This window comes from Streptomyces sp. NPDC046881, assembly GCF_040645015.1.
Classification (GTDB): Bacteria; Actinomycetota; Actinomycetes; order Streptomycetales; family Streptomycetaceae; genus Streptomyces.
In genome coordinates, this window is record NZ_JBEYXJ010000080.1 from 1 (window position 1) to 41,098 (window position 41,098).

Here is a 41,098-nt window from a genome sequence, read left to right on the forward strand (position 1 = left end):
GCTCGGTTGTTCCCACCACCCCCCCCCAACCCCCGGGGGGCGCGTTCGGTTAACCCCCCTACCGGCGCCCGCGGTCGTTGTGCGGGTGCGGACGCTCAGCGCGTCAGCGGCGGGCGGGGCTCCTGCGGGGCGTCGTACGGGCCGTCGTTCCTGATGACCTCGCCCTGCACCACCTTGCCGTCGGGCCGGTGCATGCGCACCTGCTGGAAGGCGTCGCCCAGGGTGCCCGGGGCGGCCTTGCGCAGACCCCGCTCCAGGGCGTTCTCCGCCAGGCGGCTCACCGCCTTCTGGACCGGCGGGAGCAGCAGGAGCAGTCCGGCCGCGTCCGAGAGCAGGCCGGGGATCATCAGCAGCAGGCCGCCGAGCATCATCAGGCCGTTGCCGCCGCCGCGCGCCGGCGAGCCGCCCTCGCGCAACGCCTCGTTCAGGTTCTGGAAGGCGCGGCGGCCCGCCCGCTTGATGACCACGGAGCCGGCCACGCAGCCCGCGACGAGCAGCAGGAACACGGTGAGCCCGCCGGCCGCGCCGGCGACCAGGGTCAGCAGCCAGATCTCCAGCACCAGCCACGCGGCGAGGCCCAGCGGCAGGTACCTGCGCAGCCGGGAGGGCCGGCGGCGGGTGTACGGGGAGGTCGGAGTGCCAGTCGTCATGCCCCCAGTGTGCCTGGGCGCGGCTCAGCACCGGATAAGGGAGCGGTCGGCCGGGGCCGGGAAACCGGTGCGCTAGGCGTGCTTGTCCTTGCCGGTGAGCTTGCCCAGGCGGTCCCCGACGCCCCAGGCGGTGACCCGCCACAGTGCCTCGACCACGATGTCCCGGCTCATCTTGGAGTCGCCCAGCGCGCGCTCGACGAAGGTGATGGGGACCTCGACGACGTGGTAGCCGGCCTTCACGGCACGGCGGGCCAGGTCGACCTGGAAGCAGTAGCCCTGCGAGGCGACCTCGCCGAGGCCGAGGCCCTCCAGGGTCGCGCGGCGGAAGGCCCGGAAGCCGCCGGTGACGTCGCGGATCGGCACGTCGAGCATGAGCCGCGAGTAGGTCGAGCCGCCCCGCGAGAGGAACTCCCGGGACTTGGGCCAGTTCACCACCCGGCCGCCGGGCACCCAGCGCGAGCCGAGGACCAGGTCGGCGCCCTTGAGGGCGGTCAGCAGCCGGGGCAGTTCCTCGGGCTGGTGGGAGCCGTCGGCGTCCATCTCGATCAGCACGCCGTAGTCCCGCTCCAGGCCCCAGCGGAAGCCCGCGAGGTAGGCGGCGCCGAGGCCCTCCTTGCCCTTGCGGTGCAGGACGTGGACGTGGTCGTCGTCGGCGGCCAGCTCGTCGGCGAGCTTGCCGGTGCCGTCGGGACTGTTGTCGTCCGCGATCAGCACGTGCGTCTCGGGGACGGCCTTGCGCACCCGGCCGACGATGGACTTGATGTTCTCCGCCTCGTTGTAGGTCGGAATGATCACCAAGGCCGTGCCGAGCGGACCGAACTGCCTCCCCTGGGCCTTGGCCGCGAGGGTCCCGTCGCCGTCGTTCACTGCTGCCCCTTCATGTCGTACGCAGAGGTCCACCATAGTGGGCGGGGCCTGCGAAGACGCGACGACGCGTGAGGATCGTGGTGTCGATTGCACAAGAACGGGGTAAGACTGATCTTTCTCGGCGCCGTCTCACCGCGGCGGATGGGGGCCCGGCGCCCTTCGGGCCGACCTGGGACCCGCTGGCTGCGGATCGACCGAAAGCCGTTGTCTACTGAACGCCCGGGCCCCACCCGGGTCACACCTGGCCGACCAGCCTGAACGTTCCCTCGTCGGCGCGGGCGCTGAGCCTGGCTCCCAGCGACGGTGCCCCGGTGCGGCACACCGTCCCTGACCCAGCGGCGCTGCGGCAAGTCGGCTGAACGTCCCCCGGTCGGGCGTCCGGTGGTGGACGCGGCCGAACCTACCGGCCCCTGGCCGCCGACTGTCAACAGTCGCCTGACCTGGGAAGACAGCGTCGTCGTCACGGCCGGTGGGGAGGATGCCCAGGTCGGGCGGCGGGGCCGCGGCGGCCGCCGGCCGCCGCGCCACCCCGGGAGATCACTCGCCCGGCCGTACGAACACCGTCCGCCCGCCCACCACGGTGCGCAGGCAGACCGGCAGGTCGCGGCCGGGGCTGAGGTCGGGCAGGCCCGGCGTGCCGGAGCGCGGGTCGGTGGACCAGCGGGCGACCCGGTCGTCGGGGGCCTGGACGACCAGCTCCTCGGTGCGCCAGACGGCGTAGTCGGCGGGCGCACCCGGGACCAGGACGCCCGCGTCGTCGCGGCCGACGGCCCGCCAGCCGCCGCGCGTGTGCGCGGTGAACGCGGCGCGGACGGAGATCCGGTGCTCGGGCGTGCGGTGGAAGGCGGCGGCGCGGACCGTGCCCCACGGGTCGAGCGGGGTGACCGGGCTGTCGGAGCCGAACGCCAGCGGCACCCCGGAGCGCAGCAGCGCGGCGAACGGGTTGAGGGTGCGGGCCCGCTCCGTGCCCAGCCGCCGTGCGTACATGCCGTCCTCGCCACCCCACAGCGCGTCGAAGGCGGGCTGCACGGAGGCGATCAGGCCCAGCTCGGCGAAGCCGGCGACGGTCTCGGGGGTGAGCATCTCGGCGTGCTCGACGCGGTGCCGGGCGGCGCGGACGCGGGCCAGGCCGAGCTTCTCGGCGGCGGCGCGGACGCCTTCGACCACGGCGGTCACGGCGGCGTCTCCGATGGCGTGGAAGCCGGCCTGCAGGCCCGCCTCGGTGCAGGCGACGACGTGGGCGGCGACGGCGTCGGCGTCCAGGTAGGCGGTGCCGGCGTGGCCGGCGTCGGCGTACGGCTCGTGCAGGCAGGCGGTGTGGGAGCCGAGGGCGCCGTCGGCGAAGAGGTCGCCCGCGGCACCGGCCGCGCCCAGCTCGCACGCCTTCGCGGTGTCCTGCTCGGCCCAGTAACCGACCACCCGCGGGCCCGGCACCTCGGCGGCGAGCCGCAGCAGGCCGGTGAAGTCGTCCTCGGAGGAGATCTGCGGGCCGCCGCACTCGTGCAGGGTGCCGATGCCGAGGGAGGCGGCGTGCGCCAGGGCGGTGCGCTGGGCCTCGGCGCGCTGGGCGGGCGTGATGGCGGCGAGGGCGGCCTCGCGGACGGCGTGGTGGGCGTCCCCGGTGAGCGGGGCGTCCTCGCGCGGGACGTCGCCGGCGACCAGGTCCAGCAGGGCGGTGGTGACGACGGCGGAGTGCACGTCGATGCGGCTCAGGTACAGGGGGCGTCCGCCGGTGGCCGCGTCCAGTTCCGCGCGGGTGGGCGGCCGGCCGCCGGGCCAGCGGGCGGCGTCCCAGCCGTGGCCCAGCAGCACCCGGTCGCCGGGGCGGGCGGCGGCGAACTCGCGGATGCGGGCGAGGGCCGCCTCCAGGGAGGGGGTGCCGGACAGGTCCAGGCCGGTCAGGGCGAGGCCGGTGGCGGTGGTGTGCACATGGGCGTCGGTGAAGGCCGGGGTGACCAGGGCGCCGTCGAGGTCGACCACCTCGTCCACGCCGTCGGCGAAGGCGTCGGCGGCACCCTCGGAGCCGACCCAGGCGACCTGGCCGCGCTCCACCACCATCGCGGTGGCGAAGGGGTCCGCGGGGCTGTGCACCTCGCCGCGGCGGAGCAGGACGGTCTTGGGGGGCTCGGCGGTGCGGTTGCTCATGGCCGACAGTTTCCCTCGGCGCCGGGCAGGAGGTGCACCTGGGGCGCCTCGAGCGGGGCCCCGCGGCGGGCGGCGGGCGCCCGGCGGCTGTCAGAGCTTCGGTGGCCGGGCCTCGTACGGGGTCGAGAGGACCACCGTCGTCCGCGTCGAGACCCCCGCCAGCGAGCGCAGCCGGGCCAGCAGTTCCTCCAGTTCGTGCGGGGTGGAGACGCGCACCTTGAGGATGTAGTTCTCGTCGCCGGCCACGCTGTGGCAGGCCTCGATCTCGGGGACGCCGGCGAGGCGGTCCGCGATGTCGTCGGGGGCGCTGGGGTCGAACGGCTTCACCGAGATGAACGCGGTCAGCGGCAGCCCGACGGCCTCGGGGTCGACCACCGCGGCGTAGCCGCGGATGACGCCACGCTGCTCCAGCCGGCGCACCCGCTGGTGCACGGCCGACGTGGACAGGCCCGTGGCCTTGCCCAGGTCGGTGTAGCTCATCCGCCCGTCCTTGACGAGCAGCTGCACGATCTGACGGTCCAGCTCCTCCATGCCGCCACAACCTACAGGGCGCGTGATCTCCGCGGATACCTCAGAGGCGCAGGTCACTCCCCGTTCGGCAGAAAAAGGACCGGGACGGGCACCTGCTCGCGGCATGTGACGAACGCCACACGCCTCGAACGGGCTCCGTGATGTTCTCGTGATTACCGCCGAGACCGGACGGGAAGTGCTTGCTGTGGTCGAGGCCGCAGCGCCTTCACGGCCCAGCCTTAGGGGGAGAATCCCATGCAGAGTACCCACCGCCCTGGTCGGTCCGCGTCCACGCACCGGCAGCCGGTCGCCGAGCCCGAGCCGGAGGGCGTCGAACCCGACGCCTTCGACGAGGAGCTGGACGCCTACGACACCTTCGAGATGTACCGGGTGATCTGCCCGGACTGCGCGCAGCCGATCGCGCTGCTGGCGGACGAGGAGGTCCTGCCGGAGCACGCGCTGTGCGCCTCGCCGTGGAACCCGTTCGGACTCACGGTGTGCGCGGGCACGGGCCGTTCGGCGGCCGACGCCCGCCCCGCGGACGAGTCCTTCGAACCGCAGGAGCAGGACACGGCCCTGCTGCTGACGCTCCCCCAGGGTCTGGACTGGCGGACGCAGCCGTTCTCGCACGTCGGCGGCCCGGGCTCGCGTCCGATGCGCGTGCCGGCGATGCGCCGCCAGGCCGCCTGAGCCGCCTCACCGCTTCCCGTACGTGCCCTGCACCATGGCGCGCAGGCTGTCGTGGTGCAGGATCAGCGTGTCCGGGTCCGCCGGGACGGCGGCCTCCCCGAAGTGCACCCGGCGGTAGGCGATGCGCAGCATGACGATCGCGTGCCGCACGGCGGCGTACAGGAGATGGAAGTCCATGTCCCGCGGGGTGTGCCCGGTCAGGCGTGCGTAGCGGGCCTCGACCCGGTCGCGGCGCAGCAGGCCGGGCAGCCCGCGCTGACCGGAGCCGGTCGTGAGGTCCTGGAAGAACCGGTGCAGGTAGATCGTCCAGCCGAGGTCGACCTCGCGCGGGGCGGGCGCCGCCATCTCCCAGTCCAGCACGGCGACGGGCTCGAAGCCGTCGTAGACGACGTTCCCGATGCGGGCGTCCCCCCAGGTGAGGACGGGTTCGCCGGGCTCGCGCGGCCACAGCTCGGCCAGCCGGTCGAACGCGGCCTCGATGAGGGGTGAGCGGGCGAGGCCGTCGATCACCCAGGCGTAGTAGGCGCGTTGGGCCGCGACGTGCCGGTGCAGCGCGTCGCCCTGCCCGGGCAGGGCGAGGAACGGGGCCGCGGGCAGGGGCACTTGGTCGTGCAGCCGGGCCAGCAGCCCGATCGTGGCCGCTTCCAGGTGCTCGCGTTCGGCGTCGCTCGCCGCGTGCAGCCAACTACCCTCGTAGGTGTACGGCATGACGTCCGGGGGCACACGCCCGGTCACCCGTTCCATGACGAAGAACGGCGCCCCGAGCGGGGCCGGGTCCTCCTCCAGCCAGAGCACGCGGGGCACGGGCACGTCCGTGTGCTCGGCCACGAGTTCGAGGGTGTGGTACTGACGGGCCATGTCGTACTCCGGGAAGACGGTGTACGCCGCCGGGTCCCCAGCCATCCGCAGCGCGCAGGAGCGCACCGGGGGCCGCGGGTGGCCGATGTCGAACAGCAGGGTTTCGCTGGACATGCCGTTGGACGCCGGGACGGTGACGCCGGTGGCCCTGGCGCCCGGGAGCCGGGTGCCGAGCCATGCGGTGAGGCGCCGGGTCAGTTCCGCGGGGTCCCGGGTGGTGGTGCGGGGACGAGGTGCCGTGGCCATGGGCGGAGCCCCCTTACGGCGCCGTGGAGGTGAAGTCCGTGAACCCGCTCGGGTCGTGCCGGCCGAACGAGCCGTGCTCGAAGATGCCGTACCCGGTCCGCCCGTCCAGCCGGAAGCGCGCGGAGTGGTCGGTGACGCCGTAGGCGGCCGGCGGGTGCGGTGCCGCCATGTCGTAGGTACGGCGGTCCACCCAGCCGCCGCCCCGCCAGGCGCCGTGCTGCCAGTCGTCAGCCGGCGGATAACCCGCGCCGACGGCCAGCGGCGAGGAGGCGAGGATCTCCACCTCCAGTTCCTGCGGCTTGCGTGCGTCGCCGAGGTGGACGACGGCGCGCTCGGGGTGCCGGGTGCCGGAGCGGTAGCCGATCTCGGCCCGCGGCCAGCCGAGTTGGCGGTCGCGGTGGCCGGGGCGGACCAGGGTGGCGTCGTTCAGGGAGCGGTAGCCGTCGGCGTCCTCCTGGACGACGACCATCAGGAAGCGGTCCTCGAAGCGGACCGGGCACCAGATCCAGTGGAAGCCCTCGGTGGGGTGGTCGGCGGCGAGCCGGCCGCCGTCCTCGCCGGGTATCGGGCGCACGCCCCAGCTGCGGTCCCGGGTGCCGGTCCAGTCCTGCGCCGAGACGGTGAACTCCGCGCCGGCCGCCCGGATCACGCCCTCGACCCGCCCCGCCTGGACGAACCGGCGGCCCTCCAGGGTGAGCCGGTCGCCCCGGCGCTGGAGGTGGTGCGGCTCCCAGAGTGCCGGGAAGGCGGCGGTCCAGGTGAGGTCGTACGAGAGCCGGTCGTCGGTGCAGACCAGGCGCAGGCGCCGGAGCGGCCGTACCACCTCGATGCGCAGCGGACCGACGGCGAGCCGCATCCGGTCCTCGCCGAGGGCGTCGGAGGCGCGTACGGCGTGCAGGGTGTCGCCGGTGCGCAGGGTGGCGTAGGCGTCGGTCACGCCCAGGTTGGGGTAGACGCCGAGGCCGAGGATGAGCAGGGCGTGGCCGGTGTGGTCGAAGACGTGGAAGATGCAGCGGTCGTAGGCGTTCCGGTCGCCGGTGGCCACGTGCTTCATGGAGAGCGGCACCTGGTGCACGGGGTACTCGTCGAGCGGTACGGGACGGTCGTCGGCCACGGACACCCCCTGGGCGATGGTCAGCTGACGGTACGTCAGCCAACCGGAGGAGGCCAGAGGGGGGACCGGACGGGCCGTGAACTGACGCTCGATTGCGCCGGGCGGTGACCTGTCCGGCCGTCGCCGCGTTGCCCGGGTATGACCCCCACGTACACGACGGCCGGGCGTCAGCGCCGCATGTTCGTCCCCCGCCCGGCAGAATCGGTTCCGCCGCCCGCGCCGCCGGACCCGCCCATCTACCGCGACCTCATGCGGACCTGGGCCGACCGGGGCCGCACCCTGCCGGGCCGCCACGACCCGGAGTGGGTCAGGCTGGCGGCCCCCACGGTGCGCGCGGGCCAGTTCAGCGGCCTTCCGGCCCGGCCAGGTGACGGGCGATGACCATCCGCTGGATCTGGTTGGTGCCCTCGACGATCTGCAGGACCTTGGCCTCGCGCATGTAGCGCTCGGCCGGGAAGTCGGCGGTGTAGCCGTAGCCGCCCAGTATCTGCACCGCGTCCGTGGTGACCTTCATGGCCGTGTCGGTGCAGTGCAGCTTGGCCATGGCCGCCTGCTTGGCGAACGGCCGGCCGGCGTCGCGCAGCCGGGCCGCGGCGAGGTACAGCGCGCGGCCCGCCTCGATCTGGGTGGCCATGTCGGCGAGCATGAAGCGCAGGCCCTGGAAGTCGGCGATGGCCCGGCCGAACTGGCGGCGCTGGGTCGCATAGCGGACCGCCTCGTCCAGCGCGGCCTGGGCGAGGCCGATGGCGCAGGCGGCGATGCCGAGCCGGCCGGAGTCGAGCGACGCCAGGGCGATGGAGAAGCCCTGGCCCTCCTCGCCGATGCGCCGGTCGTCCGGGACGCGGACGCCGTCGAAGTGCACCTGCGCGGTGGGCGAGCCCTTCATGCCCATCTTCTTCTCGGGGGCCGCGCCGCTCAGGCCGGGCGCGTCGCCGGGCACCAGGAAGGCGGTGATCCCGCGCGGGCCGTCCTCGCCGGTGCGGGCCATCACGGTGTAGAAGTCGGCGATCCCGCCGTGGGTGATCCAGGCCTTGGTCCCGTCGATCACCCAGTCGTCGCCGTCCCGGCCGGCCTTGGTGCGCAGGGAGGCCGCGTCGGAGCCGGAGGACGGCTCGGACAGGCAGTAGGCGCCGAGCAGGCCGCCGCCCAGCATCGCGGGCAGGTGCTCGACCTGCTGCTGCTTGGTGCCGTAGGTGGCGAGCGCGTAGGAGGCGAGCGTGTGGACGCTGACGCCGAGGCCGACGGTGAGCCGGGCCGCGGCCAGCTCTTCGAGGACCTGGAGGTACACCTCGTACGGCTGGTCGCCGCCGCCGTACTCCGAGTCGTACGGCAGGCCCAGCAGGCCGGACTCGGACAGCAGGGTGAAGATCTCGCGCGGGAAGCGTCCCGCGTCCTCCTCCTCCGCGGCCTTCGGCGCGATCTCGCGCTGGGCGATGTCCCGGACGAGGGCGAGCAGATCGCGCGCCTCTTCCGTGGGCAGTTGACGCTCCACCGGCTGCGGGTCGCGGTCGGACATGGCGTCGGCTCCTCCCTGTTCGGGCACCGGCGGTCCGGCCCGGGGTCGGGGGCGGCTCCGCCTGATCGTTGCGCTGGGCCGAAGGCACCGGCTCCCGGGTCTCGGAAGCCGCTGACCTGCGGCATGCGCTGTGAGTATGCCCGATCGGCGACCTCCCGTCACCAGTTAACGACCGCTTACTTCACAAGTCCGGTCGCGGCGTCCCGCGCGGCGGAAATTGGTCCGAACCATTGACCAAATGGTCTAGTCCTCCTACTGTGCATGACCAACGCTTTACCGCGTTCATGCCAATCGGCGCGCGATCCCCTCCCCCCACGAGGAGACACCCGATGCACACTCCCCACCGCTCCCTCGTCCGGGCGCTCGTCTCGGCCGCGTGTACCGCCGCCCTCGGCGCCGGCCTGCTGGCCGGCACGGGCACGGCGACCGCGGCGGCCCCGAGCGCCCCGCAGCTGACGGCCGGCTCCAAGGTCGTCGGCTACTTCACCGAATGGGGCACCTACGACCGCAAGTACTACGTCAAGAACATCGAGACGTCCGGCTCCGGGGCCAAGCTGACCCACATCAACTACGCCTTCGGCAACGTCACCGGCGGCAAGTGCGCCCTGGGCGACTCCTACGCGGCCACCGACCGGGCCTACACCGCCGCCGAGTCCGTCGACGGCGTCGCCGACACCTGGGACCAGCCGCTGCGCGGCAACTTCAACCAGCTGCTGAAGCTGAAGAAGAAGCACCCGGGCCTGAAGATCCTGTGGTCCTTCGGCGGCTGGACCTGGTCCGGCGGCTTCGGCGAGGCCGCGAAGAACCCGGCCGCCTTCGCCCAGTCCTGCTACGACCTGGTGAAGAACTCCAAGTGGGCGGGCGTCTTCGACGGCATCGACATCGACTGGGAGTACCCGAACGCCTGCGGCAACACCTGCGACACCAGCGGGCGCGAGGCCTTCAAGAACCTGATGGCCGCCCTGCGCGCGAAGTTCGGCTCCGGGAACCTGGTGACGGCGGCGATCACCGCGGACGCCACCAGCGGTGGCAAGATCGACGCGGCGAACTACGCCGGGGCCGCCCAGTATGTCGACTGGTACAACCCGATGACGTACGACTACTTCGGCGCCTGGGACGCGACCGGCCCGACCGCCCCGCACTCCCCGCTGAACTCCTACTCGGGCATCCCCAAGGCGAACTACCACACGTCGGCGACCATCGCCAAGCTCAAGGGCCTCGGCATCCCGGCCTCCAAGCTGCTGCTCGGCATCGGCTTCTACGGCCGCGGCTGGACCGGCGTCACCCAGGCGGCGCCCGGCGGCACGGCCACCGGCCCGGCGGCGGGCACGTACGAGCAGGGCATCGACGACTACAAGGTGCTCAAGACGAAGTGCCCGGCGACCGGCACCGTGGGCGGCACCGCCTACGCCAAGTGCGGCAGCGACTGGTGGAGCTACGACACCCCGTCGACCATCGCCACGAAGATGACGTACAAGAACCAGCAGGGCCTCGGCGGCACCTTCTTCTGGGAGCTGAGCGGCGACACCGCGAACGGTGAGCTGATCAAGGCGATCAACTAGCCCGGGCGGCCGGCCCCGGTCAGCCGTCCCGGCGGGCCGGGGCCGGGGCCGGGTGGGCGGGGTCCAGCTCCTCGATGGCGCGCAGGGCCCCGCCGAGCGTCTTGACCAGCAGCTCGCGCATGGTGTCGCGGGACAGCCGGGGGCGGTCGATCCAGTCCAGGGTGGCGCCCTCCACGCTGCACACCCAGGACAGCAGGCCCATCCGCGCGAGCGGGGAGATGTCACCGCGGCCGTAGGCCCCCTCGGCGATCGCGGCGATGATCGCCTCGCGCACGCCGTCCCGGATCGCGTGCACCTCGGTGTCGAAGCCGACACCGCCGCTGACGATGGTGCGGTAGGCGGCCTGGTGGTGTTCGGCGTAGCGCAGGTAGCCGTCGATCGTGCGGTGCACGCGGTCCACGGCGGGCAGCCGGAGGCCGTCCGCGGCACAGGTGACCAGGTCGGCGACGGAGTCCTGGATGATCGCCAGGTAGTAGCCGCGCTTGGACCGGAAGTAGTAGTAGATCAGTCCCTTGGCGACGTGCGCGTGGCGGGCGATGTCGTCCATGGACAGCGCGTCGTAGGACGTGTCGGCGAACAGCTTCCGCCCGATGGCGATGAGTTCGGCGCGGCGCGCCGCGGAGCGCTCGGTGCCGCGCACCTGGGTGGCGGCACGCTGCTGCGGCAAGTTCACGATCGACCCCGGTCTAGGCGCGGCGGGACCCGAGCAGTATGTCAGAACAAGCCGCACGCGTGAGCGGTCGGTTCAGAGCAGGCCGAGCTGGGTCACGAGCATGGCGAACACCGCGACGAGGACCCAGCCCAGGGCGTGTTCGAGGATCTTCGGCCCGTCTTCCCGGGGGCCTCCGGTGCGGACGCGGGTGGCGGTGGCCGGGTGTGCGGTCATGGTGTTACTCGCAGAGGTCGGACGTGTACGGCGGAATCCCCCCACCCATCCGTCCACCATGCCACCCGCGTCCGGGTTCGCGGCGATGAGCTTGGTCACAGGCCGCGGGACACCGGTCTTCAGTGCACGCCCACCGCGGCGAGCGCCTTGCGCTGGTGCGGGGTCGGGTGGGCCGGGAAGTACAGGTAGCAGACCCCGCCGGTGCCGGAGACGACCTTGCCGGAGGCGTTGTACCGCTTGGTCCGGAGCCAGATGTTCTCCCACTCGCGCCGCTTGTAGACGCGCCGCACCGCCTCGTCGTCCGGCGAGGCCGGGTCGTTGGCGATCACGTCCCCCTCGGCGGTGAAGCCGATGACGGTCATCAGGTGCCCGGAGGTGCCGTAACCCGCCCCCGACAGCTCCTCCTTGCGGAACGACTGGGACGTTATGGCCGGGATGCCGGCCGCGATCAGCGTCTCCAGGTCGGTGAGGGAGGCGAGCCGGGTGACGACGCCCTGCAGGCCGTCGAAGGTGGCCGCGTAGGCGGCGTTGAAGGGCCAGTTGCCGCAGCCCTGGTACTGGTGGTCGTAGGTGGCACGGGCCGCGTGGCACACCTGCGGGTCGGCGTAGGAGGGGTCGACCCAGGACAGCTGCTCGGGGGTGAGCCGGCCGCCCCAGTACTCGATGATCATCTGCGAGGAGGTGGGGCTGCACCAGGCCTCGCCACCGTTGTCGTACTCGGGGTACTGGCCCTTGTGGATCTCCTGCGAGTAGCGCGGAACGGCCAGTTCCTGGGCGAGGCCGGGGGTGGAGGCCGGGACGGTGAAGCGGTCGGGGATGTCGGAGCCCATCGCGCCGAGCCGCCGGACGACCGGCGTGAGACGCGTGCCGGGCCGGCGGTACAGGGTCAGGCGCAGCCGGTACGACGTCAGGCGCAGGCCGGTGCTCGCGTCGTCGACGGCGAAGGTGTCGGTCCAGATGGTGCTCTTGCCGTCGGTCTGGCCGTCCACCGAGGTCCGCTTGATGTCCTGGTCGCCGGCCGCCCAGCGGCCCATCACGTACCAGGGCGTCTCGGTGCCGTCGGAGTACGTGCCGTGCAGCTCGACCTGGAGCCAGGTGCCGCCGGGGGTGTCCGCGTTCCAGGAGGCGACGACCTCGGTCGCGGGCACGGCGAGCCGGTGCACCGGGGAGGTCCAGGTGGCGTACTCCCAGGTGGCGGTGGTGCCGGTGTGCGGGTCGGTGTAGTCGGTACGGCCGGCGGGGGCGCCGATCACGACGCCGGGACGCCGGCCGGACACCGCCCGGGCGCCCTGGGCGGTGCCGCAGCGCCAGTCCCGGTACGTCGTCCAGGCGTGGTAGTCGATCGGGCGGCCCTGTGCCTGGCCGGGGTCGCCGGTGTCGGCGGCGGTGCGCGGTCCGGCGGCGGCGGGGGCCGCCGTGCCGGTCACCGCCGCGGCGACGGCCACTGCCAGAACGGTTCTGCGGGACGGCTGTTGGGCTCTGCTCATGGGCGCGATGACCCCCAGGGTGTCCGAGTCGGGGTGGTCCGGTGCGGTAACTATGAAGGAGGCCGGATGACGCTGCCAGCACTTCCGCGTATGCCGCGCCATGAATATTGGTCTGGCCCACTGGAGGAGCCGGGGCCGGGGCGCCCGGCGGGGCGGCGCGGGGAGCCGTGCGGCAGCCCCGCGCGCCCGCGCCCGGATCCGGTCAGACGAGATCCATCGCGGCGACCTCGTCGGGGCGCCCGTAGCTCACCGGCCCCTGGAAGCGGCGGCGGGCCGTGGCGAACCACCACACCGTGGCCACCAGCAGCACCGCGGCCAGGGCGATCGGCGCGTAGTTGAAGGAGTCGACGGTGATCGGCGAGGCCTGCGGCAGCATGAACAGGACGCTGCTCAGCAGGATCCAGACCACCGCCAGCCAGCCGATCGGCCTGCCCCAGCGGCCCAGGTGCCAGGGCCCGGGCTGGAAGGCGTCACCGAGCCGCAGCCGCAGGAAGATCGGCACGGCGTAGGCCAGGAAGAGCCCGACCACGTTGACGCTGACGATGGCGGTGAACGCCGTGTGCGACCACCAGCCCGGCACCACCAGGGCCAGCGAGCAGGCGACCGCCAGCCACACGGCCTTCACCGGCGTACGGGTGCGCAGCGAGACCGAGTGCCACCAGCGGGAGCCGGGCATGGCGCCGTCCCGGGAGAAGGCGAAGATCTGCCGGGTGTTGCTGGTGAGGTTGGCGAGGCCGCAGAAGAGCATCGCGCCGATGACGATGAGCAGCATCACCTTGGCGGCGCGCAGGCCGAGGCCGTCGATCAGGATCCGGACCGGCGGCGCGGGCGCACCGGCCACCTCGGCGTAGTCGCCGATGCTGTAGACCAGTGCCAGCATCAGGACCAGACCGGCGACCGCGGAATAGCCGATGGCGCGGGTGATGCCCTTCGGGGCGCTGACCGTCGCGCGGACCGTTTCCTCGGACATGTGGAAGCTGCCGTCGAACCCGGTGAACGTCCAGCTGGTCACCAGCAGGCCGAGCATGCCACCGTAAAGGCCGCTCGTGAAGCCGGTGTTGTTCTCGAAATGTGTCACGAAGGACGCGGACTGATGGTGGTCGGGCATCACTACCAGTGCCCCCACGATCACGACGAGTCCGATCAGCAGCCACCACACGGAAATGCGGTTCAGCAGGGCGACGAGCTGGACGGTGTAGGTGTTGGCGAGTCCCTGCAGCACGATGACGAGGGCTGTGATGAGGACCGTCTGGTGGGCGGTCGGCCGGTACGAGGGCCACTGCAGCTGCACGAACACCTGGATGAAGGTGGCGGCGGCATAGCCGGTGGCGGCGGTGCCGCCGATCTGGCCCACGAAGTTCAGCCAGCCCGTGAACCACGACCAGGCGCCTTTGTGCCGCTTGGCGAGTTTACCCGCGGAGAAATACAGGGCCCCGCTCGTCGGATAGGCGGAGGCGACTTCCGCCATGGCCGCGCCGATGAGCAGCACCATCACCGAGACGCCGATCCAGCCGAACACGAGAATGCGCGGACCGCCCGCGTTCATACCGAATCCGAAGGACGAGAAAATACCCGAGAGGATGTTGATGATGGTGAACGAGATCGCGAAGTTGTCGAACGCCTGGAAACGCCGGGTGAGTTTTCGCGGATAACCCATCGCGTGCAGGGTGGCGTCGTCGTCGAGCACGACGGAGTCCGCGGCGCGGGCCCGCGACCGGGAAGTCGACATCCGTTCCGACACAGATCGGCCTTTCTCTCGGTGGGGGGTGGGACGAGCGGGTCAGGCGGGTCCCGGGACGGGCAGGCCGCAGGCTCGCCGGGCCCGGGAGAGCTGCTCGGCGGGGTCGCCGAAGGCGCTCCAGGGCATGCGCGAGGCGTACGGGCCCATCGCCGTGAAGACCGCCCGGGCCTCGAACTCGCGCCGGCCCATGACCAGCGCGTGCGCGAGGTAGGCCAGGTCGAGCACCGGGGTGAAGCGGTAACCGGCCACCGTGGGCAGCCAGTTCTGGTAGATCGCCAGCGCGGTGGCGCGCCACTGGGGCTGCTCCCAGACCTGGTCGGCGAGCAGCTGGGTGGGGTTGTAGCTCTCCACCAGGGCCACCAGCGGCAGCAGCCGGAGGGCGGAGTCGGCGGGCGCCCGCTGGCTGAGGAAGGCGGCCACGTCCCAGGCCGCGGTGACCGAACCGCCGTGCCGGGTGAAGAAGAAGGACAGGAAGCGGTGGTGGGCCTCGCGGTGCCAGGGGTCGAGGGAGAGGATGTGCGCGAACAGCCGCCAGGGGCCGGGCGGGGCGGTGAGCAGGCCGTGCGGGGCGGGGTCGCGCAGCCGGTGCAGCCGGGCCATGGCGAGCCGGGCCACCCAGGGGGTGGGGTCCGCCGGGGCCGCCTCGGCGGCCCGGTCGCAGGCGGTCAGGGCGATCCGCTCCAGCGCCTCGGCACGGTCGTCGCGCTCGTCGGCGGCCCGCAGCGCGCGCTGCACCGCGACCCGGGCCCACATCAGCGCGGCCTCGGGCGTGGACTCCTCGGCGAGCCAGCGTTCCACCAGGTCGGTGCCGGCCGCCTCGGAGGCGAGGACCAGCGAGCGGTGGGCGCGCAGGGCGAAGTCGGAACGCGTCTCGGCGAGCGCCTCGTGGGCGTATCGATAACGGCCGGCGCGCACGTCGACGCATACGCTCGCCAGCACCCGGTCGTCGGCCGCCGGGTGCCATACATAGTGCCCTTCGAATAACTCCCCGGCCATGTCCCCCCGCCCCAGTCCCCGTTCGGCGCATCACGGTGCGCAGGAGGCACCTTACTCAGCGTCGGCCACACCCGGAACGCCGAATTCGACATATCGGTCAGGCGATTCGGAATGTTTATCCGGTGCCATTGACTGGCCGCCAGCCGATGGTTCAAAGGGCGACTACTACTAGACTGTTTCACGGAAAACCCACACACCGCACCACAGGCCCCGTCACGACATCACGCCCCGGGAATCACCATTCACGATCTCGCCGCCCGGCTGCACGGGCTCCCTCCCTCGCTGGGACCGGTCCGGCTGGTCGCCGTCGACGGGCACGCCGGCTCCGGGAAGTCCACCTTCGCCGGCCGGCTGGCGCACGCGCTGGGCGGGGCTCCGGTGCTCCACCTCGACGACATCGCCAGCCACGAGCAGCTCTTCGCCTGGACCGACCGGCTCACGGCCCAGGTGATCGAGCCGCTGGCCCGCGGCGAGAGCGCGCACTACACCCCCTACGACTGGCGGGCCCGCGCCTTCGGCGCCCCGCGCCCGCTGCCGGCCGCCCCCGTCGTCCTGATCGAGGGCGTCGGCGCCGGCCGCCGGGCCCTGCGACCGCATCTGGCCCGGCTGCTGTGGATGGAGCTGCCCCCAGAGGAGTCCTGGGCGCGTGGGCGGCAACGGGACGGGGCGGAGCAGCGGGAGTTCTGGGAGGGCTGGGTCGCGGCGGAGCGAGCGCACTTCGCCGCCGACCCCTCGCGCCCCCATGCCGATCTGCTGGTGCTGCAGCGGCAGGAGGGGTATGAGGTGCTCCCGGGGCCGAGGACGACTCCCGAAGCCGGGCCCGGCGTGACGCTCGGTGACGGAACGTCCCGGATGTGGTGAAGGGGTGAAGAGCCTTGCCGGACAACTTCTCCGAGTGCCTCAACTGCGCTTGACCGGGGGGCCGTACAGGTCTTACGTTCTCAATGTGCGGCTTTCGGAGTCGCCCACCGACGCGAAGCCCCCGGTTGTTCCCCCGTGACCGGGGGCTTCGTTCTGCCCGCGGCACCCCATTCCGGCCGCCCCGCGCACCGGACCTCTCACCCTGGGTCACGAAACGCCGTGCGCCCCGTCTGCTCCCACCTCGCCGAACGCCCCGTGCGGCACCCTTCGGCCCGCGCGGGTACCGCGGGTACGATGCCCTCGGTGCGACCTTCGAGCGGCTGCCTCGCACCTGCAACTCCGGTCCGCGGCACAGCGGTTCGACCGCGGCGGCCGTCGGGCGACTGCCCGGTGGTGAACCACGGGGGCACGGTTTGTGGGGGGACGTGATGGACTTCGGCACGCAGGGCCCCGAGGCCCCGGCCGACCTCGCCTGGCTGCGGGGCGTGGACGCCTACACGATGGGCGCCTACCCGCAGGCGGAGGAGGAGTTCCGCACCGCGGTGCGGATGGACGCGGGCATGGCCGACGCCTGGCTCGGGCTGCACGCGCTCCGGGTCGACACGACCACCGCGCTGCTGCGGATGTTCCGGCACCGCGACCGCTTCGGCGAACAGCGCACCCGGCACCGCCGCGCCCTCAACTCCTGGTACTGGCTGGGCTGGTGGGTGCAGCCGGTGCTGGAGAGCCCGCGCGACCTGCTGCTGGCGCACGCCTCCCACTGGCTGGACGGCCGGCACGTGCCCGAGCTGGACCGCGCCCTCGCCGGACTGCCCCCGGTCGACGCCGACCCTCAGGTCCGCTTCCTGCACGCCTGCCGCGCCTACCTGGTCAAGGACTGGGAGCAGCTGGTCCGGCACACCGACCCGCTGCTGGACGATCCCCTGCTCGGCATCGAGGCCGGCCTGTTCGGCGGCATGGCCCGGGTCCGGCTGGAGATGTACGGCCAGGCCGAGCCGCTGCTGGCGGCGGCACTCATGCGGTGCCGCAGCGAACAGCCGCAGCGCAAGGAGCTGCGGTACTGGCTGGCGCGGGCGCACGAGGGAACGGGGCGCTCGGCCGCCGCGCTCCCCCTGTACCGGGCGGTGCACCGGGTCGACCCCGCCTTCATGGACACCTCCGCCCGGCTCGCCGCGATCGCCGAGGGCGACGGCTACGACGAGACGGCCGACCTCGCCGCGATCACGCTGACCGGCGCCGGGCAGGACACGGTGGACGGACCGGACGGGTTCGACCCGCTGTTCGGCCTGGACGGCCGGGACCTGCGACTGCCGGAGCCCGACCTGCCGACCGGGCCGCTGCCGTCGGTGACCGACCCCTCGGTGCGCACGAAGACCGGGGTGTCCGGGGTGTCCGGCTCGCCGATCCCGGCCGGCCCGACGGACCCCGCGTTGCTCGAGGAGGCGCTCGCCGAACTGGAGCGCATGGTCGGGCTCGAACCGGTCAAGCGCCAGGTCAAGGCGTTGTCGGCGCAGCTGAACATGGCCCGGCTGCGGGCCGGGCAGGGGCTGCCGGTGCAGCCGCCCAAACGGCACTTCGTCTTCTCCGGGCCGTCCGGCACGGGCAAGACCACGGTCGCGCGGATCCTCGGGCGCGTGTTCTACGCGCTGGGGCTCCTCGGCGGTGACCACCTGGTGGAGGCCCAGCGGGCCGACCTGGTCGGCGAGTACCTGGGCCAGACGGCCGTGAAGGCCAACGAACTGATCGACTCCGCGATCGGCGGGGTGCTCTTCGTGGACGAGGCGTACGCGCTGTCCAACTCCGGATACGGCAAGGGCGACGCGTACGGCGACGAGGCGCTGCAGGTGCTGCTGAAGCGGGCCGAGGACAACCGGGACCACCTGGTGGTGATCCTGGCCGGCTACCCGGAGGGGATGGACCGCCTGCTCGCCGCCAACCCCGGTCTGTCCTCCCGTTTCACCACCCGAGTCGACTTCCCCTCCTACCGCCCGCTGGAGCTGACCGAGATCGGCAAGGTGCTCGCGGTGGAGAACGGGGACCGGTGGGACGACGAGGCGCTGGAGGAGCTGCGCTCCATCGCCGGGCACGTGGTCGACCAGGGCTGGATCGACGAGCTGGGCAACGGGCGGTTCCTGCGGACGCTGTACGAGAAGAGCTGCGCGTACCGGGATCTCCGCCTGTCGACGTACGCCGGTGCCCTGTCCCGGGACGACCTGGCGACCCTGCGGCTGCCCGACCTGATGCAGGCCTACGGGGAGGTGCTGTCGGGTCGGGGGCCGCAGGATCCGTCGTCCTACAGCTAGGCCATCGCTCCGGCCTCCTCCGGTTCCCCGCTCGCCCTCGGCTCGGTCAGCCGCACCTCGGGAGCCTCCCGGTGCGCCGGGTCCCGTACCTCTCCCACCAGCATCTCCAGGACGTCCTCCAGGGCCACCAGGCCCAGGACCCTGCCGGAGGCGTCGGCGACCTGGGCCAGATGGGTGGCCGCCCGGCGCATGACGGTGAGCGCGTCGTCCAGCGGCAGCTCGGCGCGGAGCGTGGCCATCGGGCGCCACACCTGCTGCGGGACGGCCCGCTCGGAGTCCTCCAGGTCCAGGACGTCCTTCACATGCACGTACCCCATGAAGGGGCCCTTCTCGGTCGCCGCGACCGGGAAGCGGGAGTAGCCCGTGCGGGCGGTCAGCTCCACGATCTCGCCCGGGGTGACCGAGGGCGCCACCGTGACCAGGGACTCCCGGCGCAGCAGGACGTCCGTCACCGGGCGGGAGCCCAGCTCCAGGGCGTCCTCCAGACGCTCCTGCTCCTCGGGGTCGAGGAGGCCCGCCTGGCCGGAGTCCTCCAGCAGCCGGTTGAGCTGCTCGGTGGTGACGACCGCCTCGACCTCGTCCTTCGGCTCGACCCGGAACAGCCGCAGGATGCCCTGGGCGCAGGCGCCGAGGGCCACCGTGATCGGCTTGCACAGACGTGCGAAGTAGACCAGGCCGGGGCTGAGCCACAGCGCGGCCTTCTCCGGGGCGGCCATGGCGAGGTTCTTCGGGACCATCTCGCCGATCACGAGGTGGAAGAAGACCACCGCGGCCAGCGCGATGACGTAGCCCAGCGGATGGATCATGCCGTGCGGGAGGTGGATCCACTCGAACACCGGCTCCAGCAGGTGCGCCACCGTCGGCTCGGCGACCGCGCCGAGCGTCAGGGAGCAGACGGTGATGCCGAACTGTGCGGCGGCCATCATCTGCGGCAGGCGTTCGAGGCCGTACAGCACCTGACGGGCCCGGGCGGTGCCGAGCGGTTCGATCTGGCTGCGGCGGACGGAGACGAGGGCGAACTCGGCGCCGACGAAGAAGCCGTTGGCGAGCACGAGGAGACCCGCGAAGACCAACTGGAGGACGCTCATCGGGCGGCCTCCATCGCGTTCACGGCCGGGACCGTCCTGACCAGGCGGACCCGTTCGGCGCGGTAGTGGCCGACCTGGCGGACCGAGAGCCGCCAGCCGGGCAGCTCGGCCCGGTCGCCGGGGGCCGGGATCCGGCCGAGCAGGTCGGCGACCAGTCCGGCGACGGTCTCGTACGGCCCCTCGGGCACGTCCAGGCCTATGCGCAGCAGGACGTCCACGCGGCAGCTGCCGTCCACGTCCCAGGCGGGCCTGCCGTCCTCGGGCGGGGCCGGGGCCAGCTCGGGTGTGTCCTTGGCGTCGTGCTCGTCACGGACCTCGCCGACGAGTTCCTCGACGATGTCCTCCAGGGTGACCACGCCGGCCGTGCCGCCGTACTCGTCCACGACGACCGCGATGGGCTGCTCGCTGCGCAGCCGCGCGAGCAGGGGCTGGACGGGCAGGGTCTCGGGGACGAGGAGCGCCTTGCGGGCGATCCGGCTGACCGGTGTACGCAGCCGGTCGTGCACGGGGACCGCCAGCGCGTCCTTGAGGTGGGCCATGCCGACGATCTCGTCGATCTTCTCCCGGTAGACGGGGAAGCGGGACAGGCCGGTGGCCCGGGTGAGGTTGACGACGTCCTCGGCGGTGGCCGAGTCCTGCAGGGCGCTCACCTTCACGCGCGGGGTCATGACGTGCTGTGCGGTCAGCTCGCCCAGGGACAGGGTGCGCACGAACAGGTCGGCCGTGTCCTGCTCCAGGGCGCCGGCCTGGGCGGAGTGCCGGGCCAGCGAGACCAGCTCGCCGGGGGTGCGGGCGGAGGCCAGCTCCTCGGCGGGTTCGACGCCGAGGGCGCGGACCAGCCGGTTGGCGACCGCGTTCAGCGCGGAGATCACCGGGCGGAACAGGCGGGCGAAGCGGTGCTGGGGGCCGGCCACGAAGCGCGCGACCTGCAGCGGCCGGGACACCGCCCAGTTCTTGGGCACGAGCTCGCCGATCACCATCTGGATCGCGGAGGCCAGCAGCATGCCGACGACCACGGCGATGCCGGATGCGGCGCCCTCGGGGATGCCGAGCGCGGCGAACGGGCCGTGCAGCAGCCCGGCCAGGGCCGGTTCGGCGAGCATGCCGACGACCAGGGAGGTGATGGTGATGCCGAGCTGGGTGCCGGAGAGCTGGAAGGACAGCTCCTTCAGCGACTCCACGACTGTTCGGGCGCGGGCGTCGCCGTCGGCGGCGGCCTGCTCGGCCTCCGGTCGCTCGACCGTCACCAGGCCGAACTCGGCCGCCACGAAGAAGCCGTTGGCGAGAATCAACAGGAACGCAGCTGCGAGGAGCAGCAGGGAGATGGTCACGCTGCCACCGCCTTCCCGCTCTGTCGGGCAGGGGTGGCGCAGGTACTACAGGACGATCCGTCCATCGCCGGAGAGGGTCACTCCTCGGGTAGCAGGAACCCCTGTGCACCGGGCGGCGCGCAGGGGCGGAGGCGCAGCGAGACGGCCTCCGCCCACCAGATTAATCAAGATCTGGGCTCGTGCGGCAGGGCGGACGGCGCCGAGTGGGCCTCGGCCAGCGCGCGCAGGGTCCTGGCGTCGGCGATGGCCCGCTGCTTGGCGATGCCCGGCTGTATGCCGAGCGCGGGCAGGCTGGTGCCGTCGCTCAGGTCGAGGAACACCCACGGATCGCCCGGCCGGAGGTTCACCCGGAGGATCTCCGCCCAGGCCAGGCGCCGCTTGCCGGCGATGTTCACCACGGTGACGCCGGTCGCGTCGGCGACCACCTTCACCCGGGCCAGCTGGGCGAGCACCCAGAAGATCAGCGCGCCGGTGAGGACGAAGCTGAGCCGCTCCCCCGGGCCGAGCTGCTCCAGCAGCATCGCGATCCCGGATATCACCAGGAAGATCACGACACCGGCGGTGAGCAGGATCGCCCGGGTGTGGCCCGGCCGGAAGGTGACGGGGAGGTCGGGAAGGGAGGTCGGTTCGGACATCGGTCGGCGTACCCCTTACAGGCGGCAGGCGTGGATGGCCGTGGTCAGGATGGCGCGGGCGCCGATGGCGTAGAGGTCGTCCATGATCCGCTGGGCCTCCTTGGCCGGGACCATGGCGCGGACCGCGACCCAGCCCTCGTTGTGCAGCGGGGAGACGGTCGGGGACTCCAGGCCGGGGGTGAGCGCGACGGCCTTCTCCAGCTGCTCGACCCGGCAGTCGTAGTCCATCATCACGTACGTCCGGGCGACCAGGACGCCCTGGAGGCGGCGCAGGAACTGCTGGACCTTGGGCTCCTCGGCGTCGGCGCCGGTGCGGCGGACGACGATCGCCTCGGACTTCATGATCGGCTCGCCGAAGACCTCCAGGCCCGCGTTGCGCAGGCTGGTGCCGGTCTCCACGACGTCGGCGATGACCTCGGCCACGCCCAGCTCGATCGCGGTCTCGACGGCGCCGTCCAGGTGGACGACGGAGGCGTCGATGCCGCCGTCGGCGAGGTGCTTCTGGACGATGCCCTCGTAGGAGGTGGCGACGGTCCTGCCCTTGAGGTCCGCGAGGCCCTCGGCGGTGCCGGGCTTGGCGGCGAAGCGGAAGGTGGAGCGGGCGAAGCCCAGCGGCAGGATCTCCTCGGCGTCGGCGCCGGAGTCGATCAGCAGGTCGCGGCCGGTGATGCCGATGTCGAGGCGGCCGGAGGAGACGTAGATCGCGATGTCGCGGGGGCGGAGGTAGAAGAACTCGACCTCGTTCTCCGGGTCGACGATGCGCAGCTCTTTGGACTCGCGGCGCTGCTGGTAGCCGGCCTCATGCAGCATCTCCGCCGCAGGGCCGGACAGTGAACCCTTGTTGGGGACGGCGATGCGCAGCATGAGGTCGGCTTCCTTTGCTCGTTCTCTACGGGAGGGGGTGGGGGTGCGGCTTACAGGTGGGCGTAGACGTCGTCCAGGCTGATGCCGCGGGCGACCATCATCACCTGGACGTGGTACAGCAGCTGCGAGATCTCCTCGGCTGCCGCCTCCTTGCCCTCGTACTCGGCGGCCATCCAGACCTCGGCGGCCTCCTCGACGACCTTCTTGCCGATGGCATGGACGCCCTTGCCGACCAGCTCGGCGGTGCGGGAGGTGGCGGGATCGCCGTGGGCGGCCTTGTGCTGGAGCTCGGTGAAGAGCTCCTCGAACGTCTTCTTGGACATGGTGAGCCCCACCCTACGCGGTGCAGCCGACTCCTCAGTGCCAGGGTTCGGATACCGAGCGGAGGGTGGCCGCGGTCGACACGGCGGCCGTCACCGCCTCGTGGCCCTTGTCCTCGTTCGAGCCCTCCAGGCCGGCCCGGTCCAGGGCCTGCTCCTCGGTGTCGCAGGTGAGCACGCCGAAGCCGACGGGGACGCCGGTCTCGACGGAGACCTGGGTGAGGCCCTGGGTGACGCCCTGGCACACGTAGTCGAAGTGGGGGGTGCCGCCCCGGATGACGACGCCGAGGGCGACCACCGCGTCGTAGCCGCGGCCCGCGAGGACCTTGGCGGCGACGGGCAGTTCGAAGCTGCCGGGGACCCGGATCAGGGTCGGCTCGTCGATGCCCAGGTCGTGCAGGGCGCGCAGGGCGCCGTCGACCAGACCGTCCATCACCTTCTCGTGCCACTGCGCCGCGATGACGGCGACCCTGAGGTCGCTCACGTTGCGTACGGACAGTTCCGGTGCACCCTTGCCGCTCACGTCTCTCCTAAGTGCTTTCTTGCTTACTGGTTGCCGCAGGTGGCCGACACGGCGGGCGTGTCGAGCCAGGGCAGGTCGTGGCCCATCCGGTCCCGCTTGGTGCGCAGGTACCGGAGGTTGTGCTCGCCGGCCTGGACCGGCATCGGCTCGCGGCCGGTGACCTTCAGGCCGTGGCTGAGCAGCGCGTCGGTCTTCTCGGGGTTGTTGGTCATCAGCCGGACGCCGCGCACGCCGAGGTCGGCGAGGATCTGCGCGCCGGCGCCGTAGTCGCGGGCGTCGGCGGGCAGGCCGAGTTCCAGGTTGGCGTCCAGGGTGTCGCGGCCTTGCTCCTGCAGCTCGTAGGCGCGCAGCTTGGACAGCAGGCCGATGCCGCGTCCCTCGTGCCCGCGCAGGTAGACGACGACGCCCCGGCCCTCGGCCTGGATGCGCTCCAGGGCGGTGTCCAGCTGGGGGCCGCAGTCGCAGCGCAGGGAGGCGAAGACGTCGCCGGTGAGGCACTCGGAGTGGACGCGGACCAGGACGTCCTCGCCGTCGCCGATCTCGCCGTGGACGAGGGCGACGTGCTCGACGCCGTCGACGGTGGACCGGTAGCCGTAGGCGGTGAAGGTGCCGTGCCGGGTGGGCAGGCGGGTCTCGGCCTCGCGGCGGACGGTGGGCTCGCTGCCCCGGCGGTAGGCGATCAGGTCCTCGATGGAGATGATCGTCAGGCCGTGCTTGCGGGCGAACGGCACCAGTTCGGGCAGGCGCAGCATCCGGCCGTCCTCGCCGGCGATCTCCACGATGGCGCCGGCCGGGCGCAGGCCCGCGAGCCGGGCCAGGTCGACGGCGGCCTCGGTGTGGCCGTTGCGGACCAGGACGCCGCCCGCCCTGGCGCGCAGCGGGAAGACGTGGCCGGGGCGGACGAGGTCGGCGGGTTCCGCGGTGCCGCTCGCCAGGAGCTGGAGGGTGGTGGCGCGGTCGGCGGCCGAGATGCCGGTGGTCACGCCGTAGGCGGCGGAGGCGTCCACCGAGACGGTGAAGGCGGTCTTCATGGACTCGGTGTTGTCCTCGACCATCTGCGGCAGCCGCAGCCGGTCCAGCTCCTCGCCCTCCATGGGCGCGCAGATCAGGCCCCGGCACTCGCTCATCATGAAGGCGATGATCTCGGGGGTGGCCTTCTCCGCGGCGATGACGAGGTCGCCCTCGTTCTCCCGGTCCTCGTCGTCCACGACGACCACCGGGCGGCCCGCCGCGATGTCGGCGATGGCCTGCTCGACCGGGTCGAGCGCGAAGTTCTCCAGGTCGTTGCCGTCGTACAGCAGCGGTGCCGAGGTCATGCCGGCGCTCCTTCCAGTACGGGCTGCGGGCCCCGGCGGGAGCGCAGCCACCAGTCGCGCATGCCCCACAGGACGAGTGCGCCGTAGATGACGTAGACGAAGCCCGAGAAGGCGTAGCCGTTGGCGAAGTTGAGGGGGACGCCGACGACGTCGACGAGCAGCCAGGCGAACCAGAACTCCACCATGCCCTTGGCCTGGGCGTACATCGCGACGATGGTGCCGACGAAGATGTAGGCGTCGGGCCAGGGGTCCCAGGACAGCTTCGGGTAGGCGGTGAAGAGCAGGGCGACGGCGACCGTGCCGGCGGCGGCCGCGCCGAGCATCGCCGCGCGCTCGGGCCAGGTGGCGAACCGGGGCGTGATGTGGCCGTCCGCGGACCGGTCCCTGGTGCGCTGCCACTGCCACCAGCCGTACAGGGCGACGGCCATGACGACGGCCTGCTTGCCGGCGCTGCCGGTGAGGTGGCCGTAGAAGGCGGCGAAGAGGACGAGGCCGGACAGGAACTGGACGGGCCAGGTCCACAGGGAGCGGCGCCAGCCGAGGGCGAGGGTGATGAGGCCCAGGATGTTGCCGATCATGTCCGACCAGATGATGTGCTGGCCGAAGAGGGTGAACGCCTCGGAGTTCATCCAGTTCACTTGGCGTCCCCCCGCGCACGGTCGCCGAGGAGCCGCTCGACGTACTTGGCGATGACGTCCACCTCGAGGTTGACCGGGTCGCCGGGCTGCTTCACGCCGAGCGTGGTGAGGGCGAGGGTGGTCGGGATGAGGCTGACGGTGAAGTGGTCCGGGCCGGCGTCGACGACGGTGAGGCTGATGCCGTCGACGGTGATGGAGCCCTTCTCGACGACGTACCGGGAGAGTTCGGCGGGGAGCGAGATCTTGACGATCTCCCAGTTCTCCGAGGGCTTGCGCTCCAGGATCTCGCCGGTGCCGTCCACGTGCCCCTGCACGATGTGGCCGCCGAGGCGGGCGCCGACGGCGGTGGGGCGTTCCAGGTTGACGCGGGAGCCGGCGGTGAGCGCGCCGAGGCTGGAGCGGTTCAGGGTCTCGGCCATGACGTCGGCGGTGAACTCGTCACCCTCGTGCTCCACGACGGTGAGACACACCCCGTTCACGGCGATGGAGTCGCCGTGCTGCGCGCCCTCGGTCACGACGGGGCCGCGGAGCCGGAAGCGGGAGGCGTCGCCGAGGTTCTCGACGGCGGTGACCTCACCCAGCTCTTCGACGATTCCGGTGAACACTTCCCGGGTCCTCCTGCCTCTTCGGGCACGGACTCCGGGGCCTGTCGATGACGACAGAATGTACGGGTGAGCACACACCGGGGGCGTCGCCGGAACGGACCGTCCTGACATGGACGAGTCCCGATACGGCGGCGCGCACACGGAAAACGCATGCCCGCCCGCCGCGCACTGCCTCCCATCCGGACTTTAACCGTCGGTCCAGGAATTTCACCTGGTCAACCGGCCGCTGGAAGCGACCGGGTCGCGGACTGTAACCGCCGGTTCGGACTTTCACCGACCCCGGAGTGCGCTGCTTCTGGTACAGGGCCAGTGTGCCACGCCCGGCACTCGTCCAGACGGGTGATCGGTGTGGGCTCGCTCACAGTGCGTACCGCTCGTTTCGCGTGGCGCAACCATGCTGGTCAACTGGCTGGAACCGGAGGTGGGTTGAGCTTGGTCCGGACCCATTGACCGTACTGGTCTAGTCCTTTTAGGGTGCGGACGGGCCCGGCGGCGGTGACGACGGCCCTTGCCCGCCGCCGGGTCGCCAGGGGCTTCTGGCCGGCCCGTGTCACATTCCCGGGGCTCCGATCTGTCCTAGGCGACGAAGGGCACTCCGGACGGGGGTGCCCCGTGTCCGAGGGGACGGAGAACGGCATGACCACGATCCTGGTGACCGGCGGAACCGGAACGCTCGGCCGGCTTGTCACGCAGCGGCTGCGGGCGGACGGCCACGAGGTGCGGGTGCTCAGCCGGCACACCCAGCCGTACGCCGTCGACCTGCGCGCGGGCGGTGCCGGCCTGGACGCGGCGCTGGCCGGCGTGGAGACGGTCGTGCACTGCGCGAGCACGCCCCGGGGCGGCGACGAGCAGGCCGCCCGGAATCTGCTCGCGGCGGCCCGGGGGGCCGGGGTGGGCCATCTGGTGTACATCTCCATCGTCGGCGTGGACCGGGTGCCGTTCGGCTACTACCGGAGCAAGCTCGCCGTGGAGCGGCAGGTCGAGGAGTCCGGGCTCGGCTGGACCGTGCTGCGGGCGACCCAGTTCCACGACCTGGTGGTCACGCTGCTCCAGGGACTGTCCAAGGCGCCGGTGCTGGCGGTCCCGGCGGGGGTGCCGGACCAGCCGGTCGAGGTGGCCGAGGTGGCCGAACGGCTGGCGGAGCTGGCGCTCGGGGCGCCGGCCGGGCGGGTGCCGGACCTGGCCGGCCCGGAGGTCCGTACGTTCGACTCGCTGGCCCGCGCGTATCTGCGGGCGACGGGCCGGCGCCGGCCGGTGGTGCGGGTGCCGCTGGCCGGGAAGGCGTACCGGGCCTTCCGCGCGGGCTGGCACCTGGCGCCGGAGCGGGCGGTGGGCGAGGTGACCTTCGAGGAGTACCTGGAGCGGCGGTTCGGGCGGGGGCCGGTACAGTCGCCCGCATGACGGCACCGGTGATCCGTGCGATCGAGTGGGACGGGACGGCCTGGGACGACCCCACCGCGGACCAACTCCATGACCTGCTGGCCGACATGAGCCTGACGTGGCGGTTCGTCATCGTGGAGCGGCTCGACCGGGAACCGGCCGACCAGCACTACATGCAGGTGTACCTCAACGACGACCTGAGCTACCAGGTGGAGTACCGCGAGGGCGGCCCGGACCGGCACTTCCAGGCCCGGGTGCCCCGCGAGAGCGACACGGCCGCCGTGGAGCCCGTGGCCGAGGTGGTGCAGGCCTGGGCCTTCGGCCGACCAGGCTGGCGGGAGGCACTCCCCTGGACCCCGTGGCCACCACAAGACCGCCCACACCCCTGAAGCTCCCAGCCCACGGCACCTCTGAGCCCACCCGCCCTCCCGTCTCCGGGGTGGGCGGGTGGCAGCCGGAAGCGCCGCCGCGGCCCCGAGACGACCCGCCGGCTCACCCCGGCGCCGCGAACAGCTCTCCCTGCCCACGCTCCTGGGCAGGCTCCAGCCGGAAGCGCCACCGCAGCACCGAGTCCAGCCGAAAGAGCCGCCGCGCTCCTGAGGCCAACCGCCCTCCCGCCTCCGGGCCTCGGCGGATGACAGCCGCGAGAGCCGCCACAGCCCTGCGATCACCCGTCCGCCCACCTCCCGGCCCGGGCAGGTGACAGCCGCAAGCCGCCACAGCTCGGAGGCCAGCCGGCCAAGCCGCCGCAGTCCCCCGGTCACCCGCCCGCCCGCTCCGGCGGCGCGAACAGCTCTTCCTACGCAGCCCTCTGGGCGGACGCCAGCCGGAAGCGCCGCCGCGATCCTGCGGCCAGCCACCCGCCCGCCTCCCGGCCTGAGCTGGTGACAGCCGCAAGCACCGCCACAGCCCGAGGCCAGCCGGCCAAGCCGCCGCAGTCCCGCGGTCAGCTCGTCCGCTCCGTTGGTGCGAAGAGTTCGTCCTGGGCGCGGTCCCGGGCGGTGAGGAGGGCGCCGCGTAGGACGGCCGTTCCGCCGAGGCTGCTCGTGCGTACCTCGGTGACCAGTGGTGACATCCGGCGCAGGCGTTCCTCCACCAGGCCGGCGAGCACCGCTCCCCCGGCCTGCCCGACCTCGCCGCCGAGCACCACGCAGCCGGGGTCCAGAACGGCCACCACGGAGGCGACGCCGACGGCGACCCGATCGGCCAGGGCCCGCAGGAAGCGAGCGGCGGGAGCATCGCCTGTCACCGCGCGGGCGGCGCCCGGCGCCCCCGTCACCTCCGCCACGGCTGCCCGGACCACCTCCGCCGCCCCCGGGCCGTCCGGCGAGGGCGGGGCCGGGAGGTCGTGCCGGGTCGCCAGGGCGGTGATCGCCGCCGCCCCGGTCAGGGAGTGGAAGCCGCCGGCGCAGTCGGTCGCCGCGGGGAGGGTGTCGGTGCCCGGGACCGGGAGGAAGCCGATCTCGCCGGTGCCGCCGGAGGCTCCGCGGCGCAGGGTGCCGTCCAGCACGACCGCGGCGCCGACGCCGTGGCCGAGCCAGAGCAGGACGAAGGTGTCCCGGTCCCGGGCGGCACCCTCCCGCTGTTCGGCGAGGGCGGCCAGGTTGGTCTCGTTCTCCACGGTGACCCGGGCGCCGGGCAGCCGGTCCTGGAGGGCGGTGGCCAGGCTGCGGTGCCAGGCGGGCAGCCCGGCCGAGTCCCGCAGGTCACCGGTGGCGGGGTCGATGAGGCCGGGCGCGCCGATACCGACGGTGTGCAGCCGGTCGGCGCCGGCCTCCTTCAGGGCTTGTTCCACGGCGGCCACGGCCTGTTCCACGGCGGGACCGGTCCCGGTGTCCCCGCCGATCGGCACGGACGCCTCGGCGAGCACCCGCCCGAGCAGGTCGGAGACGAGGACGAGGACCCCCTGGGTGCGGACGTCGAGCGCGGCGAGGTGGGCGCGGTCGGCGACGATGCCGTAGAGCCGGGCGTTGGGCCCCCTGCGCTGGGCGCCGGACTCGCCGACCACCGTGATCAGCCCGGCGGCCGTGAGCCGGTCGACCAGGTCGGCGACCGTCGGCCGGGACAGTCCGGTGAGCTGCTTCAACTGCCCTGCCGTGAGCGGGCCTTCCTGCTGCAGCAGCCGCAGGGCCAGCCGGTCGTTGATGGCCCGGGCGGTACTGGGTGATGCGGGCATGACGGGATCCTCCCAGATCGCCGGATCGCCGGATCGCCTGAGCTGCGACCGCTATCTATCAGGCAGGGTTCCTGATAGTTTACGGCGCGTCGCATCGGAGTGGGGCCGGGCACTCCCGGGGAGGGGCAGGATCGTGAGTGACGTGACGTACACGCCGGACGAGGTCAGGCGCGCCCGCTACGCCGTGGCGGCCGTGTTCGCCGTGCACGGCGCCGTGACCGGCTCGTTCGCGACCCGCGTGCCGTGGGTCCAGGAGCACGCCTCGCTCGGTGCCGGCCAGCTGGGCTTCGCGCTGGCGTTCACGGCGTTCGGCGCCTCCTGCGCAATGCCGCTGGCCGGCCGGATCAGCCACCGCTTCGGCAGCCGTACGGCGCTGCGCGGGCTGCTCGCGCTGTGGACGCTGTCCCTGGTGCTGCCGTCGGTCGCGCCGAACCTGCTCACCCTGTGCCTGGCGATGTTCGCCTACGGCGCGTCCGCGGGCATGGCCGACGTGGCGATGAACGCGCTCGGCGTGGAGGTCGAGCGGCGGCTCGGCAAGTCGATCATGTCGGGGCTGCACGGAATGTGGAGCGCGGGCGCCCTGATCGGCTCGGCGGCCGGCACCCTCGCCGCGCATCTCGGTTCGGACGCGCGCCTGCACTTCGCGCTCGCGGCGGCCGTCCTCACCCTGCTCGGGTTCGTGGTCTGCGCCTGGGTGCTGGACCTTCAGCCCGCCGAGGACGAGGAGCCGCCGCCGCGGTTCGCGCTGCCCCCGCGCTCGGCCCTGCTGATCGGCGCGGTCGGCTTCTGCGCGGTGTTCGCGGAGGGCGCCAGCCTCGACTGGTCGGCGGTGTACCTGCGGGACCGGCTGGAGGGTTCGGCCGGGCTGGCGGCGGCCTCCACGACCGGGTTCATGCTGACCATGGCGGTGGCCCGGATCGCCGGGGACGCGGTGGTGAACCGTTTCGGCGCGGTCCGCACCGTGCGGGCCGGCGGTGTCCTGGCCGGGCTGGGCGGGCTGCTGGTCGTGCTCGCCGGGCATCCGGCGGTGGCGATGGCCGGGTTCGCGCTGATGGGCCTCGGCATCGCGGTGGTCGTCCCGCTCTGCTTCGCGGCGGCCGGGCACGCCGGCCCCAACCCCAGCCAGGCCATCGCGGGCGTGGCGACCATCACCTACACCTCGGGCCTGATCGCGCCGAGCCTGATCGGCGGGGTGGCCCAGGCGACCAGCCTGGTGGTCTCCTTCGCGGTGGTGACGGTGCTGGCCTGCGGGCTCGCGGTGTTCGCGGGCGTGCTGCGCACCGCCGAGCGCGGGGGCGGCGGGGAGGTCAGTGCGCGGGCCGCAGCAGTTCCCGACCCGCGGCCCTGAAGGTCTCGCTCCAGGGCGCGGGGCGCATGGTCGTCGCGTCCAGCCGGACCAGCACCCGGGTGCCGTGGGCGTAGGTCTCGGTCCCGTCGGCCGAGCAGAAGCGGAAGCCGTAGGTGAGCCCGGTCGTACCGAGCCGTTCCAGCCAGAGGTGGACGGCGTAGGTGCCGGGGCTGGTGACCGGGGCCAGGTAGGTGATGCGCAGTTCCTTCACGGCGTTGCACGCGTCACCGGCCGCCACCCAGTCGCCGTCGAAGCGGACCCCGTGCTCGCCCCACAGCTCGGTCCAGGCGCGCTCGACCATCAGGGGGTAGCGGGCGTTGTGGAGCAGCCCGAGCGCGTCGAGGTCGTCGAAGTGGACGGTGACGGGGATCAGCCGGCCGTGGGAGACGGCGGGGGCGGTCGGGGCTTCGGCGGTCACGGGAAGGGCTCCTGAGCAGCGCGGGCGGGGTGGTGACACCCCCGTACCCGATCATACTAAGCGACCGCTCAGGAGCCCGGCGGGGCGGTGGGGCGGGCGGGGACTCAGCCCGCGATCGAGTCCAGTTGCTCGGCGGCGGGCCGCAGCGCCCACAGGTCTCCCCCGGGCGGCGCCTCCAGCCTGGACACGGCCGCCCGGGCCGCCGGGTCACCGGCGTCGGCCGCCGCGTGCACGACGTCGGTCGCCGCGTACCGGTGGAACTCCAGCTCGGGGTGGGGCCAGGCGGCGGCGCCGGTCGCGGCCGGCAGCAGGTAGTCGACGGCCTGGGACAGGCTCTGCCCGTCCGGCCCCGTGTAGGCCCAGAGGTCCACGCCCACGTGCCGGCCGATGGCGGCGAGCCGGGTGTAGGCGACCAGGTCGAACGTCGAGTAGTGCCAGCTGCGGGTGCGGGCCAGCTCCTGCGGCTGGCTGCCGTCGGCCGCGATCTGCGGGTCGATCCGGCGGGCGCGCGCGTCCAGCACGGTCCGCCGGGCGAGCGCGGTGTCGCCGGTGGCGTGGGCGAGGGCGGCGAGCTGCAGGTCGTAGAAGGTGCCGTGGTTGTTGGCGGCGGCGCCCTCCTGCCGGCCGAAGTCGCTGTTCTCCAGCCAGTCGCGGAACTCCTTGTTCCAGGTGTCCATCGCGGTACGGTCCGCGGCCGCCCACCCCGGAGCGCCGGCGGCGAGGATCGCCTGCGCGTCCAGGACGGCGGTGTACGACTGCGAGAAGTCGATGATGCCGATGGCCCGGCCGTCGTACCGGCAGGGGATGAACTGGGCGTGGTCGAGGTCGGGGTTCATCCGGGTGGCCTGGTCGAGGAACCAGGTGCGCAGGATCTGCCCGGCCTTCTCGGCGTAGCTCCGCCGGCCCGTGTAGTACCAGGCGAGTGCGAGGTCGTACGTCGAGTCGAAGACCTTCTCGGCGTCCTGGCGGTCCGTGCCGGTGTCGACCTCCGGGTTGCGCTGCCCGTCGCGCTGGACGTACGGGCAGCCCCAGGGGTTGTCCGCGGTGGGGGCGGTGGTGGGCCACCAGTAAGGGGCCTGGCTCAGGTAGTCGTGGACGTCGCCGCCGGGGGCGGGCCTCGGCTTGTCGACGACTGTCCAGGGGCCCTGGTCCAGCCAGGCGTCCGCGCGCGCGGTGAGGGCGGCGAGGGTGCGCCGGAGCCGGGGGTCGTGGGCGAGCCGGGCCCGGGTCTGCTGGAGGCGGGTGCCGTCGAGGACGACGGTGTGCGGGGTCCTGGGCGGTGCCGCCTGGGCGGAGGGGGCGAGCAGGGCACCGAGGGCCAGCAGGGCGGCGAGGAGCACGGCCGCACGGGGTCTTCCACTCATCCGGGCACTCCGACCTTCGATCAGCTTCGACGAGCTGGATCAGATATGTGAACGTGATTCACGAACGGGACCGTGTGAGCGTAAAGCCGCCCGTTACCCCTGACAATGGTTCGGACCTCTTCATCACGTACAGAGAAAGCGAAACCCCACCATGGACCTCGGCGTGCGCTGGAAGCTGCACGGTGACGGGCGCACGCCCGCACCGGGAGCGGTGGTACGCCCCGACGAACGTCTCTCCTGGCCCCGCACCGTGGGCCTGGGCGCCCAGCACGTGGTCGCGATGTTCGGCGCCTCCTTCGTGGCCCCGGTGCTCATGGGCCTGGACCCGAACCTGGCGATCATGATGTCGGGCGTGGCGACCATGATCTTCCTGCTCGCCACCCGCGGCCGGGTGCCGAGCTACCTCGGCTGCTCCCTGTCGTTCGTGGGCGTGGCCGCCGTCATCCGCGCCCAGGGCGGCACCAGCGCGACCGTGACCGGTGCGGTCCTCGTCGTCGGCGTCGTGCTGTTCCTGGTGGGCCTCGCCGTGCAGCGCTTCGGCGCGCGGATCATCCATGCCGCCATGCCGCCGATCGTGACCGGCGCGGTCGTCATGCTGATCGGCTTCAACCTGGCCCCGGTGACCGCCTCCACCTACTGGCCGCAGGACCAGTGGACGGCCCTGCTGGTCATGCTCTTCACCGGCCTGGCGGTGGTCTGCCTGCGCGGATTCTGGTCCCGGATCGCGATCTTCCTCGGCCTGGTCTTCGGCTACGGGATCTCCTGGGCGTTCGACCGGATCTTCGGCCCGATCCACTCGACGGACCCGAGCGGCAAGGTCACCGACCACTTGCGGCTCGACCTCTCCGGCGTCTCCAAGGCCGACTGGATCGGCCTGCCGCACTTCCACGGACCGTCCTTCCAGTGGTCGGCGATCCTGGTCGCGCTGCCGGTGGTCATCGCCCTGGTCGCCGAGAACGCGGGCCACGTCAAGGCGGTCGGCGAGATGACCGGCGACCCGCTGGACGACAAGCTCGGTACGGCGATCTCGGCGGACGGCGTCGCCTCCGTGCTGTCGACGGCCGTCGGCGGACCGCCCAACACCACCTACTCCGAGAACATCGGCGTGATGGCCGCGACCCGCGTCTACTCCACCGCCGCATACTGGGCCGCCGCCGGCTTCGCGCTCCTCTTCGGTGTCTGCCCGAAGTTCGGCGCGGTCGTCGCCGCGATCCCGGGCGGTGTCCTCGGCGGCATCACCGTGATCCTCTACGGCATGATCGGCCTGCTCGGCGCGCAGATCTGGCTGCACGCCAGGGTGGACCTGCGCAACCCGCTGAACCTGGTGCCGGCCGCCGCGGGCATCATCATCGGCGTCGGCAACGTCACCATGAAGTTCACCGACACCTTCTCGCTCAGCGGCATCGCCCTCGGCACCCTGGTCGTCATCACCGGCTACCACGCGCTGCGCGCCTTCGCCCCGGCCCACCTCAAGCAGCAGGAACCGCTGCTGGACGAGGGCACCTCCGCCTACGACCGGGAGGCGGACGCGGAGCCGGGCACCCGGGCGCCGCGCGCCGAGCCGTAAGCCCGGGGTTCCCCCGTTCCGGCGAAGCACCGGGCCGGTCGGCACGCCGGCCGGCCCCGGGCTGGGACCCTTCCCCCATGGCCCGGTCGGAAACCCTCACCACCCCCGTCGACGCCGTCGTCGCGCGGATGCGCGCACTCGACGCGGCCCTGCCCGCACGGGACGGTGTCGCCGTGTTCAACCGCGTCTACCTCGCCGTCACCGAGGAGATCGACCGCCGCCTGGACGCCGGGCGCTTCCCGGACCCGCGCGCGGCGACCGCGCTGGACGTGCGGTTCGCCGAGCGGTACCTGGCCGCGGTCGACGCGGCGGCAGCGGACCGCCGCCCGCCCGCCTGCTGGCGGCCGCTGTTCCAGCTCCGCCGCCATCCCGGGGTACGGCCGCTGCAGTTCGCGCTGGCCGGTATCAACGCCCACATCGGGCACGACCTGGCGCTGGCCGTGGTCGACGCCTGCCGGACGCTCGGCTGCGAACCGGGCGACCTGGAGGACGAGTTCGACCGCGTGGGCGATCTCCTCGTGTCGCTGGAGGAACGCATCCGCGAGGATCTGATGCCGGGCCCCGACCTGCTCCAGATCGCCGACCCGCTCACCCATCTGCTGGGCTCCTGGAGCCTGGAGCGGGCACGGGACGCGACCTGGGCCGCGGCCCGGGCGCTGTGGGCGCTGCGGCACTGCGCCGACGTGGCCGAGGAGCTCACCGAACGGCTGGACGCGGCGGTCGGTTTCGCGGGCCGGATGCTGCTGACACCGCTGGCCGACTGAGACTCCGGGTATGGAAAAGGCGCGGGCGGCCGGAGTCCGTGGCCGGCCGCCCACGCCTTGGTCGTTCTCCCGGGTCAGTCCTCGGGGAGTTCCACGGGCGCGATCTCGTCGTAGACGTCACCCGGGCCCGGGTTCGCCGCGTCGGTCGTGCCGCCGAAGTGGTGCATGACGCCCCACACCGCGTTCAGCGCGGTCTGGACGGCGCCCTCGGCCCAGCCGGCCGTCCAGGAGATGTCGTCGCCGGCGAGGAAGATGCCCCGCTTGTCCTCGGGCAGCCGGTCCTGCATGAAGTGCGTGAACAGGCGCCGCTGGTAGCGGTAGTGGCCGGGCAGGTTGGCCTTGAAGGCGCCCATGAAGTAGGGCTCGTTCTCCCAGGAGACGGTCACCGGGTTGCCGATGATGTGCTTCCTGATGTCGACCTTCGGGTAGATCTCGCCGAGCGACTTCAGCATGACCTCCATCCGCTCGTTCGCGGACAGCGGCAGCCACTTCAGGCTGTCGTCGCACCAGGTGTAGGACAGGCAGATCACGGCGGGCTTGTCCGGGCCGTCGTCCAGCAGGTAGGTGCCGCGGGTCATGCGGTCGGTGAGCGTCATCGACATGACGTCCCGGCCGGTCTCCTCGTCCTTGTCCAGCCAGAACGGCCGGTCCACCGGCACGAAGAGCTTGCTGGACTCCATGTAGTGGGTGCGCTCGATCGCGGTCCAGTGGTCGATCGGGAACAGCGAGTCGTCGCAGGCGATCTTGGACAGCAGCATCCAGGACTGGGCGGTGAAGATCGCCGCCTGGTAGGTGCGGATGTCGCCGTTGGCGTCGGTCACGGTGATCCGGTTGCCGGCGGTGCGGTGCAGCCGGGTCACGGCCGGCAGCGGCTCGCCGCCCTCGTGCAGCGTGGCGAGCGAGGTGCCGTACGGCCAGTGGACGATCTTCTCCGGCGCGCGCTCCCACAGGCGCAGCGGCAGCTGCTGCGAGCCGCCGACGATGCCGCGGTGGTGGTCGTCGGCCTCGGTGTAGACGACGCGGAGGATCTCCAGGATGGAGTTCGGGAAGTCGGTGTCCCAGCCGCCGGTGCCGAAGCCGACCTGGCCGAAGATCTCGCGGTGCCGGAAGGACTTGAAGGCCTCGGAGTCGCAGAGGAAGCCGTAGAACGTCTGGTTGTCGAGCTTCTCGACCAGCTTCGCCCAGATCTCGCGGATGCGCGGCACGTCCCGCTCGCGCATCGCGCGGTTCATGTCGGAGAAGTCGGCGCCCTCCTCGAGGCACTTGCCCCAGGCCGCGGCGACGTCCCGGTACACCTGGGGCAGGTCGTCGATGGTCTCGGCGTAGTGCGACTCGCCCTTGAGGTCCACGACCGTCGAGGGGGTCGCCTCGGCGAGCGGGTTCGGGAAGGGCCTGGTCTCCAGGCCGACCATGTCGATGTAGTGCTGGAGGGCGGTGGAGGACGGCGGGAAGCGCATCGCGCCCATCTCGGCGGTCAGCGAGTCGTCGCAGCCCTCGAAGCCGACCGTGCGCAGCCGGCCGCCGATCTGGTCGGCCTCGTAGACGACGGGCTTGAGGCCCATCTTCATCAGCTCGTAGGCGGCCACGATGCCGGACAGGCCGCCGCCGATGATCGCGACCTCGGTGCCGTGCTCCGTCGCCGGGATCTGGCCGAGGCCCGCCGGGTGGGCGAGGAAGTCGTCGTAGGCGTACGGGAAGTCCGGGCCGAACATGGTGATCGGCGGCTGCTGCTCGTCGGTGTGCTCGACGGCGTTGGGCACCGTGGACGTCATGGGGTACGGACTCCTTGCACGAAAGAACTCGGGGGGAAGTTCGGGGGGAAGCTCAGGGGGTTCAGACGAGGGACCCGTACAGACCGGGGCGGCGGTCCTTCAGGTACGGGTTGGCCTCACGGGAGGCGGCGAGGAAGGCGGGGTCGACGTCGGCGACGATCAGCTCCTCGCCACGGCCGGCGCGGCTGCGGGCGATCCCATCGGGCCCGGCGAGGGCGGAGAGCCCGAAGAACTCGAACTCGCCCTCGGTGCCGACCCGGTTGACGTACGCCACGTACATCTGGTTCTCCCAGGCCCGCACCGGCACCATGGCCTCGGCGACGAACTGGAAGGGGTGCATGTTCGCCGTCGGCACGACGAGCAGGTCGGTGCCGGCCAGGGCGTGGGCGCGGGCGTTCTCCGGGAACTCGACGTCGTAGCAGATCATGAGGCCGACGGTCAGGCCGCCCAGCCGGGCCTGGACGAGCGACTGCTCGCCCGGGGTGAAGTGCTCGCGCTCGGCGCAGCCGAAGAGGTGGGTCTTGCGGTAGTTCGCCAGACGGGTGCCGTCGGCGGAGACCATCTGGGCGGAGTTGTAGACGGTCTCGCCGTCCCGCTCCGGGTAGCCGTAGACGACGGCCAGCCCGTGCCGGGAGGCGATCGCGGCGATCGCGTCGGCGGAGCGGCCGTCGGCCGGCTCGGCGAGGCGGGCGATGTCGTCGCCGATCGCGTACCCGGTGAGGAACATCTCCGGCGCGGCCAGCAGCCCGGCGCCCGCGGCGGCGGCCCGGCCCGCGGCCTCGTCGAGCACCTTGAGGTTCTCGGCGACAGAACCGGGGCGGCCGGAGCTCTGGAGCAGGGCGGTGCGCATGGGGGCATCCTCACCGAACGGGAAGTTTGGGGGTCAGAAAGACGGTACGGTCGGCGCGCTCGGCCGGACAAGCAGGAGCCGTTGCGCGCCGGTGCGCGGTTCGTTGCGTGGGGCGGGGGTCGGACGGCGATTCGTTGCGTCCCCGCGGCCGACGGCTGGGCCCGCCCCGGGGACGGCCGCGCGCCGACGGCCGGTGGCTGCTTCCCGGAGCGCGCGGCTGACCTGCGAGACCGGGCCCCGGAACACGCGGCTGACCTGCGAGACCGGGCCCCGGAACACGCGGCTGACCGGCGGGACGGACCGGCTACAGCTCCCGCAGCCGCTGCACGATCTCGCGCAGCAGCCCCGGGTCGGCCTCCGGTCCGGCGACCGGGAGGCGGCGGGGCGCGTCGACGCGGATCAGGCCCGCGTCGGCCAGGTCGCCGAGGAGGACGCGGACCACGGTCAGGGGCAGGTCGGCGTCCGCGGCCAGCTCGGCCACGGGGCGGGGGCCGCGGCGGACCAGGGCCAGCAGGGCGGCCGGGGCGTGGTCGAGGCCGGTGTCCGGTTCGCCGGTGTCCAGCGCGGTGACCCGGGACATCAGGTCCAGGCCGTGCCGGCCCTCGGGCCGGGTACGGCCCCGGGTCACCGTGTAGGGGCGCACCATCGGCCCGGTCTCGTCCTCGTACCAGTGTTCGTCGTTCACGGCGGGATCACGGCGTGGTGCGGGTGGCGGCGTCCAGGTGGCGGCCGAGGCGGCGGACCAGCAGGGCCATCTCGTGGGCGAGCTGGCCGACGTCGGTGCCGGCCTCGCTCAGCACGGCGAGCCGGCTGCCGTGCCCGGCCGGGGTGATGAAGAGGTAGGCGTCGTCCAGCATCACCATGGTCTGCCGCACCGCCCCCGCGGCGAACCGCTCCCCCGCGGACCGGGCCAGCCCGTGGAAGCCGGAGCAGACGGCGGCCAGATGCTCGATGTCCCGCCGGCGCATGCCCTCCGAGCTGCTGAGCGGGAGGCCGTCGGCGGTCAGCAGCACGGCCTGGCGGACGTCGCCGGTGCGGTCCACGAGGTCGTCCAGCAGCCAGCCGAGGTCCGTGCCGGGCACCCCGGCGAACTGCTCGCTGTCCTGCTCGTCACCGTGCATCGTCGGTGTCCGTCCCTTCGTCTGCGGGGTGGGTGGCGGTCTCCACGTCGTCCTGGGCGTCACGGGACACGGGCAGCCCCTTGCGTCCCCGGTCCAGGCCACGCTGGAAGGCTCCGAAGATCGCCCGCATCTCCTCGGCCCCCACCTCCCGCCGCACCGCGCCGCCGTCCCGAACCGGCTCGTCCCGCAACTCGGCCGCGAGCGACGCCTGCCGGGTGCGGGTGGGGAGGGCGGGAGCGGGGCGGGCCGTGGGGGCGGCCGAGTGCGACGGCGAGACCCCGGGCCCGGTCCCGGGCCGGTCGGCCTGGTCCGCATCACCTGCGGCCGGGGGCTCGGCAACGGCCGCCGGGCCTGGTCCGGGCGCGGGCGGCGGACCCGTCCGTCGCCGCGTCGGCAGGTGCCGCACGACGCCTGCGGGGGCTTCGGCCGGTTCCGGCGGCCCGGGCTGCTCCGGTGGCCGCTGCCGCCGTACCCCGGCGGCCAGTACCGTCGCGGGCAGGCGGACCACTGCCGTCGTGCCCCCGTAGGGGGAGTCCTGGAGGGTGACCTCGATGGCGTGGCGGGCGGCGAGGCGGGCGACGACGTACAGGCCGAGGCGGTCGTGTCGGGTGGGGTCGAAGGCGTCGGGGTCGGAGAGGGTCCGCTGGGCGGCGGCGCGCGCGGCGGCGTCGAGGCCGAGCCCGCGGTCGTCGATCTCCACCACGAACCCGTCGCCGGCCGGCCGGGTGCGCAGGGTCACCCGGGTGTGCGGCGGCGAGAACACCGTGGCGTTCTCCAGCAGCTCGGCGATCAGGTGGACGACGTCGGCGACCGCGTCCGCCGCCACGCCCACCTCGGGCATCGGCGGTACGGCGACGCGCGTGTAGGCCTCGATCTCGCCGACGGCGGAGGCGACGACGTCCGCGAGCGGCACGGGCCGGCGCCAGCGGCGGCCGGGCGCGGCCCCGGAGAGGATGATCAGGCTCTCGGCGTGCCGGCGCATGCGGGTGGTCAGATGGTCGATGCGGAACAGCTCGCGTAGCACGTCCGGGTCGTCGGTGCGCCGCTCCAGCGTGTCGACGAGCTTCAGTTGCCGGTGCACCAGCGCCTGGTTGCGGCGCGCGATGGTGAGCAGCACCGCGAACTGCCCGCGGCGCAGGGTGGCCTGCTGGACGGCGGCCTCCATGGCGGCCAGCCGCGCGGTGTTGAAGGACCGACCGACCTGCCCGATCTCGTCGTCGCGGACCTCGTCGGCGGCGAGCGGCGGCGCCTCGGCGACCGCGTCCACCTCCTCACCGGCGCTCAACCGCCGCATGACGTCGGGCAGTTGCCGTGTGGCCAGTACGTCGGCGGCGTCCCGCAGGGTCTCCAGCCGGCGGGAGATCCGGCGCGCCCCGCGCACCGCGAACCACAGCGACAGCCCTGCGGCGGCCAGCCCGGCCGCGCCCACGACGGCCGCCTTGGCCAGCTCCCGGTAGGCGAAGGCGCGGCCGCGGGCCGCCGAGTTCTCCGCCGAACGCGTGCACAGCTGCATGTACCGCCGCACGGCGTGGTCGGTGGTCGACCGCCAGGTGTCCGCCGCGACGGCCGTGCCGGCGCCGGCCGCACCGGCCCGCAGCAGCGCGTCCTCGCCGCGCACCAGCGAGCGGTGCAGCCCGCCGCGCCGGAACTCCTCGAACAGGGCGCGCGAGTCGGCGGGCAGGTCGGGCACGTAGGTCCGCTCGAAGACGCGCCGGTCCTCGATGGTCGCGGTGAGGGCGTCGTACTGCCGGCCGGTCAGCGTGCCGGCCGCCCGCGCCCCGGCGACCAGGGCGTCCTCCCGGGAGAGGAACTCGCGGACCCGGACCAGTTCGATGACGACCTGCGCCTCGCGGGCGAGCTGCCCGGCCTGGAGGGCGGTGAGCGTGGACTGCACGTCGAAGCCGGGCTCCACGAGCGCGCTGTACGCGTCCACGGCCCGGTCCCAGGAGATGCGCCGGGACAGCACGAGCGAGCGGATGCTCTCCAGCCGGTCCGCCGCCGCGACCATGGAGTCCAGGGCCTGCCGCTGCCGGCGGGTGAGCCGGTCCCGGTCGCCGCCCCGGACCGCCTGCCGCATGGCGTCGACGGCCCGGTCGGTACGGCGCTGCTGCCCGAGCAGGTCGCCGGCGGCGGCCCGGCCGGGGCGGGCGCCGAGGTAGGCGGCGGACATCCGGCGCTCGATCTGGATCTGCCCGACCGCGGTGTCCACCGGGGTGCCGAAGTCCTCGTACACGCTCTGGAGCCGGACCAGCGCGCGCGGCTCGGCGGTGACGGACACCATGGCGAAGCTCCACAGCGCCATCAGGGCGACGGCCGGGGCGAGCGCGAGCGCCACGATCCGCGCCCGGACGGTGGTGGGACGGCCGAGGGGCCAGCGCATGGAGTACCTGCCGGTGTTACCAGTCAGTAGAAAGTCCGGCACAACCTACGGGACCCTCACCCCGCCCCGCAATGGTGACCTGTGGTAACCCCGAGTCACCCCTCGGAATCCCCGGGACGGACGGGGCACGGCACGGCCCGGGGGGGGGGCCGGGGGGGGGGGGGGGGGCGGGCGCGGGGTGACGGGTATGTAGCCGCGGGCGCGGC

38 protein-coding genes and 1 riboswitch are annotated in these 41,098 nt (G+C 73.0%); of the genes, 9 read left to right on the plus strand and 29 right to left on the minus strand.

The window, feature by feature from the left end:
* Positions 1-95 precede the first annotated feature (95 nt).
* The 4 genes from fxsA to ABZ923_RS29540 form a co-directional block, all read right to left on the minus strand.
* On the minus strand, positions 96-650 hold the full coding sequence (fxsA, locus tag ABZ923_RS29525; RefSeq protein ID WP_361477375.1) for an FxsA family membrane protein: 555 nt from the start codon (positions 648-650) through the stop codon (positions 96-98).
* A 72-nt stretch (positions 651-722) separates the two neighbouring features.
* Positions 723-1,517, minus strand: coding sequence for a polyprenol monophosphomannose synthase (locus tag ABZ923_RS29530; protein ID WP_361477378.1), 795 nt, complete (start codon positions 1,515-1,517; stop codon positions 723-725).
* Between the two features lie 537 nt (positions 1,518-2,054).
* A complete protein-coding gene (locus ABZ923_RS29535; protein WP_361477381.1) occupies positions 2,055-3,662 on the minus strand; it encodes an amidohydrolase in 1,608 nt (535 codons plus the stop codon).
* Between the two features lie 90 nt (positions 3,663-3,752).
* On the minus strand, positions 3,753-4,193 hold the full coding sequence (locus ABZ923_RS29540; protein ID WP_361477384.1) for an Lrp/AsnC family transcriptional regulator: 441 nt from the start codon (positions 4,191-4,193) through the stop codon (positions 3,753-3,755).
* A gap of 234 nt (positions 4,194-4,427) precedes the next feature.
* Here ABZ923_RS29540 and ABZ923_RS29545 point away from each other — a divergent pair, with 234 nt between their 5' ends.
* A complete protein-coding gene (locus tag ABZ923_RS29545) occupies positions 4,428-4,862 on the plus strand; it encodes a hypothetical protein (protein WP_361477387.1) in 435 nt (144 codons plus the stop codon).
* A gap of 6 nt (positions 4,863-4,868) precedes the next feature.
* On the opposite strand, the gene ABZ923_RS29550 is transcribed toward ABZ923_RS29545, so the two are convergent.
* The 3 genes from ABZ923_RS29550 to ABZ923_RS29560 form a co-directional block, all read right to left on the minus strand.
* A complete protein-coding gene (locus ABZ923_RS29550) occupies positions 4,869-5,966 on the minus strand; it encodes a phosphotransferase family protein (RefSeq protein ID WP_361477390.1) in 1,098 nt (365 codons plus the stop codon).
* Between the two features lie 13 nt (positions 5,967-5,979).
* Positions 5,980-7,080, minus strand: coding sequence for a hypothetical protein (locus ABZ923_RS29555; protein WP_361477393.1), 1,101 nt, complete (start codon positions 7,078-7,080; stop codon positions 5,980-5,982).
* Between the two features lie 343 nt (positions 7,081-7,423).
* Positions 7,424-8,596 carry an acyl-CoA dehydrogenase family protein gene (locus tag ABZ923_RS29560; protein WP_361477396.1) on the minus strand — a complete coding sequence of 391 codons (1,173 nt, stop codon included), beginning with the start codon at positions 8,594-8,596 and terminating at the stop codon, positions 7,424-7,426.
* A 329-nt stretch (positions 8,597-8,925) separates the two neighbouring features.
* On the opposite strand from ABZ923_RS29560, the gene ABZ923_RS29565 reads away from it, so the two are divergent.
* Entirely contained in the window at positions 8,926-10,158 is a 1,233-nt protein-coding gene (locus ABZ923_RS29565; RefSeq protein ID WP_361477399.1) for a glycoside hydrolase family 18 protein, read from the plus strand.
* A gap of 19 nt (positions 10,159-10,177) precedes the next feature.
* Here ABZ923_RS29565 and ABZ923_RS29570 read toward each other — a convergent pair whose 3' ends face one another.
* The 5 genes from ABZ923_RS29570 to ABZ923_RS29590 form a co-directional block, all read right to left on the minus strand.
* On the minus strand, positions 10,178-10,825 hold the full coding sequence (locus ABZ923_RS29570) for a helix-turn-helix domain-containing protein (protein ID WP_361477471.1): 648 nt from the start codon (positions 10,823-10,825) through the stop codon (positions 10,178-10,180).
* Between the two features lie 78 nt (positions 10,826-10,903).
* Entirely contained in the window at positions 10,904-11,044 is a 141-nt protein-coding gene (locus ABZ923_RS29575; RefSeq protein WP_361477402.1) for an SCO1431 family membrane protein, read from the minus strand.
* A 119-nt stretch (positions 11,045-11,163) separates the two neighbouring features.
* A complete protein-coding gene (locus ABZ923_RS29580) occupies positions 11,164-12,531 on the minus strand; it encodes a peptidase C39 family protein (protein WP_361477405.1) in 1,368 nt (455 codons plus the stop codon).
* Between the two features lie 202 nt (positions 12,532-12,733).
* Entirely contained in the window at positions 12,734-14,272 is a 1,539-nt protein-coding gene (locus ABZ923_RS29585) for an amino acid permease (RefSeq protein ID WP_361477407.1), read from the minus strand.
* A 39-nt stretch (positions 14,273-14,311) separates the two neighbouring features.
* On the minus strand, positions 14,312-15,268 hold the full coding sequence (locus ABZ923_RS29590) for a hypothetical protein (RefSeq protein ID WP_361477410.1): 957 nt from the start codon (positions 15,266-15,268) through the stop codon (positions 14,312-14,314).
* 240 nt (positions 15,269-15,508) lie between these two features.
* On the opposite strand from ABZ923_RS29590, the gene ABZ923_RS29595 reads away from it, so the two are divergent.
* Together ABZ923_RS29595 and ABZ923_RS29600 are read left to right on the plus strand one after the other, a co-directional pair.
* Complete coding sequence (locus ABZ923_RS29595; protein ID WP_361477474.1) at positions 15,509-16,129, plus strand: hypothetical protein; 621 nt, start codon at positions 15,509-15,511, stop codon at positions 16,127-16,129.
* 428 nt (positions 16,130-16,557) lie between these two features.
* A complete protein-coding gene (locus tag ABZ923_RS29600; protein ID WP_361477412.1) occupies positions 16,558-18,432 on the plus strand; it encodes an AAA family ATPase in 1,875 nt (624 codons plus the stop codon).
* Here the strand turns inward: ABZ923_RS29600 and ABZ923_RS29605 are convergent.
* From ABZ923_RS29605 to ABZ923_RS29645, 9 genes are all read right to left on the minus strand, one after another.
* Positions 18,429-19,520 carry a hemolysin family protein gene (locus ABZ923_RS29605; RefSeq protein ID WP_361477415.1) on the minus strand — a complete coding sequence of 364 codons (1,092 nt, stop codon included), beginning with the start codon at positions 19,518-19,520 and terminating at the stop codon, positions 18,429-18,431. The two genes, ABZ923_RS29600 and ABZ923_RS29605, sit on opposite strands and share 4 nt — an antisense overlap.
* Positions 19,517-20,851 carry a hemolysin family protein gene (locus ABZ923_RS29610; protein ID WP_361477418.1) on the minus strand — a complete coding sequence of 445 codons (1,335 nt, stop codon included), beginning with the start codon at positions 20,849-20,851 and terminating at the stop codon, positions 19,517-19,519. Before ABZ923_RS29610 ends, ABZ923_RS29605 begins: the two co-directional genes overlap by 4 nt.
* 164 nt (positions 20,852-21,015) lie before the next feature.
* A complete protein-coding gene (locus ABZ923_RS29615; RefSeq protein ID WP_361477421.1) occupies positions 21,016-21,486 on the minus strand; it encodes a PH domain-containing protein in 471 nt (156 codons plus the stop codon).
* Between the two features lie 15 nt (positions 21,487-21,501).
* Positions 21,502-22,350 (minus strand): ATP phosphoribosyltransferase, encoded by an 849-nt coding sequence (hisG, locus tag ABZ923_RS29620; protein WP_358646551.1) that lies wholly within the window; start codon positions 22,348-22,350, stop codon positions 21,502-21,504.
* 50 nt (positions 22,351-22,400) lie between these two features.
* Positions 22,401-22,673, minus strand: a complete 273-nt coding sequence (locus ABZ923_RS29625) for a phosphoribosyl-ATP diphosphatase (protein WP_007491392.1) — start codon at positions 22,671-22,673, stop codon at positions 22,401-22,403.
* A 34-nt stretch (positions 22,674-22,707) separates the two neighbouring features.
* Positions 22,708-23,193: a 6,7-dimethyl-8-ribityllumazine synthase gene (gene ribH, locus ABZ923_RS29630; RefSeq protein ID WP_189986596.1), complete on the minus strand. Its 486-nt coding sequence runs from the start codon at positions 23,191-23,193 to the stop codon at positions 22,708-22,710.
* A 23-nt stretch (positions 23,194-23,216) separates the two neighbouring features.
* Positions 23,217-24,509, minus strand: coding sequence for a bifunctional 3,4-dihydroxy-2-butanone-4-phosphate synthase/GTP cyclohydrolase II (locus tag ABZ923_RS29635; protein WP_361477426.1), 1,293 nt, complete (start codon positions 24,507-24,509; stop codon positions 23,217-23,219).
* The gene (locus tag ABZ923_RS29640; protein ID WP_361477429.1) at positions 24,506-25,147 is read right to left on the minus strand and encodes a nicotinamide mononucleotide transporter family protein; all 642 of its coding nucleotides are present in this window, start codon (positions 25,145-25,147) and stop codon (positions 24,506-24,508) included. The genes ABZ923_RS29635 and ABZ923_RS29640 overlap by 4 nt, the downstream gene beginning before the upstream one ends.
* Positions 25,144-25,752: a riboflavin synthase gene (locus ABZ923_RS29645; RefSeq protein WP_361477432.1), complete on the minus strand. Its 609-nt coding sequence runs from the start codon at positions 25,750-25,752 to the stop codon at positions 25,144-25,146. Before ABZ923_RS29645 ends, ABZ923_RS29640 begins: the two co-directional genes overlap by 4 nt.
* 161 nt (positions 25,753-25,913) lie before the next feature.
* A riboswitch (FMN riboswitch) is annotated at positions 25,914-26,044 on the minus strand.
* A gap of 344 nt (positions 26,045-26,388) precedes the next feature.
* Here ABZ923_RS29645 and ABZ923_RS29650 point away from each other — a divergent pair.
* Positions 26,389-27,153, plus strand: a complete 765-nt coding sequence (locus ABZ923_RS29650) for an NAD(P)H-binding protein (protein WP_361477435.1) — start codon at positions 26,389-26,391, stop codon at positions 27,151-27,153.
* Positions 27,150-27,521 (plus strand): hypothetical protein, encoded by a 372-nt coding sequence (locus ABZ923_RS29655; protein WP_361477438.1) that lies wholly within the window; start codon positions 27,150-27,152, stop codon positions 27,519-27,521. Before ABZ923_RS29650 ends, ABZ923_RS29655 begins: the two co-directional genes overlap by 4 nt.
* 557 nt (positions 27,522-28,078) lie before the next feature.
* Here ABZ923_RS29655 and ABZ923_RS29660 read toward each other — a convergent pair.
* A complete protein-coding gene (locus ABZ923_RS29660) occupies positions 28,079-29,308 on the minus strand; it encodes an ROK family transcriptional regulator (RefSeq protein ID WP_361477441.1) in 1,230 nt (409 codons plus the stop codon).
* A gap of 133 nt (positions 29,309-29,441) precedes the next feature.
* On the opposite strand from ABZ923_RS29660, the gene ABZ923_RS29665 reads away from it, so the two are divergent.
* Positions 29,442-30,656 carry an MFS transporter gene (locus ABZ923_RS29665; RefSeq protein ID WP_361477444.1) on the plus strand — a complete coding sequence of 405 codons (1,215 nt, stop codon included), beginning with the start codon at positions 29,442-29,444 and terminating at the stop codon, positions 30,654-30,656.
* Here the strand turns inward: ABZ923_RS29665 and ABZ923_RS29670 are convergent.
* Both ABZ923_RS29670 and ABZ923_RS29675 read right to left on the minus strand, forming a co-directional pair.
* Positions 30,616-31,074, minus strand: coding sequence for a thioesterase family protein (locus tag ABZ923_RS29670; RefSeq protein WP_361477447.1), 459 nt, complete (start codon positions 31,072-31,074; stop codon positions 30,616-30,618). The genes ABZ923_RS29665 and ABZ923_RS29670 overlap by 41 nt on opposite strands.
* Before the next feature lie 104 nt (positions 31,075-31,178).
* Positions 31,179-32,438: an alginate lyase family protein gene (locus ABZ923_RS29675; RefSeq protein WP_361477450.1), complete on the minus strand. Its 1,260-nt coding sequence runs from the start codon at positions 32,436-32,438 to the stop codon at positions 31,179-31,181.
* A gap of 151 nt (positions 32,439-32,589) precedes the next feature.
* Between ABZ923_RS29675 and ABZ923_RS29680 the strand changes: the two genes are divergently transcribed.
* Both ABZ923_RS29680 and ABZ923_RS29685 read left to right on the plus strand, forming a co-directional pair.
* On the plus strand, positions 32,590-34,005 hold the full coding sequence (locus ABZ923_RS29680; RefSeq protein WP_361477452.1) for a solute carrier family 23 protein: 1,416 nt from the start codon (positions 32,590-32,592) through the stop codon (positions 34,003-34,005).
* A gap of 77 nt (positions 34,006-34,082) precedes the next feature.
* On the plus strand, positions 34,083-34,769 hold the full coding sequence (locus ABZ923_RS29685; protein ID WP_361477455.1) for a DUF5995 family protein: 687 nt from the start codon (positions 34,083-34,085) through the stop codon (positions 34,767-34,769).
* A 74-nt stretch (positions 34,770-34,843) separates the two neighbouring features.
* Here the strand turns inward: ABZ923_RS29685 and ABZ923_RS29690 are convergent, their stop codons facing one another.
* The 5 genes from ABZ923_RS29690 to ABZ923_RS29710 form a co-directional block, all read right to left on the minus strand.
* Positions 34,844-36,541 carry an NAD(P)/FAD-dependent oxidoreductase gene (locus tag ABZ923_RS29690; protein ID WP_361477458.1) on the minus strand — a complete coding sequence of 566 codons (1,698 nt, stop codon included), beginning with the start codon at positions 36,539-36,541 and terminating at the stop codon, positions 34,844-34,846.
* A 61-nt stretch (positions 36,542-36,602) separates the two neighbouring features.
* Positions 36,603-37,391 (minus strand): carbon-nitrogen hydrolase family protein, encoded by a 789-nt coding sequence (locus ABZ923_RS29695; protein ID WP_361477461.1) that lies wholly within the window; start codon positions 37,389-37,391, stop codon positions 36,603-36,605.
* Between the two features lie 304 nt (positions 37,392-37,695).
* Positions 37,696-38,076: a DUF742 domain-containing protein gene (locus tag ABZ923_RS29700; RefSeq protein ID WP_361477463.1), complete on the minus strand. Its 381-nt coding sequence runs from the start codon at positions 38,074-38,076 to the stop codon at positions 37,696-37,698.
* Positions 38,077-38,083: 7 nt separating this feature from the next.
* On the minus strand, positions 38,084-38,512 hold the full coding sequence (locus ABZ923_RS29705) for a roadblock/LC7 domain-containing protein (RefSeq protein ID WP_361477466.1): 429 nt from the start codon (positions 38,510-38,512) through the stop codon (positions 38,084-38,086).
* Positions 38,502-40,892: a nitrate- and nitrite sensing domain-containing protein gene (locus ABZ923_RS29710; protein WP_361477468.1), complete on the minus strand. Its 2,391-nt coding sequence runs from the start codon at positions 40,890-40,892 to the stop codon at positions 38,502-38,504. Before ABZ923_RS29710 ends, ABZ923_RS29705 begins: the two co-directional genes overlap by 11 nt.
* Between the last annotated feature and the right edge of the window lie 206 nt (positions 40,893-41,098).

Coding starts and splice junctions, on each gene's coding strand:
- ABZ923_RS29695 (WP_361477461.1), bottom strand. CDS start 37,391: ATGCGCACCGCCCTGCTCCAGAGCTCCGGCCGCCCCGGTTCTGTCGCC.
- ABZ923_RS29575 (WP_361477402.1), bottom strand. CDS start 11,044: ATGACCGCACACCCGGCCACCGCCACCCGCGTCCGCACCGGAGGCCCC.
- ABZ923_RS29605 (WP_361477415.1), bottom strand. CDS start 19,520: ATGAGCGTCCTCCAGTTGGTCTTCGCGGGTCTCCTCGTGCTCGCCAAC.
- ABZ923_RS29625 (WP_007491392.1), bottom strand. CDS start 22,673: ATGTCCAAGAAGACGTTCGAGGAGCTCTTCACCGAGCTCCAGCACAAG.
- ABZ923_RS29635 (WP_361477426.1), bottom strand. CDS start 24,509: ATGACCTCGGCACCGCTGCTGTACGACGGCAACGACCTGGAGAACTTC.
- ABZ923_RS29680 (WP_361477452.1), top strand. CDS start 32,590: ATGGACCTCGGCGTGCGCTGGAAGCTGCACGGTGACGGGCGCACGCCC.
- ABZ923_RS29535 (WP_361477381.1), bottom strand. CDS start 3,662: ATGAGCAACCGCACCGCCGAGCCCCCCAAGACCGTCCTGCTCCGCCGC.
- ABZ923_RS29600 (WP_361477412.1), top strand. CDS start 16,558: ATGGACTTCGGCACGCAGGGCCCCGAGGCCCCGGCCGACCTCGCCTGG.
- ABZ923_RS29590 (WP_361477410.1), bottom strand. CDS start 15,268: ATGGCCGGGGAGTTATTCGAAGGGCACTATGTATGGCACCCGGCGGCC.
- ABZ923_RS29705 (WP_361477466.1), bottom strand. CDS start 38,512: ATGCACGGTGACGAGCAGGACAGCGAGCAGTTCGCCGGGGTGCCCGGC.
- ABZ923_RS29690 (WP_361477458.1), bottom strand. CDS start 36,541: ATGACGTCCACGGTGCCCAACGCCGTCGAGCACACCGACGAGCAGCAG.
- ABZ923_RS29660 (WP_361477441.1), bottom strand. CDS start 29,308: ATGCCCGCATCACCCAGTACCGCCCGGGCCATCAACGACCGGCTGGCC.
- ABZ923_RS29655 (WP_361477438.1), top strand. CDS start 27,150: ATGACGGCACCGGTGATCCGTGCGATCGAGTGGGACGGGACGGCCTGG.
- ABZ923_RS29565 (WP_361477399.1), top strand. CDS start 8,926: ATGCACACTCCCCACCGCTCCCTCGTCCGGGCGCTCGTCTCGGCCGCG.
- ABZ923_RS29615 (WP_361477421.1), bottom strand. CDS start 21,486: ATGTCCGAACCGACCTCCCTTCCCGACCTCCCCGTCACCTTCCGGCCG.
- fxsA (WP_361477375.1), bottom strand. CDS start 650: ATGACGACTGGCACTCCGACCTCCCCGTACACCCGCCGCCGGCCCTCC.
- hisG (WP_358646551.1), bottom strand. CDS start 22,350: ATGCTGCGCATCGCCGTCCCCAACAAGGGTTCACTGTCCGGCCCTGCG.
- ABZ923_RS29540 (WP_361477384.1), bottom strand. CDS start 4,193: ATGGAGGAGCTGGACCGTCAGATCGTGCAGCTGCTCGTCAAGGACGGG.
- ABZ923_RS29560 (WP_361477396.1), bottom strand. CDS start 8,596: ATGTCCGACCGCGACCCGCAGCCGGTGGAGCGTCAACTGCCCACGGAA.
- ABZ923_RS29545 (WP_361477387.1), top strand. CDS start 4,428: ATGCAGAGTACCCACCGCCCTGGTCGGTCCGCGTCCACGCACCGGCAG.
- ABZ923_RS29685 (WP_361477455.1), top strand. CDS start 34,083: ATGGCCCGGTCGGAAACCCTCACCACCCCCGTCGACGCCGTCGTCGCG.
- ABZ923_RS29580 (WP_361477405.1), bottom strand. CDS start 12,531: ATGAGCAGAGCCCAACAGCCGTCCCGCAGAACCGTTCTGGCAGTGGCC.
- ABZ923_RS29710 (WP_361477468.1), bottom strand. CDS start 40,892: ATGCGCTGGCCCCTCGGCCGTCCCACCACCGTCCGGGCGCGGATCGTG.
- ABZ923_RS29650 (WP_361477435.1), top strand. CDS start 26,389: ATGACCACGATCCTGGTGACCGGCGGAACCGGAACGCTCGGCCGGCTT.
- ABZ923_RS29550 (WP_361477390.1), bottom strand. CDS start 5,966: ATGGCCACGGCACCTCGTCCCCGCACCACCACCCGGGACCCCGCGGAA.
- ABZ923_RS29675 (WP_361477450.1), bottom strand. CDS start 32,438: ATGAGTGGAAGACCCCGTGCGGCCGTGCTCCTCGCCGCCCTGCTGGCC.